At 48.4% G+C, this 46,939-nt stretch carries 32 protein-coding genes; 9 read left to right on the top strand and 23 right to left on the bottom strand.

Annotation, left to right across the window (positions count from 1 at the left end):
- Positions 1-233 precede the first annotated feature (233 nt).
- The 7 genes from msrA to AC4IFB_RS10105 form a co-directional block, all read right to left on the bottom strand.
- On the bottom strand, positions 234-854 hold the full coding sequence (msrA, locus tag AC4IFB_RS10135) for a peptide-methionine (S)-S-oxide reductase MsrA (protein WP_490777980.1): 621 nt from the start codon (positions 852-854) through the stop codon (positions 234-236).
- A gap of 233 nt (positions 855-1,087) precedes the next feature.
- Positions 1,088-2,461: an alpha/beta fold hydrolase gene (locus AC4IFB_RS10130; RefSeq protein WP_490777981.1), complete on the bottom strand. Its 1,374-nt coding sequence runs from the start codon at positions 2,459-2,461 to the stop codon at positions 1,088-1,090.
- Positions 2,462-2,488: 27 nt separating this feature from the next.
- Complete coding sequence (gene ppnN / locus AC4IFB_RS10125; RefSeq protein ID WP_490777982.1) at positions 2,489-3,907, bottom strand: nucleotide 5'-monophosphate nucleosidase PpnN; 1,419 nt, start codon at positions 3,905-3,907, stop codon at positions 2,489-2,491.
- A 113-nt stretch (positions 3,908-4,020) separates the two neighbouring features.
- On the bottom strand, positions 4,021-5,007 hold the full coding sequence (locus tag AC4IFB_RS10120) for a malate dehydrogenase (RefSeq protein WP_490777983.1): 987 nt from the start codon (positions 5,005-5,007) through the stop codon (positions 4,021-4,023).
- 127 nt (positions 5,008-5,134) lie between these two features.
- A complete protein-coding gene (locus AC4IFB_RS10115; protein WP_490777984.1) occupies positions 5,135-5,443 on the bottom strand; it encodes an antibiotic biosynthesis monooxygenase family protein in 309 nt (102 codons plus the stop codon).
- Between the two features lie 578 nt (positions 5,444-6,021).
- The gene (locus tag AC4IFB_RS10110) at positions 6,022-7,656 is read right to left on the bottom strand and encodes a SagB/ThcOx family dehydrogenase (RefSeq protein ID WP_490780101.1); all 1,635 of its coding nucleotides are present in this window, start codon (positions 7,654-7,656) and stop codon (positions 6,022-6,024) included.
- 31 nt (positions 7,657-7,687) lie between these two features.
- Positions 7,688-7,924 carry a BolA/IbaG family iron-sulfur metabolism protein gene (locus AC4IFB_RS10105; RefSeq protein ID WP_490780100.1) on the bottom strand — a complete coding sequence of 79 codons (237 nt, stop codon included), beginning with the start codon at positions 7,922-7,924 and terminating at the stop codon, positions 7,688-7,690.
- A 278-nt stretch (positions 7,925-8,202) separates the two neighbouring features.
- Here AC4IFB_RS10105 and AC4IFB_RS10100 point away from each other — a divergent pair, with 278 nt between their 5' ends.
- Positions 8,203-9,267 (top strand): hypothetical protein, encoded by a 1,065-nt coding sequence (locus tag AC4IFB_RS10100; RefSeq protein WP_490780099.1) that lies wholly within the window; start codon positions 8,203-8,205, stop codon positions 9,265-9,267.
- Positions 9,268-9,452: 185 nt separating this feature from the next.
- Positions 9,453-9,836: a lactoylglutathione lyase gene (gloA, locus tag AC4IFB_RS10095; RefSeq protein ID WP_490780098.1), complete on the top strand. Its 384-nt coding sequence runs from the start codon at positions 9,453-9,455 to the stop codon at positions 9,834-9,836.
- A 567-nt stretch (positions 9,837-10,403) separates the two neighbouring features.
- Here the strand turns inward: gloA and AC4IFB_RS10090 are convergent.
- Together AC4IFB_RS10090 and AC4IFB_RS10085 are read right to left on the bottom strand one after the other, a co-directional pair.
- Entirely contained in the window at positions 10,404-11,315 is a 912-nt protein-coding gene (locus tag AC4IFB_RS10090) for a 3'(2'),5'-bisphosphate nucleotidase CysQ family protein (protein ID WP_490780097.1), read from the bottom strand.
- Entirely contained in the window at positions 11,312-12,295 is a 984-nt protein-coding gene (locus tag AC4IFB_RS10085; RefSeq protein WP_490780096.1) for a phosphotransferase, read from the bottom strand. The genes AC4IFB_RS10090 and AC4IFB_RS10085 overlap by 4 nt, the downstream gene beginning before the upstream one ends.
- Before the next feature lie 209 nt (positions 12,296-12,504).
- On the opposite strand from AC4IFB_RS10085, the gene AC4IFB_RS10080 reads away from it, so the two are divergent.
- Entirely contained in the window at positions 12,505-12,819 is a 315-nt protein-coding gene (locus AC4IFB_RS10080; protein ID WP_490780095.1) for a hypothetical protein, read from the top strand.
- Between the two features lie 795 nt (positions 12,820-13,614).
- Positions 13,615-13,962, top strand: a complete 348-nt coding sequence (locus AC4IFB_RS10075; RefSeq protein ID WP_490775337.1) for a PilZ domain-containing protein — start codon at positions 13,615-13,617, stop codon at positions 13,960-13,962.
- Positions 13,963-14,043: 81 nt separating this feature from the next.
- Here the strand turns inward: AC4IFB_RS10075 and AC4IFB_RS10070 are convergent, their stop codons facing one another.
- From AC4IFB_RS10070 to AC4IFB_RS10045, 6 genes are all read right to left on the bottom strand, one after another.
- Positions 14,044-15,546, bottom strand: a complete 1,503-nt coding sequence (locus tag AC4IFB_RS10070) for a complex I subunit 4 family protein (protein ID WP_490775336.1) — start codon at positions 15,544-15,546, stop codon at positions 14,044-14,046.
- A gap of 12 nt (positions 15,547-15,558) precedes the next feature.
- Positions 15,559-17,073 (bottom strand): complex I subunit 4 family protein, encoded by a 1,515-nt coding sequence (locus AC4IFB_RS10065; RefSeq protein ID WP_490775335.1) that lies wholly within the window; start codon positions 17,071-17,073, stop codon positions 15,559-15,561.
- Between the two features lie 11 nt (positions 17,074-17,084).
- On the bottom strand, positions 17,085-18,638 hold the full coding sequence (locus AC4IFB_RS10060) for a proton-conducting transporter transmembrane domain-containing protein (protein WP_490775334.1): 1,554 nt from the start codon (positions 18,636-18,638) through the stop codon (positions 17,085-17,087).
- Positions 18,631-21,948: a DUF2309 domain-containing protein gene (locus tag AC4IFB_RS10055; RefSeq protein WP_490780094.1), complete on the bottom strand. Its 3,318-nt coding sequence runs from the start codon at positions 21,946-21,948 to the stop codon at positions 18,631-18,633. The genes AC4IFB_RS10060 and AC4IFB_RS10055 overlap by 8 nt, the downstream gene beginning before the upstream one ends.
- Positions 21,949-21,956: 8 nt before the next feature.
- Positions 21,957-23,417, bottom strand: a complete 1,461-nt coding sequence (locus AC4IFB_RS10050) for a complex I subunit 4 family protein (protein WP_490775332.1) — start codon at positions 23,415-23,417, stop codon at positions 21,957-21,959.
- Between the two features lie 63 nt (positions 23,418-23,480).
- Positions 23,481-25,247, bottom strand: coding sequence for a SulP family inorganic anion transporter (locus AC4IFB_RS10045; protein WP_490775331.1), 1,767 nt, complete (start codon positions 25,245-25,247; stop codon positions 23,481-23,483).
- 572 nt (positions 25,248-25,819) lie between these two features.
- On the opposite strand from AC4IFB_RS10045, the gene AC4IFB_RS10040 reads away from it, so the two are divergent.
- On the top strand, positions 25,820-27,448 hold the full coding sequence (locus AC4IFB_RS10040; RefSeq protein WP_490775330.1) for a methyl-accepting chemotaxis protein: 1,629 nt from the start codon (positions 25,820-25,822) through the stop codon (positions 27,446-27,448).
- 415 nt (positions 27,449-27,863) lie between these two features.
- On the top strand, positions 27,864-29,276 hold the full coding sequence (locus AC4IFB_RS10035; protein WP_490780093.1) for an RCC1 domain-containing protein: 1,413 nt from the start codon (positions 27,864-27,866) through the stop codon (positions 29,274-29,276).
- A 92-nt stretch (positions 29,277-29,368) separates the two neighbouring features.
- On the opposite strand, the gene AC4IFB_RS10030 is transcribed toward AC4IFB_RS10035, so the two are convergent.
- The 7 genes from AC4IFB_RS10030 to AC4IFB_RS10000 form a co-directional block, all read right to left on the bottom strand.
- Positions 29,369-30,349 carry a quinone oxidoreductase family protein gene (locus AC4IFB_RS10030; protein WP_490780092.1) on the bottom strand — a complete coding sequence of 327 codons (981 nt, stop codon included), beginning with the start codon at positions 30,347-30,349 and terminating at the stop codon, positions 29,369-29,371.
- A gap of 120 nt (positions 30,350-30,469) precedes the next feature.
- Positions 30,470-32,815, bottom strand: a complete 2,346-nt coding sequence (locus AC4IFB_RS10025) for an EAL domain-containing protein (protein WP_490780091.1) — start codon at positions 32,813-32,815, stop codon at positions 30,470-30,472.
- Between the two features lie 94 nt (positions 32,816-32,909).
- Entirely contained in the window at positions 32,910-33,749 is an 840-nt protein-coding gene (locus tag AC4IFB_RS10020) for a phosphate/phosphite/phosphonate ABC transporter substrate-binding protein (RefSeq protein WP_490780090.1), read from the bottom strand.
- 275 nt (positions 33,750-34,024) lie between these two features.
- Positions 34,025-37,180 carry an efflux RND transporter permease subunit gene (locus tag AC4IFB_RS10015; protein ID WP_490780089.1) on the bottom strand — a complete coding sequence of 1,052 codons (3,156 nt, stop codon included), beginning with the start codon at positions 37,178-37,180 and terminating at the stop codon, positions 34,025-34,027.
- Positions 37,177-38,490, bottom strand: a complete 1,314-nt coding sequence (locus AC4IFB_RS10010) for an efflux RND transporter periplasmic adaptor subunit (RefSeq protein ID WP_490775324.1) — start codon at positions 38,488-38,490, stop codon at positions 37,177-37,179. The genes AC4IFB_RS10015 and AC4IFB_RS10010 overlap by 4 nt, the downstream gene beginning before the upstream one ends.
- A 28-nt stretch (positions 38,491-38,518) precedes the next feature.
- A complete protein-coding gene (locus AC4IFB_RS10005; RefSeq protein WP_490775323.1) occupies positions 38,519-39,190 on the bottom strand; it encodes a CerR family C-terminal domain-containing protein in 672 nt (223 codons plus the stop codon).
- A 152-nt stretch (positions 39,191-39,342) separates the two neighbouring features.
- Complete coding sequence (locus AC4IFB_RS10000; RefSeq protein WP_490775322.1) at positions 39,343-39,849, bottom strand: CBS domain-containing protein; 507 nt, start codon at positions 39,847-39,849, stop codon at positions 39,343-39,345.
- Between the two features lie 568 nt (positions 39,850-40,417).
- On the opposite strand from AC4IFB_RS10000, the gene AC4IFB_RS09995 reads away from it, so the two are divergent.
- Together AC4IFB_RS09995 and AC4IFB_RS09990 are read left to right on the top strand one after the other, a co-directional pair.
- The gene (locus tag AC4IFB_RS09995; protein ID WP_490775321.1) at positions 40,418-42,082 is read left to right on the top strand and encodes an acetolactate synthase large subunit; all 1,665 of its coding nucleotides are present in this window, start codon (positions 40,418-40,420) and stop codon (positions 42,080-42,082) included.
- Between the two features lie 11 nt (positions 42,083-42,093).
- Entirely contained in the window at positions 42,094-43,491 is a 1,398-nt protein-coding gene (locus AC4IFB_RS09990; protein WP_490780088.1) for an aldehyde dehydrogenase family protein, read from the top strand.
- A 265-nt stretch (positions 43,492-43,756) separates the two neighbouring features.
- On the opposite strand, the gene AC4IFB_RS09985 is transcribed toward AC4IFB_RS09990, so the two are convergent.
- Entirely contained in the window at positions 43,757-44,806 is a 1,050-nt protein-coding gene (locus AC4IFB_RS09985) for a metallophosphoesterase (protein WP_490780087.1), read from the bottom strand.
- A gap of 492 nt (positions 44,807-45,298) precedes the next feature.
- On the opposite strand from AC4IFB_RS09985, the gene AC4IFB_RS09980 reads away from it, so the two are divergent.
- The gene (locus AC4IFB_RS09980; RefSeq protein WP_490775317.1) at positions 45,299-46,660 is read left to right on the top strand and encodes an alkaline phosphatase PhoX; all 1,362 of its coding nucleotides are present in this window, start codon (positions 45,299-45,301) and stop codon (positions 46,658-46,660) included.
- Positions 46,661-46,939 lie beyond the last annotated feature (279 nt).

The following is a 46,939-nucleotide window of genomic DNA, read 5'->3' as shown; positions in this document are numbered from 1 at the left end:
ACTGTTCGAGCTTGATGGTTTTGTTTTGGGTGGGGTATGCCACACGATAAGCTATGATGAATCGTAGGGTGCGGCCCTGCCGCACCATCAGGGTGAGAATTCCCGAAAAAAGCAGATACTTTGGTTCTCTATCAGCAGCGTCTCTACACCGTCTCGTCAGGTGGTTTGGTTTTTAGTTGGGCATGGTGCGGCAGGGCCACACTCTACATGTGGATTTAGTTCGGGGAGTAGCATTATTGGGAAAGTGGTTGAACTGAATTAAATAGATGAGCGGCTTTATCTCCCCAAATTTCTTTTAAGCGCTGAACACGGCCACAATTCCAGCGATAGAATTTGTAGCGTGTGGGATTGTTTTTATAGTAATCCTGGTGATAGCTCTCATCTCCTTTTATGGGATAGAAGGTTGATGCATTTAAGATTTCTGTAGCGACTTTTTTATCTGGAAACTGCGCTTCTACGGCTCTCTTTGACGCCTCAGCGATTTTTTTCTCGTGCTCATTTGCAACAAAAATGGCACTCAAATAGCTATGGCCTTTGTCGCAGAACTGTCCACGATCATCAAAGGGGTCGATATTAACCCAGTAATGGTTAATTAGGTCTTCATAACTGACTGTAGTGGGGTCGTAGGTAATTTCCACCGCTTCATAGTGGCCGGAATGATCGCCGTTATAGGTAGGGTTTTTTAAAGTGCCACCAGTAAAACCAGAGATTACATCAGTAACGCCTGGCAATTTTTCAAAATCTGACTCCATACACCAGAAGCATCCGCCAGCTAAAACTGCTCTATCTGCATTTGCACTGGTTATTGTGAGTAGCAGACCCATGGCCAATAACTGCATAAATTGATGTTTCACAAGAATTCTCCCCGCGTAAATAGGAATGGCAACGATGCTTGATGTGCTTGCCGGTTAATTGATATCCAACACTATTTACCATTGACACTGTTTACTAGAGGAATACTTCAATTGTTATCGTTTTGTTATAACTCAGGCTGCAGAGTTGAGCTTGAGCCAGGGGGATGTGAACTGCAAAAAATGTACTCGGATGGCCTGAAAGTTTTTCCGGTAGATTGTTGTACACACAGAAATTACAAATAAGCCCCTGGCGCGACCACTTTCATGCCGTGAATCACAATATCATCGTAGAGCGGGCTGTCTATTCGTCCCAGAGAAAAGATCAGCGTTGAATCCATAGGCGCCTTGACTGCCGCCTGGCTGCCCACCAACTGAGTACCGGCAATGTCGAGGCGACTGTTATTCGCCTCGATTGCCACCTCGCCTTCGATATGGCCGGCGGTGATGTTGAGATTTGAGTCGTGCAGCTTAAGTGCCGTTGCCATGGAGATGATTCGGCTGTTACGCATGGTGACTGTGGAATTCGTAATCACCAGATTGTTGATTTCTGCATCTTTTATGAGGACATTCTGGCAACCATCAATCAAGAGGCTGCCGATTCGTCCTGTAATAGTATGTCCCGATTGATTCTGACACTGGACGGTCTGACGAAAGTTGGAACTCTCTGGCTTGGAAGCTGGTTTCTGTTTAGCTTTGTAGCTCTGCTTGAGATGGGGCCTCAATAGTTCGTGGAACCGCTGCGGTTGTTCTATAAAAGCAATGTGTCCACCATTAGGAAGCAGCTCCAGTCTGGCATCAGGTAGCAGGGATTCCAATACATAGCCTGTCCTTAATGGGGCGATTTTATCTTGATCGCCCCAAATGATCAGTGTCGGCTGGTGAATTGTTTCCGGTATTCGACTGAAATCGTTCTGAACCAGGGCCAGTCCGGCAATAGAGGTGGGGTCGCTCCGTAGCACCTTGGATCTGAAGGGTTCCAGGTTGATCAGCAGATCCATGTTGATGGGGGCACGTTTTTCCAATGCGCTCATCAGTGCCCCTGCCAGGTCGGTCACTTTTCGCTCATTGAGTACATTGTATTGATCGAGTACTTTATCGACGCCCAGCGGGGCGAGGTATTTTGTGTAGGCGAGTCGGTGCAGGATACCTGCGGCATCGATCAGGGTCAGTGTTTTGACATCTGCCGGATAGCTATGGGTGAACTGAAGACTGATTGCACCCCCCATGGAGTGTCCAATCAGATGAAATGGCTTACCGACATGCTTCTCGGCCAGTTGGTGGATCAGTCGGGCGTAGTTGACGGGAGAGTAGAGTGCATTGCCTTTGGTTGAGCGGCCAAATCCCGGCAGGTCGAAAGTGAAAACAAAGTAGTCCTTCTTGAGTCGATGCAGGATATCCTCCCAGCATGTGGAGGCCTCATCACCCAGTCCATGAACCATCACCACTGCAGGACGATCCGGGTTGCCAGCGGTTCTCAGGTAGACCTGGCCACCAAACACATTTTCGCGCTCGAACCACTCTTTGTTTTGTTGGGCGGCATAACCGGGGGAGGGCACAAGCAGGCTCGAGATGATTAAAAAAAACGGCAATAGAGTATGTTTCATCATAGGCTTGGGCTCAGAAGCTTACTTTCACTATAAAGCCAGATGATAACAGGGAGCGTAGTCGCCTTGAAGTTTCATTCGGTTCTGATCTGCGAACGAGATCAGTAATCTGTCCATAGCTTCTACAACTTCCTGCTCCCCATGAATAACAAAGGGGCCATGCTCTTCTACAGCTCGAATGCCATCCTCTTTGACATTGCCCGCTACAATACCCGAGAAAGCACGCCTTAAGTTGGCTGCAGCGATGTGGCCTTGCTGCTGTCGATTCAGATCCAATTCAGACATGGCCTGATGAGTGGGCTGGAATGGATGTTGTAGATCCTCTTCGATATGTATGCGCCAATTGAAATAGAAGGCGTCATTAAGCTCGTAACGATAACTTCGCACACTGGCCATAGCTGTTGCCATAGTTTTGGCCACTGCAGCAGGATTATCAATGATGACCTGATAGTGGTGTTGTGCCTGATCTCCCAGGGTGATGCCGATAAACCGGTCGATCTCTGTGAAATAGTCAGCGCATTCAGCTGGTCCGGTTAAAATCAATGGGAAGGCGTGATCCTGGTTGTCCGGGTGCATCAGTATGCCGAGAAGATAGAGTAGCTCTTCCATGGTACCTGCGCCCCCTGGAAAGATCACCACACCATGGCCTGTACGCACGAAGGCTTCGAGCCGCTTTTCGATGTCGGGCATGATCACCAGTTCATTAACAATCGGGTTTGGGGGTTCTGAGGCGATGATTCCCGGTTCGGTTATACCCAGGTAGCGACCGTCGCCAATACGCTGTTTTGCATGTCCCAACGCGGCCCCCTTCATGGGGCCCTTCATTGCCCCTGGGCCACAACCAGTGCAGATATTCAGGCCCCTCAAACCAAGTTGGTAGCCTACCTCTTTTGAGTAGTCATACTCCCTTCTGCCTATGGAGTGGCCGCCCCAGCAGACGATTAGATTTGGATCCATGCCGGTATACAACACCCTGGCATTGCGCAATATATGAAATACCGCTGAGGTGATATGAACCGGCTCGTTGAGGTCGTAAGAAGGGTTGTTGTGGACTTCGTTATGGACGTAAATGATATCCCGTAACACTGCAAACAGGTGCTCCTGAATGCCTCGTATCATTTTTCCATCAACAAATGCACTGCCTGGGGCATTCTCCAATCGTAACTGTATGCCACGGTTGCTCTGCATCAGGTGAATGCCGAAATCCCGATAACTGTCGAAAATCTCTCTTGCATTATCGGTATCACTACCACAGTTGAGCACTGCCAATGCACAGCGTCGAAAGAGACCGTATAGACCACGTGCGCTGGTGTCTCGTAAAGCATTGACCTCAAGTTGAGAGAGTACCTCAAGACTCCCTTCCGGTCGGACAGAAGCGCTTAATCTGCTCAGGGGTTTGCTCAAATTCTGAGCGTGCGGACGGGGCTCTCTTTTACTGACTTTACTCATGACAATACTTCGATTGAGTCCTTTTTATTGTGTTCTATCCGGAAAGCAATTAATCGAGTAAAGATTGTTAATGATGAAGATGCGAAAAAGCGCATCTCCATCTTTTATTTCACTCAGCTACCGGGTAGAAGATCCTCTATTACCATACGCTCTTCCCGCAACTCTTTTTCTGATTCCTTCAATCGGCAGATACTGAACTCATCCAATTGCAAATCCTGGACTATCTCATAGGCGCCATCTTTGCAGGTTACAGGAAAGGAGAATACAACCCCCTCATCAATGCCATAACTGCCGTCAGAGTGAACGGCCATGCTGACCCAATCTCCCGCTTCAGTGCCGATTGCCCAATCATGCACATGATCGACCACCGCATCAGCGGCAGAAGCAGCAGAGGAGAGGCCACGAGCTTCGATGATCTCAGCACCTCGGCGTTGAATCCGGGGAATAAAATGGTCAATGGCCCAATCATGAGTCACGAAATCAAAAACCGCTTGGCCCTTGATAAGACAGTTGTCAATGTGTGGGTACTGGGTCATGGAGTGATTGCCCCAGATCGTCATTCTTTTAATATCAGCAGCCAGGACATTGTTTTTGTTGGCCAATTGTCCCAATGCACGGTTGTGGTCCAAGCGGGTCATGGCGGTAAATTGAGTGGGGCTCAGATCCGGCGCATTAGCAGCTGCAATCAGAGCATTTGTATTGGCAGGATTGCCGACCACCAGAACCCGTACCCCTGGAGCGGCATGGTCATTGATCGCCTTACCCTGATTGGAAAAGATCTTGGCGTTTTCCGTTATCAGATCTTTGCGTTCCATGCCTTTACTGCGGGGCTTTGCGCCAATAAGTATGGCGTAGTCGGTACCTCGGAAAGCGATACTTGGATCATCTGTGAGGACAATGTCATGCAGTAGGGGAAATGCGCAATCCTCCAGTTCCATACCAACGCCATTCAGTGACGAGATGGCTTGGGGAATCTCCAGAAGACGGAGAATGACCGGTTGTTCCTGGCCAAACATGGCACCTGAGGCGATACGAAACGCCAGTGCATATCCAATGTGACCGGCAGCGCCGGTGATGGTGACTTTTACTGCGGGCTTCATTTCGGTTGGATCCTCCCATTAATTTATTAGATACCCAGATAAGTATAGTTATTTCCGGTTTTTTAGGTAGTCTATTCTCAGCCTATACCATAGTTTTTTTAAATCTGCATTATTAATCGAGGCGCCCTTAAGCGGTTTCTGCCTGGATGATGACCTCGTGCATTTCAATGGCGCCTTCTCCATCGAATGCCTCTTTTGGCATAGGGTTGGCATGAGCCTGTTTAAAGTCCTCACTGCCAACCCAGTTTTCGAAGGCGGCCTTATCTTGCCAGCTTGTCAGGACAACATAGGGTGTCTCCGGACCGCTTGGCTTTAATACCTGCATGCGTACGAAACCGGCTTGCTTTTCAATTTGACCGCTACGGGCCTGAAAACGGGCTTCAAACATCTCTCTATAGTCTTCGGCAACCGGCACTCTGTTGGCAACGATGAACATTTGATATTCCTATGTCTATATATTTAGTTGGTGTTTGCGGAATTTAACGGGATACCCGGTCAATCTACTTTCTCTGTATATATTATGTGCTTTTAAAAGCTAATGATTTGTTGCTGTTTTTATACAACAAAGCACTGCTATCCCATTTACTTGCAATCTCCTCAGAACAACTCTGAAAGCCCCTCTCCCTTTACGGGAGAGGGGTTGGGGAGAGGGTGTACGCGAAGCGTTTCACGTGATTGAAAGATAAAACCACATTGATCGTTCATATTTTTCTTGCTAATTGCTGGGGAAAACAGGGTGTTTATTCACCCCCTCTCCCGCAAGGGGAGAGGGGAGTTTCTTTAAGATACTGATGATTTGTAAGTTTTTTCTAGCCGTGATCCTAAGCTGCTGATGCTTTTTCATATCTCAATTCTCAATCACCAATAGAAACCAATATCAATTAATCAGTTACAACCGAAATGGTTGAAGTAAGCGGGACAGCACTGACAACAAAGTAATAAAATGAACTTACGCGATCCTTGCACTCTTCTCAGATTAGATTCCGATTGCCACAGAGGTTCCAGTTTTATTCATCATAACAAATGTTCATAGGGTGGTAGTGTTTGTAATCTGTTGTCAGCTTTTGCTTGGCCAACGGTGAAATGGTAGAGGCTTTGAAAGCGACTATCCTTCAATCCCAGCAGATCGTGCACAGCATCATCAAAAAAACAGCCGATACCTGTACCTCGAACTCCATGAGCTTCGGCCTGTAAGTAGAGCACCTGGCCAATCAGGCCGGCCTCCCAGAAAAGTTCGGGATAGATTTGGGGGCCAGACTGATCCAGAGCAAGATCAAATTCCGCCAGCATACCGAGACTGAAAAAACTACTGGCGGCAATATCCTGGTGGCAGGAGAGTGCGCGGGCTGCTTTTTTGACTTCTGTGCTGATCAGTCGGTAGAGGGGCAGGTGAGAGGGAGTATCTTCAACCTTTTCCCAATCAAACTCCTGTTCAGTACTCTCTTTGAATTGCTGTAGAGATTGATGGGATCTCAGCAACAGGTAGAGTCCTGGCGCGAGGCCATCTACCCGGTGGACAAATAGCAGCAAGTGTAACCTGGATTGAAAAGGCCAGCTCTTCCATGGCAGTTCAAGAGGTCTCGGCAAACAGTTGTCGAGCATCTCATAGAAAACCGATTGTTTTAGCATCGCCTTGCCGTTGAAAGCTTGTGCGCTGCGTCGTTGTAAAATGATCTGGCGTGCGGATTGGTCAGGTGCAGGGGTGGCTTCAGGCAATGCCATATCATGTAATGCGCCCTGCTGACAGGGAGGGCAGGTTTTCAGAGTTTGCTCTACCTTATCGATGATCGGCCATTGGTGTTTGGGGTGATCACTGAGCCGATTGGCACGACCATGCCAATCAGTTGAAGAGAGGGCGGAAATCAGTTTTTCGTTCGACTGCTGAGGAACCTGTTCGCTCTGGTTGCTGCAAAGTCTGAGCAGTAGATCCGGATATTCAGCTTCGGCGCCATCGAAATCTTCTGTTCTGCTAAGCCCCAATAGTTTTGCCAACTCGATAGGTGACAAGGGAATACGATCAAGAAAACATCCAAGGGTTGCAGCTGAATAGGCAAGTGCACCGATAGCATGACCAATATCCAGCTGTACATAGCGGTAGGCCCGTTCACCATATTTCCAGGCTTCACGCCAGGCGATGCTGCTTAATCCGACCATGATAGTGGGTGTGTTGATATCGTTTACATCTGCAGGAATCTCAGCCCTCAACTCTAAAATATGGTGATAGGGGGCATAGTGGTAGACACCATCTTTTAGTGCACTTAGACCGTGCACCACGAGATAAACTTCTGTGGGGTGCAGGTTGCCACTGGAGGGATTGCAGCGCAGTGACCAGCGATCCGGGCCATAGACTTTCCAGGCGGCTAATCCCATACTGAAGCGGAGTAGACTGGAGATCTCTTTCAGCCCCCACTCTTGCAGTGCAACATGAGGTTGATGATCTTTAAGTTCATTCAGGCTGGGATCTGGCAGGTCGTCTAAATCGAGAGGGAGTTGTATCGATGAGGCTGGTTCGAAGCGTCTGAATGGGTCTGGTTGTTGCTCCCAGTCTAGAAAATCAGGGCCTGCTGCATATTTGTCTAAGCGATGTTTGGTTCGATCATGATAAGCACGTACAAGTTCCAGGGCCCGCTGCTGAGTATCGGTTTTCATGCCTATATCAGATGAATTTTCAGCAACATGCTTAAGATGCTGCATTCTCATCAGGAGTTTTAGCGCGCACAGTCAATGCATGCAATTCGCCACTGGCGATCTCCTGGTTGAACAAAGTCAGAATTGAGCGTTGTCTTTGCAGGCTTTTCATATCAGCAAAAGCGGGTGATGTGACATTGACCTCAAAGCTGCAGTTCTCCCCGGCAACTGTGATTTCAGCATCTGGATAGAGCCCTTTGATGCGACTCATCAACTCTTGTTCATTCATATCTAATCTCGTTATTCAATTGCATTAGCTTATCATCTCATGGATTCAGGCCCTAGTCTGTTTCGATGGGGATTTTGTGGAAATAGCTTAATTTGGCTGAGCTAGTGAAGGATTATCAATGACCAGGCCAGTGTATACAGGATAGGTAAGGTATAGTGATCTCTAGTGTCTCCCTGGGCTGTGCTCCAGTCGGAGAAACAAGTCAGCCGAAAGCGCAAATAGTTGACATACTGGTGAGTGATGAGGCAACTTTCTAATAAAAAAGCGGGAAGGTGACTATGGATCTATACAATAAACCGATTCAGGATCGTATCGAGTGGCTGTTTAACCATGCTAATCAGCACTCAACTACCTACAGCAGTCCGGAAAGCTGGTTGGCCCGCACGCGCTATCTTGCGGAACACCCTACAGCTATCGCAGTACTCAAGTGTATGGATGGGCGTATCAATATTCCAATCGCCACCAACACGCCCAAGGGAATCATTCAGCCATTTCGTAATCTGGGGGGGATGTTCGATTTGGGGTGGCCCCACCTGGGTGAGGTTCTGGCCAGCTATGTACAAAGTGTGACTGCGGATGGCCGGCACACCATGATCTTGATAACTTACCACTACTCGAAGGGTGATCCCCAACGGGGTTGTGCCGGCTTTAACTACGACACTGAGGCAGCAAAAGCTCACACTTACCAAATCAAGCGCCAGGTCGAAGCGGTATTTGGTGCTGGCCATCAAACGGTTTATCCCATCGTATGTGGTTTCGAAACAGATGAAGATGCCTTGATTCTGCATGGTAGTAACGGCGAATTACTGAACATGGCTGAGATCAAGTCCTTTGAAAGGGACACCCTGAGACCCCGTTTGGAAGCGCTCTTCCCCGACATGTCTCAACAGATGCGTGAGGATCTGCTTCCATTGATTGCCGGCAATCTTGATCATGTCGAAGAGTCCCGTCAAATGCAGCGTGAACTCGATATAGTCCACAGGGAGTGGATGATCTGTATTGGGCGTGGTTTTGATTTTCTGCACATGCCCAACATCGCATTGATCATCGGGCCCTACAGCCCGAGTCTTGCTGACCCGATACAAAAAGCAGCAGGCATTATCCAGAACAATATGAATGCAGGACGAATTCCAGACGACGGCTTTCTATTACTGGCATCAGTGCCTTTTCAGGATGTGGGTGTTGATCGTGCTCGTGCAGAAATGAAAGCCAATTTTCTCTGTAACTTTGCCGCGAATGAAATAAAAGAGATCAATCCAGATCTCGCAAAAAAGATGTCAGTTAAATCCGCTGTTTTGAATTGGCAGTCCAGAGCTTTGGAGTCCCTGAGAACCGTTTGCTAGATTATATTTAGGCAATCTATAGTGGCTGAAGACGATATATTTAATTGCCGGGTTAATAATTTCGATCACTATAGTGTTAACGGGGCACCACTCTTGCCGTCCTGAAAGCAGATGCTTGGACGCTGTGTAGATATTTGTAAGCGAAAAATTATTTTTGATTTGTATAATCGAGGAGAGAGTTCAATATGCGTCTGCTACACACCATGATTCGGGTCGGTGATCTACAACGATCAATCGACTTTTATACCCAGGTACTTGGCATGTCCCTGCTACGACAAAAAGAGTATCCGGAAGGTAAGTTTACTTTAGCCTTTTTAGGCTATGGTGATGAATCTGAGAATAGTGTGATTGAGTTGACCCATAATTGGGATACTGACAAGTATGATATGGATAACGGTTTCGGTCATCTTGCAATCGAAGTGGATGATGTCTACCAAGCTACTGATGAGATTAATAAGTTGGGGGGTAAGATAATTCGGCCGGCAGGCCCAATGAATGCTGGCGCAACAATCATTGCTTTTGTTGAAGATCCTGATGGTTATTCCATTGAGCTTATCGGAGCTAAATAGTTTATTTGAAAGTTCTGTTTTTTTACCGAGAGAGGCTGCTCTTGGAAGTTTGCGGGATAGCTTCAAAGATTCAGCCATTTCAGAAACTAAGAGACTGTAACAAATACCGTCCATCTCTCAGTGTTGAAAAGCATGATTCAGGTCGTTAATTCTGTAGATCTCAATACCAACTCCTAAACAATTAGTATTTCACTGCAGGTTTAATAAGACATGCGATGTAGGGTGCGGCCCTGCCGCACCATAAGGGTGTCGATTCAACATAAACCCTCTTTACACTGCTTGATCTCACATTAGTCTGAATAGAATAAACTCTGTTAACCCGATCGCCAGCTGGTTTTCGTTAAAGTCTGGCATGGTGCGGCAGGGCCGCACCCTACAACATATGAATTAGTTGTGAAGAGTAGTGAGTGTATGTCGCAACAGCCGGGTCATAATATTTCAGCCTGTCTGGTAGTTAAATAATTTAGTGTAGATAGAGCCTGTCTTTTAACGGGTATCACTTATCAACCATATTGAATATCTATTTCTAAGGGGGCTCGGTATCTGTTGTTCAAAGATACCAAGAAATTATTCTTGCGAGCTTTTATTATAGTCGTGGTTGAGGCGCTCATTTAATGCAATGATCTCTTTTGCGAGCATTTTGTGTCCAGCGAATAGAAGGCCTCGGTGATTCATGAAAGTGCTGTCCACTCTGTTGAGATCCATAGGATTGCCAAATATATCGCTGGCCACAGCGCCTGCTTCTTGGCAGATACATGCAGTTGCAGCATAGTCCCATAAACTGCCACCACTTGCGTCGGGATGAGGGTATTTAAAGTAGCAGGTATTTGGCTCTTCAAGAACAGAGCAGGCGTTTGATACTGCGCCTATGTGAAACTCAATTTCAGCGCCTTCAACACCGATTCTATCAGCTATTGTCTCCAGCCCTGATTGGGTCTGCTGTAAGCGGGTGTCTGATTGAAAGCTATAGTCTGTGCGTAGTGTGAGTGGCCGGTTCATGTCGAGTTGGGGAGGCGTGATGGGGTGATTGTTCTTGAAAGCGCCTTGGTTATGCAGAGCATGGTAGGTTGTTTTCTCTACAGGGTCATATACAACACCGATCAGTGGTGAGCCATTTCGAGCCACCAATGAGATCGAGACAGAAAAGCCTGGTTTGTTGTTGGCAAAAGCCAAAGTGCCATCCATCGGGTCAATGCACCAGAAAGCTGGCTTGTTATGCCTTCTTCCATCATCAGGAGCTTCCTCGGTAAGCAAGGCAAGATCATAATCCTTCAGGCTGGGGAGAAGCTGCTCAAGAATAACCGCTTGTGCTTTATGATCTACATCGGTGATGATCTGTGAAGCCTGACTGGTTCCGATTGCTTTTTCTCCAATGGTAATATCCTGATTGCGATGCTCTGCAATCAATTCGCCTGCTGTTCGCGCTGCATCTATTGCCTGTTTGGTAAGATTTTGAAGTTGTTCTCTGCTGAAACTCATTGGCTGATTTGTAGTTGATTGATCACTTCGTGGGCAAGGCGTTCGCTGTAGCTATGGATTTTCCAGTGTCCAGGACTCCAGCCTTTCAGGAAACGATAGAAATCAGTCCAGGCAACACTGTAGAGAGGACGCCAGGCCTCTTCAACCTCTGAGCCGTCGATTTCAGGCTGGTGAATTGCCAGGGCTTGTTTTAACGCGTTGAAGTAGCTGTCGAGCAGTGTTGATTCCAATTCTTCACATGCCGTTTCATCAAGGCAACTACTGATAAAGTAGGCGATATCTTTCATGCCGCAACCACCACCGACATATTGAAAGTCCACTGCAGCAATTTTGCTTCCTGTATCAGAAAAACAGAAGTTGGCTAACTTGGCATCGCCATGTACAAGGGTTTGGAATGGTGCCTTATTTAATGTTGCATCAAGCATTGAGGCGGCCAGTTTCAGTTCATCATCTTCCATCGCCGCCAACTCATCCGGTCGGGTATCTAAATGCCAATAGCTACCAATCTTCCACAGTCCTTGCGGTTTGCGCCCCATAAAAGTGGCATGGAAATGGGCCAGCCAGTTCAGACAAGTCAGCATCTCTTGTTTACTGACACTGTCTTTTCTCAATGGGAAACCGCTGCTGTCCAGATCCTCCAGTACCATCAGCACCTCATCATCATGGTGTTCTATAGCCAGGCAGTGGGGGATGCGGCAATGGTCGTCACACTCTGTTGCCCAATGTTCATACCAATTGGTCTCAACTTCATAGGAGTGTTGCTTACGTTTATGAGAAAGGTCAGTATTCCAACCGCGCGGATGGTTACTCTGATCAGGCATACGAACATGCTTCACTACTACGCTATTGAGTTCTGAGCCGATCAGTCCATAGCGATCAAGGCTGCCATATCCACTCCATAGAGATTGAATTGTTCCTCCAGGAAAAAGATCGCTGGCACCAGTGGTACTAAGGATAATATCTCGTATATGTGAATGCATTGATTAGGTCAAACATCTTCGCTACTGGGGAGAGAGGGGTATGGTGTAATTACTCATAATCTAGCAGGATTTGTCTGTGGTAGGAAATTCTATTCGATTACAGCAACAGAAAACTGTCTATCAACATGAACCTGTTCAGTAGCAGGCCCTACTGGCTATAGGATAAAATTATTGCATGTGATGACTCTGAATTATATTTCCCGTAGGCTATGAGTTATGGTTATCGGATATGGATTGAAATAGATCTACATCAAGCTGCCAACGCTACGCTGTGGGTAAGGGGAACCCACGGAACAGCTGCTACAGCGATACCAACGGATAGTATCGATAAAGTGATTTCCTCAGCCTACCGGGATTTACCAGAAGATATGTATGCAATGCGCCAGTATGGCCATAGTGGTGAAGGTGTTGTTGTCTACTATACGTTAACAGCGATACATGGTGATGGCAGTGGCCAGCAGCGTCGTATCTGGTTTCCTTTGAGCGATAAGGAAAAGCTCAAACATTGGTTCGATATTCTGTGATTTAGAGATTGATGGTGTACGATCTATTAGAGAGTTTTTTCTCAAAGTAACTTACAGCTATGCCATTAACTTAGATCACTATCTTGTTAACGAATTAATTTTGTTTAATTCTCAATATCGAGTGAGGTTTGAGATAAAAAGCATTAGCCGCACAGGATGAGGGGCTGCAACTACTTCCATAGAAAAAAGAGTTAATAGGTTCTCGCGCTTTTAAAGCGATGTTTATTTCCCTCGTATTAAGTATTGAAACGTAACAGGTAAAATCCATCAATCCTTATTGTTCCGATATTTGATGCGGATGATGGTGTTGATGAACGTCCCCCCCTTCCTCAAGCCATTCTCCCGCAACTAGGAGAGAGGAGAGTATCCTTCGCGCTCAACTTTACTTTTCTGTCAATACCTAACTGCAATAGATCTACTCCCTATGAGTGCAAGTCTCTAATGCTCCAGTCAGGTAGTTATATTACAAACAATATAACACTGATAAATAGGAAAAAAGTGATGGATAGTTGATCTTGGTCAGTCGGCTGTAACCTTAATTGGACATTGGTGTCATGAATATTAGCCATACTTAAAGTTACTAAAGTATCTGTTTAGTGATCAGCCGAAGAGAAGAATTGGAACAAGTATCAGAATATCTGATGATTGATATAGATTTTAGTAATAAAGCAATGGGGGTATGCGAAAGCCATTATTTATTTGCATAAGGTTTTATCGAAAATATCTATGAGTAAAAACAAAATCAATCCACTAGGGTCTAGATAGAAAGACCATAACGATCGCCAGGAGCAAACAGTGGAACATCGCTACTATCCACGCATGAAAGTGTCCCTGGATGTTGATGTCTTCAAAAAAGACAATCATATTGGAAGAATGACAACTAAAGATATCAGTCTTGGAGGGATGAAGCTTCAAAGCGATAGCCTATCTTTGGGACTGAATGGAGTAGTTTTACTGAGAATACTGATTCAAGGTGAGAAATATCTAATAAGTGGTTTTGTAGTTCACAACTCCAAAGAAACAACTGGAATCATGTTTTATGGTATGAGCAGGGATACAACCCGAGCCTATTTCAAACTCCTCAGTGAGTTGGATATACCCCTGCAAAGGGCACTCGTAGAATCAGATATTAGATCTGATTAATTTGAGGTTTGTTCAAGCAAACACTGAGTATTCTGCTTCAAGCCTATTTCTGTGGAATGGACAGCATGGTTTTCAATAACATCACTGAAGTCTGGATAACCAAGCTTCCGCAGTAACCTTTGTTACTTCCAATACCTGCCCTGGAAATAATCCAAAGATCAACACCAGGAGTGAAAACACCATCATGGTAATAAGCTCACGGGGTCGCAGGTCTTGGGCTGTGCGAACCTGGTTGTCGGTGAGTGGCCCATAAAAACATTTTCGATAGCTGTTCAGCAGATAGCCTGCACCGATAATCATTCCGAAGAGTGCTGCCAGTCCGGCGCCTGTGTGGGTGTTCAGTGCGCTGATCAGTATCAGCAACTCTGCAGGGAATCCACTGGTGCCCGGTATGCCGAGTGAGGCGAGTCCAAGGAACATGAAGAAGGCGGCAAGCAGGGGCATGGATTGAGCTGCGCCCCCCAGGTGGATCAGATCGGTTGATCCTAATCGATGATGTAGATAGCCGGTCAACAGAAAGAGTCCGCCGGCGATAATTACAAAATTGTAGAGTTGGAAAACTGCCCCTTGCAGGCCTTGTTGATTAAAAGCGGCTAAGCCCAGTACCACTAAACCGACATGGCTCATGGAGGAGTAGGCGAGCATGCGTCGCAGGTTGGTTTGATTCAGTGCCGCCAAGGCACCATAAAGAATTCCGATTACACCGAGTCCGGCGAGTAACCAGTGGAGTTCCTGTGCCGCTGTCGGTGCCAGGGGGATTGCAAAGCGAATCAATCCGTAAGCGCCAAGTTTTAAACCAACCAGCAGTGCTGCGATAGGAACCGGCCCTTCGAGTGCAACAATCGGTAGCCAGGTGTGGAGTGGGAAGAGGGGTGTTTTGACTGCAAAACCGAACAATAGAAAGAGAAATACAACAGTTTCCAAACCCATGGGTAGTGGGGTGTCGATCAGGGTCAGGTAGTCAAATGAGAGCCCGGCGGGTGGTGTTGCCCCCATGATCTCTGCGTGATTGATCGCCAATACAGTGAATGCCAACAGCAGTGGTATGCCACCAGCCAACATGAACAGGGTGTATTTGGTAGCTGCATAGCGGCGATGGGGACCAATGCCCCACAAGCTGATAAGAAAGTAGAGCGGCGCGAGGGTGAGTTCCCAAAAGAGAAAAAAAGCCAGGGTGTCGATACTCATAAAGACACCGAGTGTGGCCGTGGCAAATAGCAGCAGCAGGCTGAAGTAGACCGGCGTCAGGTTTTGAATGCGATTCCAGGATGCCAGGGTTACAGCAATAAACAGAATAATCGTCAGTGGCAGAAAGGGTGCTGAGATGCCATCGATGCCAAATCTGAAATGGGCATCCACAGCTGGTATCCAGGGGTATTGCTCAACGAACTGAAAATTGCTGCTTTGTGTATCCAGAAGTAGTAGCGCCGAGAGTGCGGGTATCAGAGCCAGGCTCAAAGTTACCAGTGCCGTTACTCTTGGTTTTACCCAAGGCAATAACCATATGGCTATGACACCGACCAGGGGTAATAGCAGTAGCGTGGAGAGCAGCGGCAGGTTCATGAGTGTTTCAATTCGGCCCATAGTGGATGCATCTCAATGGGATGAGTAGAGGGCACTGAGTGCCGACAATGGTTGGTCAATGAGCTTCAGCCATGGCTCGATATAGAATCCTGCACTTAGCAGTACAAGCACCAATGCGCTGACCACAAAGACTTCAGACTTGGACACCGATATTATCTGAAAGGGGCGCACGCCACTGGGGCGTGGGGCAAGAAATGCCCTTTGAAAGGCCCACAACAAAAAGCCGGCAGCGACAACATTTCCCAGTGCTGAAGCGATTGTTACCAGGGCGCCAAATTCATGAATTGCAGATTCGAGAATCAGATGCACTGCATCGAAGCCGGGGGTGCCTGGCATGCCGATGATGGCCAGACCGCCAATGAGAAATGTGATACCTAAAAAGGGCAGGGTATCGAACAGACCGCCCAGGTTTTTCAGCAGTGTGGTTTGGGTTCGGCGATAGAGCAGTCCGGTGGTGAAGACCAGGGCCGCAAGAGCCAGTCCAAAGGTCACTGAGAGGATAACGCTCCCCATAAATGCAGCGTGCTCAAGACTGAACACCCCAAGGATCAGGATGCCGGTGTGTGAAATTACGGCATAGGCCAGCAGGCGGCGCAGATTATCCTGCATCATGGCGAGAAAAGCCGCATAGAAAATACCGCAGAGGGCGAATGCAACCACATAGCTGTGCCATTCGATGACTGCTGTTGGCAGTAGTGGCAGCACAAACCGCAATAGTCCATAGATGCCGATTTTTAGACCAAGCAGCAGGGTTGGAGCTACTGCGACATTGCCATGCTCGGCCACCAGGGGTAGCCAGCCATGCAGAGGAAACAGGGGGGTGCGGATGGCAAGACCATAGAACAAAAGGAAAAAGGCGACTGATCTGAAGGTCTCTGAAACCGGTGCCTGGGCCAGTTGAATCAGATCGAAGGCCCAAACCCCCTGATGACTGTCTGCGTAGTTCCATCCCAACAGCAGGGTGCCCGTCACCAGAAGCAGGATACTGATCGACATGAATTGGAAAAAACGCCGCATCGCCATGTCTTTGTCCGGGGAGTTGCCCCAGCGCCAGAGCAGAAAACCGACGACACCGATCTGTATGGCAGAGAGCAGTACGAACATCAGCAGATTGAGGGTGACGAACATGCCCATCAGACAGGCCTGTACGGCAAAGATGCTCATGTAGAGATGGCTGAATGGTTTGAGTTCTCGAACTGTACCGTAGAGGATCACCAACAGGGTCAACAACCCGGTTAGAAGAATAAAGACGACGGATAGTCCATCCACTCCTGAGAGATAGGTCAGTGAGGAGAAGATCTGGGCTGTTTCACTGAACTGCATGCTGCTGATACTGCTGTCATAGTGACGCCATAGGTCTATCCCCAACAGCAGTTCCAACGAGGCTGCCAGGAGTCCTATTGGGACCAGCAGATTATGCCGACGCAATCCCCACATCACTACAACCGCCACCAGTGGCAGCAATTGCAGCAGGGTAAGAATTGGATAGCCGATTTGGTTCGACCAGTGGATGGTATCTATAGTCACCCCAGGCCCCCTTAGAGTATTACCGCAAAGGTCGCCATGACCAGAAGAAACAGATAGCGAGGTTCAGCCAGCAGTTGCTCAACTCGTTCCAACTGGGTTCCTATGCGACGCAAGGTTCCCCATAGACTTGCCCCACCTTCACGCAGCACCAGATGAGACTCGAACCAATAGAGTATATCTGCCAACCAGGCCATGATACGCCCGGCAACACCCGTGGCTTGATTTACGCCCTCTGTACCGTTTGTCTCATCACGTTGCATCGCTTGCCATTGACTCAGCGAAGAGACGCTGCGGGAGTAGACAGGGAGTCCAACCAGTCGGGTTACCACCTGCTCATCGAAAAACTGAACATCCCGTGCCAGGGAGTTTGTTGGCCTGACCAGTAGTACATCTGCCAGGGGATCGAGCCAGAATCGCTGTAATGATGCTCGATGCAGCCAGCTGTGATGTGCCAGCCATGAAGGGACGGGCGGGGTTGCCTGATCTATCTGATTCACCAATCCAGGGGAGGCAAGAAACTGGAATGCGCGCCATATGGCATGCAGTGCCAGGTGCCAGGCAGCCAGGGTAAACCAACCCATGCCACACCAGAAGAACATCCAGCCGACCTGAGTGGTTGTGGCGAACATCAGAGAGCTTTTGATATCGGTCTGACTCAGCCCGGAGAGCCAGCCGTAGGCGACCGTAAGTAATCCAAGCAGAGCCAGCAGGATCATGATTACTGGCGCCTGTTCAAGTAGCGGTGCGAGACGAATCATCAGTATCACACCGGCGTGTACCATCAGTGAGCCGTAGAAAATAGCGGATGTTGGGGTTGGGCCTTCGAGGGCTCTGGAGATCCAGGGAGAGAAGGGCAACTGGGCCGACTTGGCCAGGGCTGCGATGCTGAAGCCTGCCACCACTGCACCGGCCGCCAGGGTATCCAGTTCACTGCCGTGGTGCGCAATCTCAGGCCATTCAACACTGCCAAGCCAGTAGAGGGAGAGGGCGATTCCGAGGATGAAACCTGCATCGCCAATGCGATTGGTGACAAATACGCGCACCGCATTCTTGGTGGCAGTGGTTCGGTCGATGGCATAGCCGATCAGCAGATATGAAGTGACTCCGGCAATCTCCCAGCCGACGAAAGCCAGTACTGCATTACCAGCAATAACAATTAGTGACATGGCACCGGAGAAGAGGCTGAGGAGTATAAACAGACGCTGGAAGCCCGGTTCACGGTGTAGATAGTTGACTGAAAATTTCAGCGTCAAGAGAGCAATCAGGGTTACAACAGGAAGCAGTGAAAGACCCAGTGTATCGAGGCTGAAACTGATCGACAGCTTGACTTCGCCACTCTGGAACCACTCTCCAAAGGTGATCTGTCCAGGCGCGCCTTGCCAGAGGGCGAAGGCGGCTAATAACAGGCTGGCCAGGAATGAGATTGTTGCCCCAGCCAAGGCAACATGAGCAGTCTGATGTTCTCCCTGTTCACCACGATTACTATTCAGGATATAACCCAGACTGATCAGGCCGGCGGCCAACCAGTAGGCGAGAGGTACTATCAAAACAGCTTGTTCAACCATGGGCGCCCCCCTCTGCATGGGGTTCAATCAGAGCGGGAGAGATGGCTCCTGAATGACCGAGATACCACGCATCGGACCGTGCTACTTTGGCAACAGCTCTCTCATCCTCTGGTTGCCAGGGCACCCATCCCTGCTGAGGATTAAAGATATTCATTTCACCGTTCTCTGGATGCAGAGATACCAACTGCACCCAGGCATTCCCCACCAACTCCTGCACTGGGGGTTGTCGTTTGTAGATCATTGTCAGAATATCTGTTGTGGCTTCGACCACGACCAACAGTCGCATCGCTTCATGTATCTCGATCATTTGACGGGGAAGACCCGTTCTAAGATCAGAGCTGGCACCCTCCATAACACCCAGAAAACCGGTTACGTTGTGGGTTACCTTGGAGCCTGATCCATACAGCTCATTGTCAACGGTAGAGAAGTAGTATTCGAGGCTGATGCCGGCGCCAACGGCACCATTGATAAGTAGGTGGCGCTCCAGTATTTCACCCTCCGGATCCTGGGAGGCATCATAGGAGATGAGAAATGAGCGTCGGTCGAAAAATGCGCCACGACTGATACTGCGTCGACCGAAAAATGCACAGGCATTGGTTGCATGGCCCAACTCCGGGCGAGCTTGGGAGAAGTCGTTTGCTCGGGCGTTAACATGCTTCAAGGCCTGTTGTGGGCTTAGCTTATCTGAAGCGGAGGCAAAACGGCGGCAGCGCTCCTGGGCGTGTCGTTGACAGGCCAGTTGCATTGCCTGGTCAAGCTTTTCGACTTCCGGCTGCAGATTATCTGGAACCAGATCAAGGTCATACCAGAGGATGTGGTCACTGCAGGTATCGTGTTCGGCTCCGATGAACCAGCATCCCTCTGGAATATGAATGTCTCGCTCGGTAAGCAGCGTACGAACCTCGGGTCGGTTGGCCATGGCAGCGACCAGGCGGGCATTGGGACCACTGAATCGACCAGAGCAGGCACCGCAGTTGTAGGCCGAAGTATGGGGGTTGTTCTGATTCAGAGAGCCATGTCCGAGGATGGTGACAATCGAGGAGAAGTCACCTGTAAGGCCTGTGGCGCGTAGTAGTGTTTCTACCCGATCAGCCTGTTCCAGATCGGTAAAACCCTGGCGAGGGTTTTCGATGGTTGCTTCTGCGCTGTCATTAGGTGCGACAAAATCGATACGGGTGGTTGGCTCTTTTTCATACCCTTTTCTCAACCGTTGTTGCAACTCGCCGAACAGACCTGGGGCGACAATTTTACCAATTAATACAGGGATGGTTATTGGTGCTGCGAGGGCTGAGATTAAACCCGGCAGGAATAGACCCCGACGGGTCATCTGCAGTAACCGTTGATGACCCTGCTTGCGAAAGTTGTGACGCTGCCGATGTTCTGTTCCCAGGTCTGCCATCTCTTTTGCCGGCTCTTCACAAACCTGGTGAACAGGTATCACTGGTGCAGGAATGACTGGAGAGAGCGGGCTGCTCTTCTTATCATCCAGCCCTTTCCAGTTATGCGGGACATTGAAATGGGCCGCGGCCCCAAGGGTTTCTACTTCCGGATAGATCTCCTCAAGATGTCGGCGGATACCTTCCTCCCGGTCATCCATACAGAAGATCAGTTGCGCAGCAGGTATCTGTTTACGATCCGGCCAGGCGCCACGCCCATGATTTTGTGCCAGGGCTGTGAGTATTTTATCCCGATACTGTTTTTCATAGGCGCGTAACCAAAGATAGCCCTGGCGATCCTCATCCAGGCGCTGCAGAGTGTCAAAAATTGTTTGCACCTGTTCGAATGAGAGTTGGCGCACTTCGGCACCACATAAACCCAGGTGCTGGGCAAGCTGAAATAGTGGCCAGGCACCATCACAGAGGGTTGGGTGATGGCTTGTCTCGGACTGTCCGCTACTCAAACGCCAGGTCCAGATCAGCTGGGCAAGGTGTTTCCAGCGGGTTGAGCTGGCCAATGCTTCTTCCTGTTCCGGAGCATGTAGAGCCCGTTGAGCGCGACTGGCAATATACTCTGGCAAGCGGCTGTTGAAGAGCGCATCCCTGACGGTGAATTCATCGGTTTGATGCCTGAAATACCAGCGCAGCATGTCGAGGCTGGATTCAATTTGGAAATGCTGGGCACAGAGGTTATGGGCAAAAACTCTCTCCAGTACCAGGCGAACCGCGAGGTAGTCGATGATATCGATTTTCGCAGTGAGGTCTTCATAATCCGGGTGGTTGTGTCGCCATAGCACCATTCCTGACCAGCCTGGCAGCTCCAGTGCCAGACTCTCCAGGTAGCCCACCCAATACTTTCGATCAAGACCCATGCGATAGAGTTCGCTGATGATAGTTTCCAGGGGATCACTATCAAGCAGTTCGAAATGTTGTTCCCAGGCTTCGATGCCCATGAGATGCCAGCTGGGATCAGTTGCAGCCTGTTTTAGCCAGAAGTGGTAGAAACCACCGGCCTCAAAATCGGGCTGCCAGCTGGATACGCCCTGATCGAGAAAATTGGACAATCCTCTGATCAGCTGAGGTCGGATCTGTTCCAGCAGATCCTGACCCGTCAGGGAGAGCAGCAGATCGCGCATTGTTTTACCCTGACCAAGTTGATCCATCTGCTCAGCCAATCTTTCATGGGCTACGTTTTGCATCAATTGAGAGACGCTATCGGGGGATTCCTGGCTACTGCTTGCACCCTCAAGCAGATCATTCAGCAGGCTCTCTGCCAGTTCAGGGGCCAAGTCGAATAGCTCTTCAGGATGAGTAGGATCATAAGATATATTCAGCACAGAGAGACAGGCGGCCCATAGGTCTTCAACACTCGCTGATTCGTCCGTTAAGCCCTCAGTGGTTGCGTCATTGAGAAGTTGCTTACGGGCAGTTTCAGGTAGCTCTGGGTTGAGCTTGTGTAGTGCATCTGTCTCTTCGATCTGCCAGTTGAGCTGACAGCTTGAAACACTCAGCGGTGGCATGGTCAATGCCGCGAGATAGAGATCACTGCATTTCAACTCATAGCGGCCGGTCTTTGCCAGAATCTGGTTTGGCTGTAACTCGGTCTCTTCTTCAATACACGCTTTCAAGTCATTGAGATTTATTCGCCCCTGACGGAGTAGCATCTGATACTGCTGCAGTGGGAGGTAGCCCCTTGCGCCGGTTAGTCGACGGGCTGTCGCTAAGGCTTCCGGAAAGGGGAGGTGTTGATATCCGTGTAGTGTATTGTGGTGGACGAAATCCCGTATTGGCGCCTGACTTGGCAGGCTGTGATCCAGATGCTCAACGGCTTCTCTGATTTGCTGACGGATATCTTGGCTTTGTGCTTGTTGCATACCGTCCCTCACAATTTGAATAATTCAGAGAGCTGGGTTGCTGAGGCATTAACCAGATTCAACACAGGAGTCGGCAGGAAACCGAACAGCAGGGTAAAGGCTGCCAGGGTACCTGCTGCGAGCAGTTCGGATGGTCTTAGATCCTGGACATCCTGCATGTCTGGACGTACTGGACCGGTAAACAGGTAACTGATAGTGCGTACAGCGTAGGCTGCACTAAGCAGTACCCCAAGGGTCAGTAGTGCTGCCCCCCAGCCCCAACGGGAAAAAGCGCCTATTAAGGTATTCAATTCTGCTACAAACCCCGCTGTTCCCGGTAGGGAGACTGCGGCGATGAATGCGAGTGTGGTAAAAAAGGCAAACCTGGGCATTACCCTGACCAGAGAGCTGTAGTCCATGACATTTCTGGTATGGGTTCTTTCGTAGAGCAGTCCGATTAACAGAAACAGTGATCCTGCGACGAGGCCGTGGGCCACCATCTGCATCAATGCACCATGCAGTCCGGCAAGATTCAGGGCTGCAATGCCAAGAAGAACAACCCCCATGTGACTGATTGATGAGTAAGCGATCATAGCTTTGAGGTCACTGTGTCGCCAGGCGAGCAGGCCACCATAAATCAGACTGATAAATGCGAGCATGGCGAGAACTTCCTGAAGTGCCATCACCGCTTCAGGCAGCATACCTGCTGCACGGATCAACCCATAGGAACCCATCTTGAGTAAGATGCCTGAAAGTAGAATCGATACCGGGCTGGGGGCCTCCACATGAGCCAGCGGTAACCAGCCGTGGAGTGGGAAGATCGGCATTTTGACGCCAAAACCGATTAACAACCCCAGAAAAATCAGTATCTGGGTTTGTTGGGGAAGCAGGCGGCTGCTTTCGCTCATGTCTGCCATGGCAAAACTGTGACCAGGTGCTGAATCGAACAAAACCAGCAGACTGATCAGCATGAACACCGATCCACCCATCGTATAGAGCACGAAGTTCAAGGCGGCACCATGACGGTTCTGGCCACCCCATCGGTCGATCAGGAAAAACAGCGGAATCAGGGTCAGTTCCCAGAAGACATAGAACAGTGACCAGTCCTGAGCCAGAAATACACCGAGCATTGCTGATTCCAGAAGCAGGATCAGAATATAGTAGCCTTTGACACTCTGGCGGATAGAGCTGGAAGCGAGCAGAGCAACAAAACTCAGTAGCGTGGCGAGCAGCACCATGGGGTATGAAAAACCGTCCAGCCCCAGGGTGAAGGTCGTACCAAGCCTGGTATTCCACTCAGTTTGATGGATAAATTGAATACCGGCCTGGTTGTGGTCGAAGGCAGATAAGTAGGACCAGGCCAGCGCCATCGTGGCACCTGAGGCTATCAATGCTGTTATGCGAATCAGTCGCGATTGCTCTCGCGGCATTACCAGCAGGGTAACCACACCAATAAATGGTATCAGCATCAGATAGATGAGGTTAGGCATGAGCACCTGCCAGCTGACTCAGCGTCAGATATCTGCGCCAGTCATGGGACGAACTGATGCTCATCAGCTTCTATCAGCAGCGACCGGAGACCTCAGTGGACAGGTGGTGCGGTCGTAACTGTCACCCAGTTCATCCCAGACATGGTTGAGCGCCAGGCCAATACGGGAGTGGAAAGTGGTGTCGCCCATTTTGTCTTTCAGGCCGGTACGGCGGATAGTGTCCATGAACTGCTTCTTCATCCTGGCCACAATCAGGGTGATACCCTGAGCCTGCAGTCGCTCCCAAAGATGGTGCAGCACTTCCTCGCCGGTGGCATCGATCTGGTTGATGCCTTCTCCATCGAGAATAATGTATTTGAGCTTTGGATTTTCAGCCACTACGCCGAGAATTTTGGTTTCAAAATAGCCGGCACTGGCAAAGTAGAGGGAGCCATCGAATCTCACAATGGAAATCAGCGGACTGGTTTGAAGCTTGCGTACTCGGATATCCCGCATGGTGCCATCTTTGTAACGGGATAACTGAGCAAAACGGGGACGCATGGTACGCCACAAAAAGAGTCCAAGTGAGAGTAACACTCCGACCATGATGCCTTTGTCGAGATGGGGGGCAAACAGCAGTGTCAGAACAAAGGTCACCACCGCCACGACAGCGTCGTGGGGTTGGGCTTTCCAGGCATGGATGATTGGGCCGACTTTGATCAGGTTAACAACCGCCATGATGATCACCGCCGCCAGAGTGGCCTGTGGCAGATGAAACAGCAGTGGGGTCAAAAAGATCAAGGTGATTGCTACCACCGCCCCGGTGACAATTGAGGAAAACCCGGTGATTGCACCGGCGTTGATATTAACCGCTGAGCGTGAAAAGGAACCTGATACCGGGTATCCCGAGAACATACCGGAGAAGACATTGGAAAGACCCTGGCCAATCAGTTCCTGATTGGCATTGAGACGCTGCCGGGTTTGTGCGGCCATCGCCTTGGCAATAGAGATCGCTTCCATGAAACCGATCAGCGAAATGGTGATGGCTGTCGGGATCAGGGTCCAGATGGTGGTCAGTTCCATGGTTGGAATGGCCAGGCTTGGCAGGCCATCGGGGATGGTTCCTACCACCTTGCCACTCGATTCAGAGAAGTTGGTCAACCAGGCTAATACGGTGGTGACGACCACCGCGATCAACACCCCGGGCAGTGTAGGATAGAAGCGCTTTATGCCCCACATGATGCCAAATGCAATCAACGCGATCAGCAGGGTAGGGTAGTGAGTGCCTTCAAAGGCAGCTAGCATGGTATTCCAGACAGTTTCATAGTGGTGTTCAGATCGATCAGCATGAACCCCAAAAACTTTGCCCAGTTGTGAGGTGGCGATGATCAATGCACCGGCATTGGTAAATCCAACCACTACTGGATGGGAGAGAAAATCGACCAGAACCCCGAGTTTAAACAGGCCTAGAAACATCTGAAATATGCCAACCATCAGCGCCAGGAGCATGGCGTAAGCCAGATAGGTATCAGCTGAAGTGGCGAGGGGTTCGAGTGCAGCAGCGGTCATCAGTGACACTACCGCCACAGGGCCGGTAGCCAGCTGTCTTGAGGAACCAAACAGAGCAGCAACCATTGGCGGTAGAAACGAGGCGTAGAGCCCATAGTAGACAGGTAGTCCGGCCAGTTGGGCATAGGCCATGGATTGAGGCACCAGCACCAGGGCGACAGTGATACCTGCAATAATATCGGCTCGTACCGTGTCTTTGTTTCTAAGTTCGCCGATCCATTGCAGATAAGGTACAAACGCGTGCTTCCAGCCCGCCATCAGACTCAGTACATGATCCCACATTGTTGTTTTCACCCACCTAAATTGCCGCTTACATCTTCATCTGGCGTGATGAGCAGCACCGCGGGTCAATCGATCAAGCCAAGTCGTACCTGGCTTCACTAAATTGCCTTGCTTTTTAGTTATTCACGGATGCGCGATCGTACTGCATTGTAAGCTGTTGTTATACCTTTTCAGTCTAGAAATACTACTACTAGAGCTGATCAAGGTTAATGGAATCACGCTAAAAATGAAAGTGATATTACGATTATCGGTCTCTGCTATTTTAATGAATAGAGGGTATTTTGGTCGGTTATTCCAGGTTTCTTTTTCTTCTCGACAAGGTTGTCTGCTCAATTGGTGACATGAAGGAATGAGTGCTGATGGCCGTGGTGTGAAACCCATTTATATTGAATTCGAGGCGGCAACAGGGTTTTTTTGCACCTCCCTGATTGTAAATTTTCTCTCAATTCAGCTCAGAGTTGTAACGTTTTGATGATCTTAATCTTTTCTTAAGAAAATAACCCCATTGCCGTTAAATCGCATACAACATAACAATGATAAATGATTATTAAAGAACTCGGAGAAGTAATGCGATGATCGGCGCTGATTTTTCTATACGTGCGAAGTTGATGACAGTTACGGCTATCGCCTCGGCACTTTTTATTTTCGCGCTCTACTATACCCTTGTTGGCACTGATCGGGTCAGCCAGCATTTCACCAATTTTATCGAGCAGGATCAGAAACGGATTGAGTTACTGAGAACCATGCAGGCTGAGGGTTCACAGGTGGTTATTGCGGCAGCAAAAAAACTTATGGTGCCGGAGCTGGCTCCCCCTGCCAAGGTCGCCGCCAAGGCAGCAGAGCAGTTTAATCGGGCTTTGAAAGGGGCGGAAGTGCTCTATGCCGGAGATTCTGCAGGTCTTGAAAAAGTACGCATGATATCTGAACTCTGGGCCCAATGTGTGCCGAGTGCACTGGCTGTTATCAAACAGGTAGAGGCGGGCAATCTGCAAGATGCCAAGACTCAATTTACCAGCAAGGTACAGAAGAGCTGGGGGAGTATCCGCAAGCAGTTACAACCTCTGATTATTGCAGAGACTGAACGTGTCATTGAGACTCAGCAGGCGGTTAAAGAGGAGGTAGACAATACTTTTATGACCGGTACTGGTCTGGGTATTGTGGCACTCATCTGTGGTCTGTTACTCAATTTTCTGAACAGTCGCAATATTGTACTCAGTATTCACCGAGTTGCAGACAGATTGGAAGAGATTGGCGCAGGAGATGGGGATCTGACAAAACGTCTACCTTTGGAAGGTGGTGTCGAGTTGGAAAGACTTTCAGCTGGCTTTAATCAATTTGCATCGGAGACACAAAGTCTGGTGCGGAAAGTTGCCGAATCCTCCCATCAGATGAATAGTTTTTCATCAGAACTGGCAACTGTTGCGAAAACTTCCAAAGCTACCGCTGACTATCAGGATGATGCGATGAGGCAGGTGGCAACAGCAATGACTGAGATGACGGCCACTGTAAAAAATGTAGCAGAGAGTGCTGCCAGTGCGGCAGCTGCAGCTGAAAATGCTGATCGGCAAGCGGCGGATGGCAGTCATGTGGTTGAGAAGACGCTGCAATCGATTGAAGGTCTCTCCCAAGGGGTTGACCGGGCGAGTGCCGAAATGAAGGCCCTTGAAGAAGAGACAGCCCAGGTCGGTGTTGTGGTGTCGGTGATTAAAGGCATTGCAGAACAGACCAATCTGTTAGCCTTGAACGCAGCTATCGAGGCTGCCAGAGCTGGAGAAATGGGACGCGGTTTTGCAGTGGTTGCAGATGAGGTGAGAACGTTAGCCAGTCGTACCCAGACCTCCACTCGTGAGATCAATGAGATCATCGAGCGATTGCAAGAGGGGGCACGTAAAACTGCCTCAAAGATGGAGGAGCGACGCGATGATGCAATGGAAACACTCAATCAGGCATCTCAGGCAGGCATTGCTTTGAAAGAGATAACAGAGGTTGTGCACAATATCAGGGATATGAATGTTGAGATTGCCAGCGCTGCGGAAGAGCAAGAGGCGGTCTCTTTAGAGATAGAAAAAAATACAGCCAGTGTTGGTGAGTTATCCCAACAGAACAAAACTTCAACTGCACAGACGGAAGCAACAGGATTGGAACTTCATGGGATTTCCACACAGATATCTCAGTTGGTTGGGCGGTTTAAAGTGGACTGATATCAGTTTTGAATCACTGTTGTCCCACAAAATTGATTTGGCCTGTTCAATTCAGATAGTGGTGGTTGGTAATTATCCGAAACTAGTGAATTTCTAATGCCTTATGGTTGGGCCGGGCCCCACTCTGCACAGGGTTAATAGTATTGCGCTCTGATCATCAGAGCAGACTCTACCTCTAACCATCTGCAGGCATATTACGGCTAATCTGCATAGCTGGTGAAGTTCAGTAGTCAATTTTAAAGAGATGAGTGTGCTGTTAGAAGAATTAAAAAGTGTGCCCTCGACTTTTTATGAAGCAATTAACACTCTGAGGGCGTAATAGATCTGTAATTATCACTAAACAATGTTAAGTTTCTGTTAGTTGTAACGCTATATGTTTTGAACTTTTCTGGACGAATATGTTTAGGGGTATTCAGTGAATCTTACATCCTGGGATAAAATTATATCCAATTTCACCATGGTCTTGTTACTTCTTGTTTCCAGCTATGCACATGCTGGCAAGCCCCTTCTGGAGGGTGGCAGGACAGTTGGTGTTGCTGTACTTGCATCAGATGGTACCGCCTGGAGTTGGGGTGAGAATAGTCGTGGGGAGTTGGGTAACAATTTAGCCACTGACAGTGTTATACCAGTTCAGGCTCTCGATATTGCAAATATTGTCGATCTGTCTGTTGGTGATTTCTACTCCTGGACAGCTGCGGCATTAGCGGATGGTACTGTGTGGATTTGGGGTAACGTACTCGGACGAATGACTCAGTATATGCCCTATCAGGTTAGTGGTTTCACTGACATTGTGGATGTGGCTGCCGGGCCATGGCCTATGGCCGCGGTACGTTCTGATGGTACCCTGTGGGAATATGCGCTAAACAGTATATACAATGATGATGAGCCGAGACAGATCGAGGGTGTTACCAATGCGGTTGCTGTCGCTGCATCTCTAAACAATCCTTATGTGTTGTTGAATGATGGTACGGTCTGGACCTGGGAAGAGGTTTCGGTATTTGATGATAGTTTGGGACGTTCTGTAATGGTCGATGAACTGACTCAAATTGAAGGCCTGGTCGACATCGTGCAGATTGATGGTGGATACAATCATGCACTAGCTCTGCGCGCTGACGGCACTTTGTGGGCCTGGGGTGACAACGATTATGGTCAACTGGGTGACGGCACCTTTGAAGATAGTGTAAGTGCCAGACAGGTATTGGAGCTGACCGGCGTATACGATATTTCAGCCGGTAACCGACAGAGTGCAGCGGTGCTTTCTGATGGCACTGTGTGGACATGGGGCCGCTGGAAAGACTATTTGAAAGATTATGCATCCACTCCTGAGCAGGTTTTAGGGTTCACCACTGCTGTACAGGTCTCGACAGGCGATGAATTAGGTGGCCTGGTGATGGATAGTGATGGTGATGTGTTGCAGTATGATGGCTCAACAGTATCAGCAATTCCGGATTCTGATGATATCGGCCTGCTGAATGTTGGGCCTGTAATGGAGTCTCAAATTCCCAGCGCATGCAGACCCACTTATTTCATGAATGGAAAATTACGCCTGCCATGCGTTTCACTTGGTGGGGAAAATATCCTCGATGTGGAACTCTCCCTGCAACCGAATAGTGGCCTTCAGTTCTCAGTAGATTCAGTCATTACGAATCCTGTGGCAACACAATCGATGCGGGATTGTACGGTTAACTATGCCAATGGCGATGCAGACATATCTTGCCTGGTTGCCATTGATGTCACGTTAGGGTTGGACAGTCTACTGAATGTTATTTTGACTGTAGTGCCTGATTCAAATCTATTGTTGGATGTTACTCATTTAACTTCCTACTGATCGTTAACTCCGCAGCTATGCTGCGGAGTTAACTCATCTCTTTCTAGCTTATTCCATCGATCATGATGTAAGAGAGAAGATCAACTTCTGTATCAAACCGTGAGGATGGTCGAACCGGTTGTCTCTCTCGCTTCCAATGCCCGGTGCGCCTTGGCCGCTTCCGCCAGCGGGTAGCGCTGATTGACTTCAATACGGATTGCTCCGGACTGCACTAATCCAAACAGGGCCGATGCGCTGTCGCGTAAATCCTGGGTATCGGCAGTATAATTCATCAGCGTTGGGCGGGTCAGATAGAGCGAGCCATGTGCAGTGAGTGAACCAAGCTCCACAGGCGGAACCTTACCCGAGGCGTTACCAAAGCTGACCATCATGCCTCTCATGGAGAGGGAGTTCAGGGAGGTCTCCCAGGTATCTTTACCGATGCCATCGTAGACCACCGGCACACCACGACCGTCTGTAATCTCCTTGACCCTTGAAGCTACATCTTCATGACGATAGAGGATTGTGTGATCACAGCCATGAGCACGTGCGAGTTCGGCTTTCTCCTCGTTACCCACAGTGCCAATGACTGTTGCCCCCAGGTGTTTCGCCCACTGACAAAAGATCAGGCCAACGCCACCTGCAGCAGCATGAAAGAGTAGAGTTTCGCCGGCCTGAACTGGATAGGTACGCTGCAACAGGTATTCGGCAGTCATGCCTTGCAGCATCATCGCAGCCGCCTGTTCAAAGTCTATCTCATCGGGCAACCTGACTAATCGTCCGGCTGGGATGTTACGCACTTCGGCATAAGCACCGAGGGGTGGTGAGGCGTAAGCTACTCGATCACCAGGTTTAAGGTCACTGACATCCTCAGCGACGACCTCGACAACCCCTGCACCCTCCATTCCCAGGGTGCAGGGTAGTTCAGGCGTGGGATAGATCCCGGTGCGGTGATAGACATCGATGTAGTTCAGGCCCACCGAATGTTGACGAATTTGAACTTCACCCGGCCCAGGAGGGGCAAGTTCAATCTGTTCCCAGCGCATCTGCTCCGGGCCACCATATTTATGGATGCGTATTGCTTTGTGCTTCATCTGCTATCTCGTGCAATTTCAGGTTAAGAAATGGCCAGAAAGGGTCTGACTGAAGGAGAGTGAATCCCAGTACCGATGTTAGTGAGTCTGGATGAAATCGATGACTTGTTGAGAGACTCCCTAGGATAATTGCTCAGGCTTATGAAGGGCAAATCCTTGGGCGTAGTCTACGCCAACTTCCTCAAGGATTTCTGAGATCGCCATGTTATGAACAAACTCTGCGATGGTCTGCATGCCATGCACCTTTGCAACTTCCATGATTGATCTCACCACAGCAAGGTCGCGTTCATCGCTGTCCAGGTTACGCACGAACAGGGCATCAATTTTGAGGAAATCCACTTCCAGTTCACGTAGATAGGCAAAGGAGGATAGACCGGTACCAAAATCATCCAGTGCCACTTTTACACCTAAGTTACGCATCATGCGAATGAAGTACTTAGCTTTGTCAAGACGGTCCATTGTCGCTGTTTCAGTGATTTCGAAGCTAATGCATTTTGGATCAATCTGATATTCATCGAATTGACTGATGACAAATTCGGCCAGATCATCGCTTGAGAGACTCAAGCCTGAGAGATTGATGGCGAAACAGGTATCCTGGAATTGCCCACCCTTAATTTTCTTGAGGTGCCGGCAGGTGTTGCTAATCACCCATCGGTCGATTTCAGGCATCAGATTGAAGCGCTCTGCTGCTGGAATAAACCGATCAGGGGTTAGTATTTGCCCTTGATTATCTCGCATACGCAGCAGAATCTCAGCATGTTCAGGTAACCCTTTTTGCAACGGAACAATACGTTGGTAATAGAGCACAAATCGCTGCTCTCTTAAGGCGTTATTGATCTCTTCGACAGATAGGAATTGTGCACGTTGGGCGCGAAAATATTCGTCGTTGTCCCGATAAATTTCAATGCGGTTTCGGCCGCGATCCTTGGCCGCGTAGCAGGCTTGATCCGCCGCTATCAGTAATTCGTCGATGTTCCGCTGGGCATCAGTAACAGTGACCATGCCCACAGAAGCGCCAAGCTGAAAGTGATGTTCCTCGTAGCTGTATTGGTGGGCGTGAATCGCATCGATCAGTTTGGTTGCCTGGCGATAGGCCTGCTCCTCATCACCCTCCAATATCAGTCCAAACTCATCGCCACCCAGTCGTGCCAGAAAGCCGTTGCTCATGGATTGCCGCATAATTGCGGTGATCTCCTGCAGCAGTTTATCCCCGGCACTATGACCACAGGTGTCATTGACCAGTTTGAATTGATCAAGATCGATGTAGAGAAGGCATTTTGCCTGACCTCCGGTACGCAAGTCGTCGAGGATCTTTTGCAAGCCCACCTCGAAGGCGCGGCGATTGAACAGTCCGGTCAAGTCATCGTGATTGGCCTGATACTCCAAGGCTTCGCGGGCATGATGTTCAAGTGAGATATCCCGAATACTGGAGCGATACCCCAGCGAGTTGCCTTTTTTATCAGCAATCGGTTGCCAGGACATTGCCACCCAAACGACTCGCCCATCCTTTCGCTTGATACGAAACTCCTGATCCTGCCCGGTCTTGCCTTGCATACCCAACCGATGACAACGTTCCACCAGACTGAGATCATCACTAAATATGATTGGTAATGGAAAGTCGGGCATAGTGTAGCACTCCAGCTGGGTATAGCCGGTGACCCGATTTACAGCCGGGTTGACCCATCGCAGATGACCGTCTGCAGCCAGCCAATTCTCCCAGCCATAGGTGTAGTCGGCGATGGTGCGGGAACGAAGGTCGCTCTCACGCAGTGCTAGAATTCGGTTCTGAATGGCGTCAGCCATGAGATTAAAGCTCTTGCCAAGCTGGGCGATCTCATCCTTTCCCTCTAACTTCAGGCGTATTTCGTAATCCCCGTTAGCAACACGACCACTCGCATCCATCAACGCAGCCATATGACGGGTGAGCCAATAACCTATAATAGAGAGCAAAATGACTGTGAGAGTTATTCCCGCTAGTGCAATAAGCATTCCCTGAGTGAATAAGGCTTGTTTTGCCTGATGGATATATTCTATTGAGAGTCCGTACTGAACTTGGCCATAATTCTGATCAAATAAATCTACACTAAATCGAACATGGGTGATTTTTCTGCCTTGCGGGTCACGACCGGGTGGAGGTAGTGATATTTCCTGATCCCAGCCACTGGTGGCAAGAAAGCGTCCATTGATATCGGTCACCACCAGATAGAGGACATCATCAGCCTTTCGCCATCCATCCAGAATATCGCGCAGTGTGGCGTAATCCCTTGATGCCAGTGGTACAGCGACCGAGGTCTTATAGGCCAATTCAATCGCCTTGATGCGCGACTCTGTAAGCCGCTCCATCGATGTCTCAATCAGGCGTACGCTGTTGCCCACTAACAGGGCCAGCATAATGATCTCCACCAGAATACTGGTCAGCAGCATCTTGCTTCGAAGAGATAGTCGCCATTGCAAAAACGACTTCATGCTAACAGAGAGCTTTCCGGAAAGAGGGTCGAACCTCTATTGCGCATGTTGAAGAGATTGTTTCTGTAGCCTGTAAATATTTGGTGCCCTTTAGTCATTTTTGCATCAACTCTTTCACGATTGGCACATAGGGGTATAGTTTCTCGATGCCCTCATTGTCTACAGCAATATATCCATGATATCCAGTATTTTTGAAGAAAGCCTCACCCTCTGGTGTGGCGGGAAAGCTGTTTAACGCCTCTAAGATCTGTTGAATCTTCCCCTTGCCCAGACGCTCATGGGTCAGGGTCATCAGATGCGGCATCATTACCTCTGTTGGCATAATCTCGATATGGTCACGAATATCGTTCGGAATCTGCTTTAAAGGCGTGTAGGTGGTTAGCGCTGCATCAAGATCACCTACTGTCACTGCGGCGATTGCTGCACCATGGGTTGGCTTCTCAACCACCGTGAAATCCCTGCCTGCGAGCAGTCCTTGTTCGCGTAACCAGCTCAGTCCACCAATCGCTGAGACCGATAGCTGGTTTGGTAAGCCGATATGTTTACCTTTGAAATCTTCTACTGTTCGAATCTTCGAGCTTTTACGCACCACAAAGATGGGTTGCAGTGTAGTGTTATAGCGCACCAGGGGTATGTATCCAGCTTCAAGACTCATTACCCCGAAGTGGGGGCCTGTGATCAGGAGATCGAACGCCCCGGCCATTGAATCCTGTTGGAAGGCAACATAGTTGGCTGAAGTATAGATATCGATTGACTGGCCCAACTCCTTTTGCAAATGCTGACGCAAAGGCTGATGGGTCTTGATTAAAGCCAAGGTACTGTTAAAAGGCATGATTCCCAAGCGCAGCGACTGCGACGTTTCTGCAGCCAGATGGGTGCTCCAAGTCGACAATATGAGCAGTAGCAGAGAAAAACGATAAGCCAGGTCAAGCATGGGTGATCTCTGTGACTGATATAAAGAAGAGTTCAACATGGCGGTGTTATCGGCAAGGTTTTGCATTAATTGAGCGGTGTATCTCTCGAATGAGAGCTTACATTAGGCCTGTAACAGGGTTTTTTGCTTCTCTCATAATCTATCTCTATGCAGTCGCTGATCACTTCCTGCAATCTTTTGGCTTAAGCGCTATGCTGTAATTGACTGAGTATTCTACGCTTCCACGCAGAACGTGCTCATACTATTAGCACTTGGTGTCGTGCTCGTGTTGTCGCTTAGCTTGAGAGGTTCTCTGTAGCCTCAGGTTTATCCAAGCCAATCAGCTCTTCATCTGTCTCATTATGGAGTTTTCCAAGTAGATCGAAATCATCGAGGATACAATAGACTGCGGGAACCAGAAACAGTGCCACCAGGGTCGCTGCAGTCAGTCCAAAGGCTATGCTGGCTGCAAGAGGAATCAGGATCTGAGCCTGTAGACTCTTTTCCAGAAGCAGAGGTGTCAATCCTGCAATGGTACTGATCGAGGTTAATAGAATAGGGCGGAATCGGGCGCGGGCTGCACGCTTTGCTGCTTCGATAACAACAACCCCTCTGGCTGATTGATCACGGATAAATACAACCAATAGAATCGAATCATTGACCACAACACCAAACAGAGATGCCATGCCGACCATGCTGGGCATGGTCAGATCCAAGCCTAAAGCCATGTGTCCGAACATTACCCCGATCAGGGCTGCCGGGATCACAAGCATTACAGTCAGTGGTGCCACATAACCCTTGAACTGTAACGCCAGAAGCATATAGACACCAATCAGACCCAGCAGTACATTACGCCCAATGGATTGTCCTGTTTTTGCAGACTCTTTGCTCTCTCCCTGAATGTCGAAATGAATGTCAGGGTAACGTTCGAGGAGTCCGGGAATGAATTCTGCCTGGGCTACAGCAAGCAGTTCTTGAGCATTGGCCTGGGTTCGGTCTACGTCACCCTGGATAGTTACGGTACGTTGTCGGTCTACCCGATTGATTCTTGCCCAGCCTCGAACCTCTTCAATGTCGACAACAGTGGAAAGAGGGATCAGACGCCCCCCACTACCAGCTATGCTTAAGTTATACAGATCTTCAGCGTCTACCCGATCACTTGCTATTAATCTCAGATTAACTTCGTAGGTTTCCGCTCCAACCTGAAACTCATCAATCTTCATGCCTTGGTAAGCGGTTCTTACCTGTTCTGAAACCAATTGGGCATCGAGGCCTAATACCCCGGCGCTTGGTTTGAGATGTAGCCGAAATTCCCGTTTGCCTGGGCGAAGGTCATCACTCAGGTCATTCACACCCTGAAAATTATTGAGCCATGCCTGTAGTTCATTTGAGGCTTGTTTCAATCGCTCCAGGTCATAACCCAAAAGGCGCAGGTCGATGGGGCGACCCCCTGGGCCAAATGTGGGTTCGGTGTATTTGACAGAAATGACATCACTGAGTTGGCCTGTCTCCTGCCGCCAAAGGTTTACAACATCATCCAGTCGAGCATCACGGATCTCAGCGCTGAGTAGATCTACAACCACGCGGGCCACATGGGGGCCTGTTTCATAAGCGTCTGGATTCTGGCCGTAGATGACTGTGATATTTTCAACCAGGGATTGACCCTCTGGTTGATTTGGTGTGAAGGCTTGGTTGGTTCGTTCCAAGGCTTGAGTGATATGTTCTATGACCCCCTCAGTGCGCGATAGCGGCGTCCCTTGAGGCAGCAGTACCCTGGCTTCCAGCACATCACCATCCAGATCAGGAAAGCCGACAAACTTCAAATGGCCACTTGCTGGCATCGCTATGGATAGAATCAACATCATGAAAACAATGCCGAGCGTCAAATAGCGGTAATTCACTGCCCGATCTACCAGTGGACCAAACCAGTTATCGCGGAATCCGGCAAAGCGCTTTTCGAACCCTTGACGGAAACGTGATGCCGGTTTGTTGCTCATATGTGCCAGTGAGTGACTCAAGTGGTGGGGTAGAATCAGAAATGCCTCCAACAGGCTTACACTGATCACAATAATCAAAACGATGGGCATTATTCTGAGAATCTGTCCGATATCTCCCGAGATAAAAGCCAGGGAGCCAAATACCATCAGCGTGGTAGCAAAAGAGGAGGCAATGCCTGGTAGTACCTGCTGTACTCCGACTATGGCAGCATGTAGTGGTTTATCTCCTTTACTCATGCGTGAAGCGATGTTTTCTGCGATCACAATGGCATCATCCATTAGCAATCCTATGCCAATTAGCAGGCCTACCATGGAGATCATGTTTATGGTGACATCGAACAATGGTAGAACAAATAGAGCACCTAAAAATGAGACAGGCAGTCCCATAGTGACCCAGAAGCTATAGCGCAAACTAAAGAAGAGCCAGAGAACCAGGAATACGGCAATCAGTCCCTGGATTCCATTAACAATCAGCATATCGAGACGGTCTTGTACCACCGATGCTCGGTCTTGGGTGAGGCTCAGCTGAATGCCTTGAGGGGCTTGCTGGTTCTCTTGTTCCACAAAGTGCTCAACAGTGGCAAGCACTTCAAGAATATCCTGGGAACGGGTTTTTGCAATATCCAAAACCGCTGCCCGTTTGTCGTTAAACAGAATTTTCTCTTCATTCCGGTCGAATCGATCGGTTATCTTTGCAATATCACCTAAACGAATCGTCGCACCAGTGCTGCTTGAGATAACAGGAAGATCATAAAACTCGTCAGCCTGTTTTCGCTGGTCATCAAAACGCAGCAGAATATCCTCCTGATCACCCTCAAGACGACCAGCTGGTGTGCTGATGCTGTAGCGACTGACGGCATTGGCTATATCCTTCGCGGATAGACCGAACTGCCGTAAACGTAAATCGGAAATCTCGATACGTATATGGTGATCAGAGAATCCATTGATTGTGACTTCAGCCAAATCGGCTTGGGTTAACAGTGTTGCCTTGAGATGCTCTGCGTAGGCTTTCAGTGCTACAGGGTCTTTAGGGCCTGTTACTGCAATTGAGATAACCGGTTCAGTACGCCCAAGCTCTTTGATTACTGGTAGTTCTGTCTGTTCCGGCAGATCATCGAGTGCGTCGATCTCAGCTTTTACATCATCAAGAAAACGGCTCATTTCGGCGCCTTCGTTCATCGATGCGGTCGCAACACCAACGCCCTCACTTGCTTCACAGCGCATCTCGTTAAGGTCGCTGATTCCTTCAAGAGCATCTTCCAGGCGACGGCAGACTGCATCTTCAACATCCTCAGCAGTTGCGCCTTTATAGATTACCCGGATCTCCACTTCGTCATTCTCTATCTCCGGGAGTGTCTCTTTTTGCAGGCCGGGCAGGGCAGACAAACCCAGTAGCATAATTGCCACCATAAGTAGATTGGCGGCATTGGGGTGACGGGCGAACCAGTTGATCATAACTGGCCTCGTGCACTTTTCTGTAGTCTATCGGATATCTCTTGATCCGGTATGGTTTGTAGCAGCATACCGGTGACTGCAGGCACCAGATCTGAAACCACAACCTTTTGACCCGGTTTGATACCATTGGCAATCACACTGATATCGCCCTGGTTGAATAGAACCTCCACTGGTTGCCGCTGCAGCCGGCTCTCTTCATCTACCGTGTAGACAACACCATTCTTGATTGCTGAACGGGGGAGTACGATTCGGTCAGCTTGTGACTTGCCTTGTAGAAGTACCTGCACGAACATACCCTTTGATAGCGGAGGACGGAGGCCTGGTATGACTTTGTCGAATGGTCTGTCTACTGCGACTACGACACCCATGGTGCGGGTCTCAGGATCAACACTGTCGCTAAAGCGCACAAACTCCGCTTCCCATTCAGCAATAGCGGTTCCCATATCAAGTTTTAGAAGTGGCTTCAAGGCAACTGCTTGAGCAAGGTTTTCACCGAGCATTTCAAATTCTGAAAGCTCGCGACCAATGAAAAGACGGCGAATTGAAGAGAGAGGAAAGCGAGCAATAACTTCAACACGATCTACTTCATCCCCTACCAGTAGAGTTCCACCTTTACTGACATATTGATCTATTTCAATCGCCATATCAGCAACACGCATATTGAAAGGCGCGACTATGCTGGTATTTCCCAAATCTCTTTCAGCCTGAATCTTTTTCGCTTCAAGCACTTTGCGTTTGGTGGGTAACAGGGCCAGATTGTTTTTTACATTTTGTACTGCGTTTCGGCTATTCAGCAGATTTCTTTCTGCGTTATCCAGGTCACTTTTGGAAGCGGTGCCTTTTGCTGTAAGCTTGGTTACTCTCTCCAATTCACGTTGCGCTATTTTCAGGCCGCGTTCTTCAATGGAGAGAGAGGCCTTGGTATTATTCTGCTCTACCTGAAGCTCGGCAAGTTCAGCTGTTACCTGCGCCAGATTGAGTTCGTAATCGACAGGATCTATTTTCAACAATAGTGTGTCTTTGGTAATTATCTCCCCATTACGCAGTCGGGGATGAAGTTCAACGATACGCCCGGATACCTGGGCAACACCTGACCAGATGCGGGCCGGCTGTATGGTGCCGTAGCCTTCTGCGACAGGGGTTAATTCCAATTGAGGTGTTTCAATCACCCGTACCAGCTTGGTGGGCTCGCCAACTTCTTTGGTCTCTGGGGGCTGTTTTTGGCCGACCATCAATACCAGTATCCCGACCCCAATAACAATCGGGGGTATGAAGAGCAGTTTTCGCCAATTAGAATTTTTGTCGGACATATTATTTCCGTATTCAGGGTTTATATGGTCACAAATTGTTATAGATTGCTCTACTCTCAAGCAACACTCTGTAGTTGTTTGTTAAATGATTTTTTATCGCTTCGATTATGGCTCTGCTGTAGTTTTTCTTTTTCAATAGTCTAAGCAGTGTTGTCTTGCCAATATGGAACATAACTGTCTGTCCAATCAGGGCATGTACCAGAAATAGCACTTCCGCTTCCCTCGGTTGAGAACCAAGGTACTTCGCCACCAGCTTTGCAAGGGTGTGATTCATCGGTTGCAGAAAGTTGTCAAAGAGGATTTGGTAGGCTTCCGAGGGTTGGCTTTGCTCACGAAAAATGATTCCTGGTGCGTGTTTGCCAATCTCACCCAGGAGAGTATGTTCGAAGAAGTTGAGGAGCAATTGACAAGTCTGATCTGCACAATCTTCTGCTGAGTAGTGCTCAAGGTTCTGGTTGATGGACTCAAGCTGTTCAGATATACCGGCATGAAGTGTTTCTGACAGATAGCTGACAGTTGCGTTATAGAGTCCTCTCTTGTTCTCAAAATGGTAGGAGATAGCAGAGATATTTGCTTCCGCCATTTCAACTATTTCTCTCGTGCTCACACCTTCATAATCTTTGCTACCAAAGCTTTTTAAGGCTGCATTCAATAGACGTTTTCTGGTGTCAATCTGGTTTGGACTCAACTGAGTGGGCATAGGACTATAGCAATTAGATATCAGATCGATATATTAGCTTTGATAAAAATATAAATCAAACGATTGATTTAAATTTTAAAGGTTAAGAGAGATCTGATACGGCTGGTTTGTCATTATCTGGTGGGGAAGGTGCCCATATGTCAGAACCATGACTAATCCATTGTGTGGCCTGCCAGTTGCATTACATCTGGTATATGTGAGATCAAAACGCCGATGACCACCAGCACTACTAGCAAGGTTATTCCCCCGACGAAATTTACCAGCATATTTTTACCGGAGCTATGATCTGCAAGGGCATGGGCGACATCAGAAATGTTGACCAAACCCTGAAGCTTGTCATTTTTATAGATTAGAAGACGACGGCACTTATTGGTTCTCATGAGTTTGATGGCATTGGCACATGAGCTGTCATAATGGACAGATATAAGGTTTTTTGTACAAACATCGCTCAAGTTTAGTGCGTTTGGGTCTTGGCCTGCACCAATCACGCGCACCAGCAGGTCTCTCTCAGTAAACAGACCAGAGACCTGGTCATTGTCCATAACCACTAATGAGCCAATATTTTTTGCCGCCATGAAGCTTGTTGCGGCCTGAACATCTGTATTGCTGTCCAGAGAGGAGACAGGTTCTGATATGAGCTTACCAACGCAACATGCCATGTGATTGTCCTTTTATTTGGTATATAAAATATGATCTTAATTTTTTTATGCTTATTTTTTGATTTGGCAGCAATACCCATGCCAAAGTTTATGTCGCGAACAACATGAGAATTTGGATTTCGCTGGGCTAGCTCTGTAATGGTGGGGGCTCCATGATTTGTTCTGAGGTTCCCTGGTTATCGTGATCCTGCCTCAGGCTTAACCATAGACGGCAATTCCAGTCCTGGCTATACGGGTTGAATCAGAAACTATCACAGACACATTTCCCTCATCTTGTGCTATGTAATGCTTTTTCTTGTCTAAATCCTCACTCAACATCAGGGATCAGGCAAGACTAATCGTTTAACACGATAATGAGCGAATTTCATGGCATCCAGTGGTCTCTCTCTGTGCAACAGGGCCGATTCGATTAGTGTTAACAGGCCCTAGTGTTGCTGGGTTATAAAACAAATATACTGTCTGATCAAGATGCCTCTGATCAATTAATGTGTCGGTGTTTGTCTGTCGAGACTTTCCGGCTTAACGCTGTAATAGAGAATAATTCATAGAACCTATAGTGAGACAAATCATGAAGGCTTCCGATCTAATCGTAAAATGCCTGGAAGAAGAGGGGGTAGAGTATATTTTCGGTGTTCCCGGTGAGGAAAATGCCGATTTCATGCTCTCTCTTGAGCAATCAACCAAGATTAAATTTATCCTTACCCGACATGAGCAGGGCGCAGCTTTTATGGCTGAGATCTATGGTCGACTCACAGGTAATCCCGCTGTATGTCTGGGTACATTGGGGCCTGGGGCAACCAATCTGATCACAGGCGTTGCTGATGCGAATATGGATCGTGCCCCAATGCTGGTATTAACCGGTCAAGGTTCAACAGAAAGATTGCATAAAGAGTCGCACCAGATCATGGATGTTGTGGATATGTTCACACCTGTTACCAAATGGGCAACCAGTATCTACAATGCCGTTACGATTCCCGAAGTTATTCGTAAAGCAGTGCGTATCGCACGTACCGAAAAGCCTGGTGCTGTATTAATCGAGTTGCCAGAAGATATCGCCAAACATCAAGTTGATTCAGAACCTCTTGAGCCTCGCCGCTTTCGACGCTCGGTGGCTGACGATAAAATCGTTGATCAGGCTTTTGAACTGCTCAAAAAAGCCAAAAGGCCGGTGATTATTGCAGGTAACGGTGCAATTCGACGTCGAGCTGCAAAGCAGTTACGTCTCTTGTGCGAAAAAACGGGCATAGGCGTACTCACTACCTTTATGGCAAAAGGCGCTGTGGACTGTGCCGCAGACTACTGTCTGTACACCATTGGGCTTGGCAGCAAGGACTATCCAACATTAGCGATTGATGAAGCTGATCTGGTGATAACCCTGGGATTCGATATGGTCGAATATCATCCAAGGTTGTGGAATCCGCATAAGAACAAAACTATTATCCATGCTGATTTTCTGCCATCGGAGGTAGATGAATACTACCACCCTCAGGTCGAACTGGTCGGAGATCTGGCCCACACACTATGGATGATCAATGAGCGCATAGAGCAGCGGGGTGTTGCCGATTTTGATCTGCAGCGACAGACAGAGCTTCGCTATCTGATGCAGAAAGAACTGGCGGTACACTCTGATGATGATACAGAGGGTTTGCTACGCCCTCAAAAGATGTTGTGGGATCTTCGTCAGCTTCTTGGGCCAGATGATATCCTGCTGTCCGATGTTGGCGCGCATAAAATGTGGATTGCACGCCACTATCATTGCCATCAACCAAACACCTGCTTGATTCCCAATGGCTTCTGCTCGATGGGATCTGCCTTGCCAGGTGCGATTGCAGCCAGTCTTGTAGCACCAGATAAGCGCATTATCGGAATTGCCGGTGACGGAGGATTCCTGATGAATGTTCAGGAGATGGAGACAGCGAAACGTTTGAACTGCAATCTGGTTATGCTTATTTGGGAAGATTGCGCGTACGGCCTGATTGCGTGGAAGCAGGAGAGTCAGTTTGGTCGGCATACAGAGTTGGCATTTGGCAACCCAGACTGGCTTCAGTTAGCCGACTCTTTCGGTTGGAGTGGGTATCAGGTTGAAAACAGCAGCTCCTTCGCTGGCATACTTGAAGCTGCTTTTACTCAGCCAGGTCCAAGCTTGGTTGTTGCGCCGGTTGACTACCGTGAAAATATGAAGCTCACGCAAAGGTTGGGTGAAATTACCCAGCCTTGCCCTTTATCAAGTTGAGGAAGTTGAATATGACCACCTGTCTGAAGGTTACTTCACCCTATGATGGGGAAGTTCTGCAGGAGTTGCCCTGTGATGGCAGTGCTGCCATTGAAACAGCATTAGATCGAGCCTACTCCTGTTATCGAAACCGTAAGGGATGGATTCCTCTGCATGAGCGTGTAAGGATTCTTGAAGCTGTTGCAGAATTGATGTCAGATCGTTGTGATGAATTGGCACTTCAGGCGGCTCGAGAGGGTGGAAAGCCGCTGATGGATTCTCAGGTGGAGGCGAAACGCGCCATCGATGGTATTAAGCTGGCCATTGAAACCATTCGTACAGAGTCTGGAGAGGTTGTGCCTGTGAATGCAACCCAAGCGGGTAGCCAGCGGCTTGCTTTTACCCAAAAAGAGCCGATTGGAGTAGTGGTTGCTGTCAGTGCCTTTAACCATCCGTTGAACCTGATCGTACACCAGGTGGCTGCGGCAGTTGCAGCAGGGTGTCCAGTGATCGTCAAGCCAGCTGAAGATACCCCGGTTTCATGCAAGACATTTGTGGATTTACTACACGAAGCAGGACTTCCAAAGGCGTGGTGCCAGTTTGTATTACCTGAAAATCTTGAATTGGCTGAACGCTTGGTTACAGATCCACGAGTGGGCTTTTTCAGTTTTATTGGCAGTGCAAAGGTAGGCTGGATGCTACGCTCCAAACTCGCCCCAGGGACACGATGTGCGTTGGAGCATGGTGGTGCTGCTCCGTTGATACTGGCGTCAGATGCTGATCTGGATAAAGCTTTGTCTGCGGTTCTCAAAGCGGGCTTCTATCATGCAGGGCAGGTCTGTGTCTCAGTACAACGGGTATTTGCAGAAGCAGAAGTTGCTGAAGTGTTCAGCGAAAGATTGGCCGAGCTTGCAAGAGCTTTAAAAGTTGGTGACCCAGCTTTGATAGAGACAGAAGTCGGGCCACTGATTCGTCCCAGTGAGGTCAGCCGGGTTGCCAAGTGGGTTGAGGAGGCTAAATCAGAAGGCGGAAAGTTGTTAAACAGTGGTGGTATATTGGATAGCAACTGCTACAGCCCGACAGTAATATACAATCCTTCCTATGAGTCCAAGGTATCTCAGCAGGAGATATTTGGCCCAGTTGTTTGTGTCTACAAGAGTGATTCAATAGAGGCATCACTACAACATGCCAACGCACTTCCTTACGCCTTTCAGGCAGCAGTGTTTACCAGCAATATTGATACAGCCATGCTGGTCTACCGTAATATCGATGCCTCTGCTGTGATGGTTAATGAGCACACCGCATTTCGTGTGGACGGTATGCCATTTGCGGGATTACGCCAATCTGGACTTGGTGTTGGGGGTATCCCGCATACGATCCGAGATATGCAGGTTGAAAAAATGATGGTGTTGAATTCTGTAAACCTTTAAACCAAATTCCGGTTTTCTGAGGAGATTCTGATTGGTTGGGTTAGTACTCGAAAGATGCCAGGCCATATTAAGTCTTAGTGTCATCGAGCATGTAGAGCAGTTTAACAGAGACGATAGCGGGATCTAGGGGAGTAAACAGGACTTCTGAGAAATTCATACCATATGGTGCGGCAAGGCCGCACCATACATTACACTTCTATTAACCCTGTCATCCAATACTGATCATTCAGGAGCTGGTACTGGAAATCTAGAGGGTTTACTCACCTTAGAGATTCTCTTCGATGATCATAGGTTGAAACTTAAATACATTTTTAGATTTTGGGTTAACAGTGATTTTGACCCAATGTACACGGCTGGATCCAAAGTTTTCAACTCGAGTGAAGTTACCAATAAAACCATTTTCAACCAGACCAGGTTTGTCGACTCGGAAATAGTGAGAATCACCGTGTGCAAGAACAACAGGTTTGCCATATTCTAGGGTACGTTGCTCAAGTGTGGTCAGTATTTCTGTGAAACCAAGTCTGGCAGCTGTCAGTGCATCACCTGATGGTAAGGCGTAGCTGACTTCCAGGATCGGGTTGGCCTGCATCATAAACAGTACACCTGGTGCCTTCTCCTCAATTGCTTTATCGAATGTACTATTGATCCACTCGACAGCCGCATCGATACGACGAATTGCTTCAGCATCGTCCTCATCTGTTCTTGTAGCAGAGGAGGCTGGGTCAAAGGCTTTCAAGCCATTATTACTGCCAACGACATGCAGGGCAGCAAACATCACGCCATTCTTGCTCCAGCGAACATTCTCAGGAAACTCTTCATAGCCATCAGTCCAGGCCTGAGTTTCTACAGACATGGTTTTTCCACCGATGGTTTTACCTGGGTTGAAAAAGAAAACCTCTCTAAGCATAGCCAGGCGTTCTAAAGGTTGATATTCACCAGCTTTGACACGATGACAGTCAGTCCACTCATTGTCACCAGGTGTGTAGATAAAGGGCTTATTGAATGCGTTGTAACGATCCAGACGATCATAGAAAAGGTCATTCGAGCATTCAGTGCCACCACTCTTAATGTCACCGGTATGAATGACCCATTTTAGTTTCTTTTGACGGTTGATTTTTTTTACAAGGTTATCGAAGGGTGGATATTCGGTGTATGGCGCTACACCATAGGGGACATCACCAATCATGGCGAATGAGAATGCATTTGAGTCCTCTCTGTCGCTATCGTCTTCATATTCTATACCACCAGCTACAACAGAGAAGGATATCAGTGCTGCTGCAAGGCTAGAGGTTATTTTGGTAAATGATGATTTCACGTTATTATCTCCAAGAAAAATTTATTCCAATTGATTGCGATGTTATCGGGTCTAGTGTCAGCCATTTATCACCAGAAACTCAGGTATCGCTATATCAACTGGTGGTAGGGTGCTCTTGATCAACTTTCAAACATGGAGGGGAGAGTGTAGATAGGAACCCTTTCAGGAAGATTTCATTTGTGCATTCGATATGTGACAATTTTAATTCACAAAATGACAATAAATCCCATAAATAACTATGTTCTTGGATTCGCACATATTTAGTATTTAAATTATCAAGCTAACTTCATAATTTATTAATGTTGCGTAAATATAATTATCACATAAATTTCATAAATGTATTGCCCAAAGTGACATAAATTATCTTCAGAATGCGCTTACTTACGGAGGAGCAGGTCGTGAGTCATGGAGTGGCATAGTTATTTACTCGGCACCTTAATGTGCCGGGTTAATAAGAGTTTTAAAAAAATACTAATCCGAGGATGATTGTCCATGTTCAAACATAAATTACTCTCTATCGCCATTGCTGCCACAATTGCAATCAGCGGTTCAGTGGTTGCCGGTGGTATTAAAAGCCACAATTTCAAGCCACTGGATGAGTCAGCAAACTCAGCTGACTGGGATCCAGCCTCACCATGGAAGCTGCCAAAGGGGTTCAATCAATGGGTTGTGTCTGATGAGACCAACCTGAATATCTACGACAATGGTCGTGATGACTGGCATGACATGAACACTGTCAATGAAACAGGCCCTGAAAAAGGTCGTTTCATGTACCGTACTCATGAGCTGCGTCTCCCAGACAGCCTGCCAGAGGGTGGTACAGTAAGTGTTGTAGACCTGAAGACTGGCGAAACAAAGATTCTTGCGCAAGACCCCAGCTACAATGCTCTCGACGGTATCCGTTGGACCCCTTGGGGAACCATCCTCTTTGCAGAAGAGGTTGAAGGTGGACGTCTGCTAGAGATTTTCCTCGAAGATGACTTGATGACAGCTAAATCTGTAGTTGATCGTCCAGCTGTTGGTCGTCTTGCACACGAAGGTATTGATCTCGATAAAGAGGGTAACTTGTATATAGTCGATGAGCATCGTGGACGCACATCAGGCTGCAACGGCGTTGTACCTTGTGGCGGCGGCGTATACAAGTTCGTACCTGATCAGGCTGGTGATCTCTCTACTGGCTCACTCTACGTTCTTAAAGTCAATGGTGCTGATGGCGTTGGTATGGGTGAATGGGCTGGTCCTATCGATCCATTAACTGCACGTCAATCCGGTACTGATGCTGGTGGTCAAAGCTATCAGCGTCCTGAGGATGTGGAAGTGATCGGTGAGACGCTTTATGTGGCTATTACTGAAGGACCACGAGATACCGAAACTGATGATGCTGGGCAACTGGTATTTAATAGTGAGCTGTATGAAGGCCGTGTCATTGCAGTTGACCTCAATACCATGAAAGTTACCAATTTTGTAAAGCCTGGTATGAATGTACCTGTTGAAATTGGTAAGCCTGGTGAAGAAGGGCATCAATCAGGTTTTGACAGTGTTGACAACCTGGCTGAAGCACCAAATGGTGACCTGGTAATGATTGAGGATAACAAGCCTTCTGATATATGGTTTGCCAGTCAAGTTACCAATAAGTATGGAGCATCACGTTATGTTTCTCTGTTTGCTTCGTTAACTGATCCTGGTGCTGAGGGAACCGGTATATATTTCAGCCCAGAAGATAATAAAACCCTTTACGTTAATGTTCAGCACTCAGCTGCTGATGATGGTGATGCAACATGGGCGATCAGTCGTAAAGGACCAAAGTCAGAAAAAGACGATGATGATCGTGAGGATGACGATAACAGAAAATAAAAAGTAGTGACTGGCAGGGAAGCCGGTTCAAAAGAGAAGGGAGTTTACAATTCAGGTGGCCTAAGGCCACCTTTTTTATCTTTTCAAAAAATGTTGTTCCTCAAACCTGGCAAAAATCTTCCTGATTACCCTCCATATTCAGCAAAAGAGTATCAACCTGTATATAGGTAATTTGCAGGTAGTGCCTGGTAGAGAACCACTTAAATTTATTTGAAGCATCACTTTTCTTTTCGAGTGCAGTTGGTGGGGCATGGCCCCACCCTACCTGTCTATATTAAA

The organism is Candidatus Thiodiazotropha sp. AKIB8 (assembly GCF_058244675.1).
This window is presented reverse-complemented; position numbering and strand designations above follow the sequence as displayed.

Bases quoted from the DNA above. Each gene is read 5' to 3' on its own strand.
- AC4IFB_RS10020 (WP_490780090.1), bottom strand. From the start codon at position 33,749: ATGCTTGACCTGGCTTATCGTTTTTCTCTGCTACTGCTCATATTGTCG.
- AC4IFB_RS10040 (WP_490775330.1), top strand. From the start codon at position 25,820: ATGATCGGCGCTGATTTTTCTATACGTGCGAAGTTGATGACAGTTACG.
- gloA (WP_490780098.1), top strand. From the start codon at position 9,453: ATGCGTCTGCTACACACCATGATTCGGGTCGGTGATCTACAACGATCA.
- AC4IFB_RS10085 (WP_490780096.1), bottom strand. From the start codon at position 12,295: ATGCATTCACATATACGAGATATTATCCTTAGTACCACTGGTGCCAGC.
- AC4IFB_RS09995 (WP_490775321.1), top strand. From the start codon at position 40,418: ATGAAGGCTTCCGATCTAATCGTAAAATGCCTGGAAGAAGAGGGGGTA.
- ppnN (WP_490777982.1), bottom strand. From the start codon at position 3,907: ATGAGTAAAGTCAGTAAAAGAGAGCCCCGTCCGCACGCTCAGAATTTG.
- AC4IFB_RS10105 (WP_490780100.1), bottom strand. From the start codon at position 7,924: ATGAATGAACAAGAGTTGATGAGTCGCATCAAAGGGCTCTATCCAGAT.
- AC4IFB_RS10080 (WP_490780095.1), top strand. From the start codon at position 12,505: ATGAGTTATGGTTATCGGATATGGATTGAAATAGATCTACATCAAGCT.
- AC4IFB_RS10060 (WP_490775334.1), bottom strand. From the start codon at position 18,638: ATGGTTGAACAAGCTGTTTTGATAGTACCTCTCGCCTACTGGTTGGCC.
- AC4IFB_RS10070 (WP_490775336.1), bottom strand. From the start codon at position 15,546: ATGGGCCGAATTGAAACACTCATGAACCTGCCGCTGCTCTCCACGCTA.
- AC4IFB_RS10120 (WP_490777983.1), bottom strand. From the start codon at position 5,007: ATGAAGCCCGCAGTAAAAGTCACCATCACCGGCGCTGCCGGTCACATT.
- AC4IFB_RS10025 (WP_490780091.1), bottom strand. From the start codon at position 32,815: ATGAAGTCGTTTTTGCAATGGCGACTATCTCTTCGAAGCAAGATGCTG.
- AC4IFB_RS10030 (WP_490780092.1), bottom strand. From the start codon at position 30,349: ATGAAGCACAAAGCAATACGCATCCATAAATATGGTGGCCCGGAGCAG.
- AC4IFB_RS10005 (WP_490775323.1), bottom strand. From the start codon at position 39,190: ATGCCCACTCAGTTGAGTCCAAACCAGATTGACACCAGAAAACGTCTA.
- AC4IFB_RS10000 (WP_490775322.1), bottom strand. From the start codon at position 39,849: ATGGCATGTTGCGTTGGTAAGCTCATATCAGAACCTGTCTCCTCTCTG.
- AC4IFB_RS10090 (WP_490780097.1), bottom strand. From the start codon at position 11,315: ATGAGTTTCAGCAGAGAACAACTTCAAAATCTTACCAAACAGGCAATA.
- AC4IFB_RS10115 (WP_490777984.1), bottom strand. From the start codon at position 5,443: ATGTTCATCGTTGCCAACAGAGTGCCGGTTGCCGAAGACTATAGAGAG.
- AC4IFB_RS09990 (WP_490780088.1), top strand. From the start codon at position 42,094: ATGACCACCTGTCTGAAGGTTACTTCACCCTATGATGGGGAAGTTCTG.
- AC4IFB_RS10110 (WP_490780101.1), bottom strand. From the start codon at position 7,656: ATGAAAACCGATACTCAGCAGCGGGCCCTGGAACTTGTACGTGCTTAT.
- AC4IFB_RS10010 (WP_490775324.1), bottom strand. From the start codon at position 38,490: ATGTCCGACAAAAATTCTAATTGGCGAAAACTGCTCTTCATACCCCCG.
- AC4IFB_RS10050 (WP_490775332.1), bottom strand. From the start codon at position 23,417: ATGCCTAACCTCATCTATCTGATGCTGATACCATTTATTGGTGTGGTT.
- AC4IFB_RS09980 (WP_490775317.1), top strand. From the start codon at position 45,299: ATGTTCAAACATAAATTACTCTCTATCGCCATTGCTGCCACAATTGCA.
- AC4IFB_RS10130 (WP_490777981.1), bottom strand. From the start codon at position 2,461: ATGATGAAACATACTCTATTGCCGTTTTTTTTAATCATCTCGAGCCTG.
- AC4IFB_RS10055 (WP_490780094.1), bottom strand. From the start codon at position 21,948: ATGCAACAAGCACAAAGCCAAGATATCCGTCAGCAAATCAGAGAAGCC.
- AC4IFB_RS10015 (WP_490780089.1), bottom strand. From the start codon at position 37,180: ATGATCAACTGGTTCGCCCGTCACCCCAATGCCGCCAATCTACTTATG.
- AC4IFB_RS10100 (WP_490780099.1), top strand. From the start codon at position 8,203: ATGGATCTATACAATAAACCGATTCAGGATCGTATCGAGTGGCTGTTT.
- AC4IFB_RS10045 (WP_490775331.1), bottom strand. From the start codon at position 25,247: ATGTGGGATCATGTACTGAGTCTGATGGCGGGCTGGAAGCACGCGTTT.